Raw genomic sequence first — 57,671 nt, forward strand, 5'->3', positions numbered from 1 at the left:
TCTTCTGGTAAATCACTTTTGGTTCCATAAATCATCCCGCCACCGTGTAAATAGACGACATAGTTCGTTGATTCAGTCGTAGTGGGGTAGATAGTAACTGTTGCGCCATTAGCGAGTGTTTGATTGTTTTTCAAGTGCACGTCTCCTCATCTTTATAATGTATGTGGCAATTTCATAATTTAACAATTGCAAGGGATTGGCTAAGTCAATATCAAGAAGTTGTTCCACTTTGTTTAAACGATAACGAATCGTTTTTGAATGAAGGAACATCGCTTCAGAGGTCTGTTTATAGTTGCGATTATTTTGGAAAAAACTGTACAAGGTTTCAAACAAATCGTAGTTATTTTCGGCTAATTGATAAAGTGCGCGAGGAATTAATTCGTCTAAATTTTCCAATTGGTCTTCGCGGATAAAATTTTTAAATACCCCGATATCGGCTAAGGTGACAATTGGTCCGTTATAAAAAGTTTCATTAAAGCGCAGAATGTCCAGACATTCAATCAGTAGCTCTTTAATCCCTTCTCGTGATTTTAAACTGCTGACGGCAACGGTAAGCGTGTCGTTTTCTTCTAAAAGTTCAGCTAATAAACGACTTAATTGCAGCTTTGTAATTTTTCCATCACTTTCATTGAAGTTAAAAAGGACCGCCGAATAATTTAGCTGATCAAAGAAGATGGATTTCACACGCAGGGTACGAAGTAAGACAATAATTCGTTCTTTCATGAGTTGTGTATTGGTGTCTTTGGTAGAAAAAGCAATCGCTTGGTAAGAATCTAGTTCTTGCATTTGCACTTCACGAAGCAAACTGTTTAGCTCGTCAGGATTTTGCGGTGTATTTTGTAAAATAGCATCCGCTAAGTTGTTCAAACGAGTATACCGTTCTTTTTTTAACAAATTTTCGGTATTGAATTTTTCTTGCAAGACATCAATCGCATTTTCGATAATCACTAAATCCGTTTCTTTAACCTTTTCATCTTGTAAATAAACCAGAAGTAAACAATTAGTGGAATAACTATTGAAAATAGAAACTTCTAGTGCCAACTGTTTTTTGGGGTTGGCATGAGAATAAAGTGTTAAAAGAGAGTAATCATTTTTAGTGAACTCACTGTTTTTTAGTTTTTCTCTTGAGAGCACAATCGCATCATGGGGTAAGTCGCCATCGCTAATTTCCAGATGTTTATCCAACATTTTTAAAGCAAAGGGTAATTTAATGATGTCATAAAATTCTTGCATAATCGTCTCAACCGTTGGGTAGTGGCGCTCTAATTTGGTGAAACGTTGGCGTACATCGTAATACGTACGTAAGACATGCGACTGATAATTCAACAAAGGCTCGTAAATCGTAAACAGAATTTTTTCATAGCTAATGTCTTGTGTGATTTTAATTAAAGGAATTTCATAATTGAAACATAATTCGATAAACCACTCTGGAATCATTTTAATGAATCGATCTGTTTTCAAAATTAAGCCGCTGATGCCAATTCGGCGCATCTTTACGAAAAAATTTTCCAACTCTTTTTCTGGTAAATCATGCAATGCGTAGAAAGAAGTCAAAATTAACTGATTCTTTCTACTCCAGTTCTCAATGTCAATCGCTTCTAAGACCATTGCCGAGTCAACTTCATTGTCTAAACCAATCTCTTTCGTCAAAATTTTACCTTTTTTTAAGTCACCTATCGATAATAACTCTCTTAATTTCATCATTTTCTCCTTTTTTCCTCTTATGGATAAAAATTATACCATTTTTTTAGAATTATGTCCGATGAAAACACTTTCTCGTTTCGATACAATAGCATTGTAAGGAATAGATAGGAGGATGAACAATGTTACACACAGTAATTTTGAAAAACAATTACCAAGACTCCATCAACTTAATGTTATTGACCAATAAAATCAATGCATTAGATGGTGTAACCATGAGTCAAATCATGATGGGAACAGATGCCAACAAAGACATCCTTAACAACACGAACTTGTTAACGGATGAGGCCAATAGTGCATCTGCAAACGACATGATGATTGTGGTTGACAGTGAAAAAGAAAACATCATGGAAGAAGTTATGCCAGCGATTGATGAATTCTTAGATGATTTATCAGCAAAGGGAACTAGTGAAGAAGCACAAGCAGCGACTTCTTGGTCAGAAGCGTTTGATCTTTTACCAGAGGCGAATGTAGCGCTATTCAGTATTCCTGGTGAATATGGTGCGCCAGAAATGGAACGTGCCTTAAAAAATGATTTACACGTGTTCTCTTTCACGGATAATGTGTCAATTGAAGATGAAGTACGTTTGAAAAAATTAGCGCATGAAAAAGGCTTACTAATGATGGGGCCTGACTGTGGAACTGGTATTATCTCAAGTATTCCAATCGCCTTTACAAATGTTGTTTCTCCAGGAAACATTGGCGTTGTTGGTGCTTCAGGGACAGGGATTCAAGAAGTTACAACGATTATTGACCGCTTAGGTGGCGGAGTTGTTCACGCCATTGGAACTGGTGGTCGTGACTTAAGCGACAAAGTAGGCGCTATCACAGTGAAAGATGCTATTGTGGCCTTAGAAAATCACGAACCAACCGATGTGATTACAGTCATCTCTAAACCACCTGCAAAAGAAGTTCGTGATGAAGTGGTTGAATTATTACAAAGCATTTCAAAACCAGTCGTTGCGATTTTCTTAGGAGAAAAACCAACAAGTCACGAAGGCAAAGTTTATCTAGCTCATACATTAGAAGAAACAGCTAAAATTGCTGTTGATTTAGCAAATGATGTGGCCGTGAAGAAAAATTACTTTGAAGCATTAGCAAAACCAGCTGTACCAACATTACCAGAAGATAAAGTTGTAAAAGGCTTATATTCAGGTGGTACATTAGCTTCTGAAGCAGGTATGTTAATTTCTGAAGCTTTAGACCTTGGCGGTTTAGTGAAAGCAGAAGGTTATGTCTTGAAATCTCATGGTTATGAAGTCATTGACTTAGGCGATGATATGTATACACAAGGTCGTCCACACCCAATGATTGACCCAGATGTTCGTATCGAAAAAATTCGTGAATATGCACAAGATGAAAAAACGGGGATTATCTTATTCGATGTGGTGTTAGGCTACGGTGCTCATGAAGACATGGTTGGTGCGTTATTACCAGCAATTGAAGAAGCGCGTGCCACAGCCAAAGAAGCAGGACGCGATCTTTACTTTGTTGCAACTGTTTGTGGGACGACGAAAGATCCGCAAAATTACCAATCGTCGGTTGATCGTTTGAAAGAAGGCGGCGTTTTAGTTGCAGAAAGCAATGCTAAAGCTGTTCAATTAGCTTTATTACTAAAAGGAATCGAAATTTCAGAAGACGATAAAGAAGTGGTTGCTTACAACGGACCAACTGTCGATGTACCAAAACCAGGCGAAAAAGTAATGGAACTATTAACAACCAAACCAAGAATTATTAACGTTGGGTTGCAAAGCTTTACAGAATCAATCGTTGATTACGGTGGCGAAACTGTTCAATTCAACTGGCGTCCGCGTGCCAACGGCAATAAAAAAATGATTAAAATTTTGGATGCCTTGGAAGATTACAGTGAACAAATCGAAGCTGAAAATCACAAAGTAACAGACAAAATTAAAAATGCACAACCATTCTTAGTAGATGTGGTACCTGCGAAATCAGTGATTCCAGAATTAAATGATGACGCACAAAAAACATTACTTCATGCTGGACCGCCAATCCAATGGTCTGAAATGACTGGACCAATGAAAGGTGCTTGTATCGGTGCTGCATTATTCGAACGTTGGGCAGACAATGAAGAAGATGCTTTGAAGATTTTTGAAGCTGGCGAAGTACGTTTCATTCCTTGTCACCATGTAAAAGCAGTAGGACCAATGGGCGGTATTACTTCTGGTAATATGCCAGTCTTTGTTGTAGAAAATCGCTTAGAAGGTAACGAAGCATACTGTATCTTGAATGAAGGTATCGGTAAAGTATTGCGTTTTGGTGCTTATTCACAAGAAGTAGTTGATCGTTTAGATTGGATTAAAGATGTTTTAGGACCAACTATTGCGAAAGCCTTGAAACTTTCTGAAGAAGGCTTGAACTTAAACGTATTGATTGCGCGCTCTATTACAATGGGTGACGAGTTCCACCAAAGAAATATTGCCGCATCTTTGAACTTCTTAAAAGAATTGTCTCCATTAATTATCAAAACAGATATTCCAGAAGATCAAAAATACGAAGTAATCAAATTCTTAGCTGACACAGATCAATTCTTCTTAAATGTCATGATGGCAACTGGAAAAGCAATTGTTGATGGTGCCCGTAAAGATACCAACGGAACGATTGTCACAACGATGACTCGTAACGGCGTGAACTTTGGGGTCCGGATTGCAGAAACAGGCGATCAATGGCATACCGCACCAGTAAATACACCAAAAGGTCTTTACTTCACTGGTTTCAGCGAAGAAGACGGAAATCCTGATGTCGGGGATAGTGCAATTACTGAAACAGTAGGCGTTGGAGCAATGGCTATGGTAGCTGCACCTGGCGTAACACGGTTTGTTGGTGCAGGTGGCTTTGAAGATGCGTTAGCAACCTCAAATGAAATGGCAAAAATCTGTGAAGGACACAACCCAACATTCTCAATTCCAACTTGGGATTTCCAAGGAACTTGTTTAGGAATTGATATCCGTAAAGTGGTGGAATTAGGAATTACACCAATCATCAATACAGGGATTGCACATAAAAATGCCGGTGTTGGTCAAATTGGTGCAGGGACAGTTAGAGCACCTCTAGGCTGTTTTGAAAAAGCCCTAGAAGCGTATGCTGAGAAACTAGGCATTACGGTTGAATAACCAACTAGTCATTAGTGACTACATTTTTCCTATCCACCAATATGGCAAGATGGGAACCATTCACAGTGTTTTTGAACGTTCATTTAATCTGAAAGTCCAGGATCAATTAATCAATGTTGCAAACTTCCATAATTATTTATCAAGCTTTGGTATGTTTTTGCCAGATCAATTGTTTCAAGAAATCTTTCCGTATGTACAACAAGGTAATAAAGTCAAAATCACAGAAAATCAGTTGACCTTTTACAGTACAGTCGGCGTGAAAACGATCCAACTCACACCTGCCGAGGTCGTTTCTTTAAACATTACTCATTTCAAGTTAGAAAAAGACCAATTACGCTTGTTGCGAGACCGCTTATTAGCGAGAAACTTAGAACGTAGAATTGGCCTGCCTTTAGACGAACGAGCAAAGCATATTTTCAAAAAAATGAGCCAAAAACAAAAAGTTTGGACACTATCGGAATGGCAAGAAGTAACGAATTATCTGATTGGTCGGGGCAAAGGGTTAACCCCGAGTGGTGATGACATTTTAGTGGCGTATCAAACAATTCTGTTCATACTTGCTGATGAAAGAGCTGCGGCGTTAGCCGCTACTCTTTCGGCAGCAAATTTATCCACAACAGATGTTAGTAAAGGCTATATTGCAAGCTCGGCTAAAGGATATGTAAATTCATTGTTGTATCAGTTACTCTTGGATTTGGAGAACCATCGGGATAATAGAGTTGACGAAAATATTGACAGAATTATACAAATCGGACATTCCTCTGGTAAAGATATGTCATTTGGAATGTTACTAGCTTTACAATCTGTAGAGTTAGATGAGAAGTGAGGAGAAGACATGGAGAATAGTAAAAAAAATCAAGCAGTGCAAGTGAGCAATAGTTACTGGATTAAAGTCGTAGCCATTTTCTTCGTAGGCTGGATTTTAATGTACGCAACACGAACTATTTTTAATCCAGTGATGGGGGTCATTGGAGAACAATTTGGTCTAAGTAACACACAACTTGGTTTAGCCAATAGTATCTTCTTTCTAACCTATGCTGTTGCACAGATTCCTTTTGGGATGATTGGCGATAAAATTGGGCGGAAATTAGTCATTGCTGTTGGGTTTATCGTTCTTGCTATTTCTACTTATTTTAGTGGATTAGCGACAACCTTTGTTATGTTTTTAGTCATTCGTGCAATTGCTGGTATTGGACAAGGAGCTTACTATGGCCCGCAATATGCGCTATCGACAGAAGCGATTCCAGCAAGTAAACGGACCATCGGTAATGCCATCATCAATAGTGGGATGGCCTTCGGTACATCAGGTGGGTACCTACTTTCAAGTAAGTTGGTTTTAGAAAATGGTGAACATTGGAGCAAACCATTCTTTATCATGGCGATTCCAACGTTTATCGTAGGAATTCTTTTCTATACAATTTTGAAAGAAAAAGTGATTCGTCCTGGTGAAGAAGCTGCACGAGCAGCTGCTGAAGAAGGACCACAAGAAAAGATCTCATTAAAAGAAATTTTCTCAAATCGTAATTTATTAGCCGCATTTATTTTATGTTTCACAAGTATTTATGCAAACTTTGTCATTATTACTTGGTTGCCACAATTTTTAATTGCTGAACGTGGCTTTACAGGAGCGAGCGTTGGTTTCATTTCATCACTTGTACCATGGGCCTCTATTCCAGGCGCCTTAATCTTCGCTCGTTTGAATGATAAAACAGGTGCGACGAAAAAATTAGTCTTTACATTAGTACCTTTAGCAATCCTATCTGTCTTTGCGATTGCTTTTGTAACAAATCGGACATTGTTAATTTCTGTTTTAATTCTTTATGGGTTAACAGGGAAATTAGCGTTAGATCCAATTATGGTGACTTTTGTTACCAAACATGCACCAAAAGCGGCCTTAGGAACAACGTTAAGTGCCTATAATTTTATTGGGATGTCAGGGTCAATCCTAGCACCGTATGTCACAGGATATTTAGCAGATACAGCAGGCTCAATGCAAGTTGGCTTCTATCTTTCTTGTGTACTATTAGTTATTGGTTTACTAGCTTTTGCTTTCTTAGCTAAAGATGAAAGTAAACCGAAATTAGGTTAATTATCCCTTCGATAATGACTGAAACAATCAAAATGAGCAAGACAAAATCTTTCATTTCGTAAACAAATTATTTCTTATCCGTCGATACTGAAAAGATTTTGTCTTTGCTTTACTAAAAAGGAGCGAATCAATCAATGAGTTTAAACGTAATTGCCCTAGGTGGGAATGCTATTTTAGATACGGATCCAACAGATGAAGGCCAAAAAGCCGTCGTTAATCACGCGGCCAAATATATTGCAGAATTTGTTGCTAAAGGGGAACAAGTCATTGTCTGTCACGGAAACGGACCACAAGTAGGGAATTTGCTTTTACAACAAAAAGCAGGCGAAAGTGAAAAAAATCCAGCGTTGAAATTGGATACTTGTGTTGCGATGACACAAGGAAGTATCGGTTACTGGTTACAAAATGCTTTAACTAATGAGTTTGAAAAACGTAACATTGCTAAACCAGTTATCTCTGTAGTTACGCAAGTGCGTGTGGACAAAGAAGATCCTTCGTTTAAAAAACCATCCAAACCAATTGGTCCATTCTATACAAAAGAAGAAGCTGACGCGGAAGCAGCCAAAGATGGCTCTACGTATGTGGAAGATGCTGGCCGTGGCTACCGAAAAGTTGTTCCATCACCAATGCCTAAAGAAATTGTTGAAAAAGAGGCGGTTCGTGCTTTAGTAGAGGCGGACGTTTTAACTATCTGTTCTGGTGGCGGGGGCATTCCGGTCGTAGCAGAAGACGGACAATACGTAGGTGTGGAAGCGGTTAACGACAAAGATTTCTCTGCACGTGTTTTAGCTGAAAACGTTGATGCAGACCGTTTGATTATTTTGACAGGCGTTGATAACATCTACATTAATTACAATCAACCAGATCAAAAAGCATTAGAACAAATCAGTGTAGCCGAAGCAGAAGAATACATTAAAGAAGGTCACTTTGCTGCTGGTAGTATGCTACCAAAAATCGAAGCTGCCTTAGACTTCGTAAAAGGTGATGACAAACGGAAAGCAATCATTACTTCTATCGAAAACTTAGAAAACATCGATAAAGAAGCAGGAACTGTGATCAGTCAAAAGGGGTAGTTTACCATGAAAAAACCGTCCATGATCACCCAAATTGCAATTGCTGTTGTCGTAGGAATCCTCGTAGGACTCTTGATTCCTGCTAGCGGCAATTACTTGAAAATAGTTGGAGATGTCTTTTTGCGACTGATGCAAATGGCTATTCCTATCTTGATCTTAGGACAAATTGTCCAAGCAGTTGGCAGTATTAATCCAAAAGAATTAACGAGCCTTGGGGGTAGAACAATCGCTGTTTTCGGGATTTCCTCCTTAGCTGCCGCTTTATGGGGCGTCCTAATGGCAGTCATTTTTAATCCAGGATACGGTGTTAAAATGACTGGCTTCCAAGATGCTTCTATTAAAGCGCAAGAAATCTCAATCACTGATACGATTTTAAATTTCGTTCCGAAAAATATTTTTGATTCACTGACTCAAGGATCGATTATTCAAATTATTGTCTTTGCATTATTTTTTGGTTTAGCACTGAATAAATACTTACAAAGCCATCCAGAGACACAACTCTTCCAAATAATTGTGGACTTTAATGAAGTTATCATTACAGTCATTCGATACGTCATGTATCTAGCACCTCTGGGGATTTTTGCTTTAATTGCTTCAACAATTAGTCACTTAGGCCTTCAAATTATTTTACCGTTAGTGAAGTATCTATTGGTCTATGGATTAGGAACTATTTTATTTTTGGGCATCTGGATTTTGGTTATCACATTGTACTGTAAAGTAAGTCCACTACGTTTAATTACAAACATGAAAAATATGTCTGTGATGGCCTTGGCGACAACTTCTTCAGCAATTACTTTACCAGTAGCTTTGGAAGAAACAGAAACAAAATTAGGTTTAAGTAAGCGAATTACTAACTTAGTGTTGCCGTTAGGTATGTCGTTAAACAGTAACGGTTCAGCGATGCATATGGCTTTTACTGTAATGACTATCGCTCAGATGTATCAGCTAGAGTTTGATATTACGAAAATGATTTACTTAGCAATTACAGCAACGTTTGTCTCACTAGCAAACGCAGTTGTTCCCGGTGCGGGCTTAGTCTCACTGGCAGTGATTGTTCCGCAAATGGGTTTACCCATTGAGAGTATTGCAATTTTTGCAGGCGTCGAATGGTTTGTTGGCATGTTACGAACAATTTTAAATGTCAATTCAGATGTTTACTCTGCTATTCTAGTTGCAAAATCAGTGGATGAAATTGACTATACTGTCTTTAACAGTAGCAATAAGTAGTGAAAAAAGGGGAGGAAATGCAAGGACGAAGAAGAAAATCACTTGTTTTCTTTCCCTTTTTTAAGATTAATGATAAAGGAGCAAGCGCAATGGAAGAAATGGTTGTCGTTACACCGGAGAAATTAGAAAAGCTGATGAAACAAAAATTAGAAGCTGCTGGTTTACATTCTGAACATGCCGAAGAAGTTGCTCGACATTTAACTTTTGCAGATGCTAGCGGTATTCATTCACATGGTGCGGTTCGTATGGATTATTATGCGGAACGGATTGCAAAAGGCGGGATCACGATTGATCCCGAATTATCATTTGAAAAAACTGGACCGTCCACTGCCATTTTTCATGGCGATAATGGCGTGGGTCAATTTGTTTGTAACGAAGCATTAGCTGCTGCAGTTGACCTAGCCAAAGAATCAGGGTTAGCATATGTTGGCGTTTCTCAAACGAGTCATAGCGGGACGTTATCGTATTATGTTAAAAAAGCAGCGGAACAAGGCATGGTTGCTCTTTCGATGTGTCAATCTGATCCAATGGTGGTACCGTTTGGTGGTACAAGCAATTATTTTGGAACAAATCCAATCGCTTTTGCAGCACCTAGAGCAGGTCATGAACCAGTCGTGTTTGATATGGCTACGACAGTACAGGCTTGGGGGAAAATTTTAGATGCACGTTCAAGAGATGTTGAAATTCCCGACACATGGGCAGTAGACGAAAAAGGCCAGCCAACGACTGATCCTTATGAAGTACGAGGTTTATTGCCGATTTCAGGACCAAAAGGATATGGACTAATGATGATGGTCGATGTCTTAGCTGGTTCGTTGTTAGGCTTACCTTTTGGCAAACATGTCAGCTCCATGTATGCGGATTTAACGGAGAAACGGAATCTGGGTCAGATGTTTTTAGTCATTGATCCAAGCCGCTTTACAGATTCTGAACGATTTAAAGAAAATATTAATCAAATGGTGGAAGAACTTCATAGTGTGCCTACAGCAGAAGGGTTTCAACAAGTTTACTATCCAGGAGAAATTGGTCAGCTAAACTATCAAAAAGCCATGTCAGAAGGCATTGAAATTCCACAAAGTATTTATGATTATTTAGTTAGTGAGATTGTACATTACGATAAATATGGCGGGCAAGGTGCCTTTGCCAAATAATGAGGAGCGCAGAGAGTATTCGCTGCTGCGTTGCTCTCGCCTTCTTTCTATTGGAGGAAAGTAAAATGAAAAAATCGTCAAAAGTAGCACTTATTTTTGCATTTTTAGTTAGTATTTTTGTGCCAGTTGCGGCCTTTGCTGATGAGATTGGGGATGTAGTTGCCCCGACAGGAATCATGGCATTAGTTGTGATTATTCCATTGATTGTTGTTTTGGTTCTATTGTTTATGAAAGTCGATATGATTATCGCTGGTTTAATCGGTGGCGTCTTAGCGATGCTGATTGGTGGCATTGGACTAGAAGAAGCGAATAAACAGATGTTGGAAGCTATCCCAATGATGTTAGGAATTACCGTTCCCATCATTAATTCAGCTGTTGCGATGGCGGTCTTTAAAGCAGGTAGTTATTCAGCTGCATTAACTTTAGCCAAACGAGGCACAAAAGGAAAAGTCGAGTATGTTTCAGCTTTTATTGTTATCTTATTAGCCGCAGCCACATATATGTCAGGAATTGGTGGCGGAAGTGCGATGGTTATTGCGCCATTGGCCTTTGCTGCAGTTGGCGTTGTTCCTGAATTAATTGCAGCAATGTCTTTAGCTGCTGCGGTATCATTTACAACATCACCCGCTTCATTAGAATCAAGTATTGTTTCAAAATTAGGCGATATCAGTGTCGGTTCATATGTTTCAACCATGCGACCTTACTGGTTATTCTTCGTAGCATTAGCGATTGTGTTAGCCTTTTGGGGAACGAAACATAGAAATGTTGGCTTTAAAGAGTCGGCAGATGATGAATTTGATAAAAAGAGCAATGGTGAATTATTTAAAATTACCTTGCCAGCCATTTTCTTATTGTTTGCTGTAATTTTCGGACCAATTGTGAATGATTTAATTGGTTTTGCCTTCTTTACGCCACTTGTATACATGATTTTAACATTAGTTTTAATTTTCTTATGTACAGATTTCTCAATGAACAAATCTGTCGAAGCGATGGTAGATGGGTCTACATATATTTTGACTCGTTTATTCCAAGTAGGGATTTTCTTAGCCTTTATTAATGTTATTGCACAAACAGGAACGTTTGCTGTCATCGCAGGTGTTGCTGAAAATGCACCAGCCTTTATTGTCGTGCCAGTTGCCATTTTAACAGGGATTTTAATTGGGATTCCAGCTGGGGCCTACGTGGGTTCTGTTTTAACTTTAGTGCTACCAGTTGCTGTATCGTTGAACTTCCCGCCGTTAGCATTAGGTTTTGTAGCAATGGGTGTTGGTTTAGGTAGTCAAATGAGTTTCGTTAATATTACTATGCAAGCTTTATCTTCAGGCTTCCAAATTCCAATTTTGGATGTTGTTAAAGGAAACGTGAAATGGTTAAGTATTGCCTCTGTACTATTATTAGTTATCGGTTTAATCTTTGGATAAAAAACAATTTAGGGAGTGGAAAACATGGATTTATTAATTAAACAAGTTCGTCTTCAAGACGGTGAAGCATTACAAGATGTAGCTATTAAAGAAGGAAAAATCATTGAAATCGCCCCAGTTATTACTGGCGATGCCAAAGAAGTCATCGAAGCAGATGGTCGTGTTTTAATCCCAGGTTTTGTAGAAAGCCATTTACATTTGGACAAGGCATTAATCGCTGATCGTAAACCAAATAAATCAGGTACGTTGAAAGAAGCAATTGAAGTAACCGCAGAATTAAAACCAACATTTACCGAAGAAGACATTTACGACCGTGCCAAACGTGCCTTAGAAATGTTAATCGTTCATGGAACCACGGCGTTAAGAACGCATGCAGAATTTGACCCAGCGCAAGGTTTTACTGGCTTCAAAACAATTATGCGTTTGAAAGAAGAATACAAAGAGTTAATTGACATGCAAGTAGTTGCGTTTCCGCAAGAAGGAATTTTTAAAGCCCCTGGAACAGAACAAATGATGTATGAAGCAATGGATATGGGCGCAGACGTTGTCGGCGGTATTCCTTATAATGATGCACCAGCGAAAGAACATATTGATTTAGTGTTTGAAATTGCTAAAAAATATGATAAAGATGTAGATTTACACCAAGATTTTGCCGATGAAGCTGATGATATGAGTATTGAATATTTATGTGAAAAAACCATCGCTGAAGGCTACCAAGGCCGTGTTTCAGTGGGCCACTTAACGGCATTGCATGCCTTACCTGAAGCAGAATTGGCGCCTATTATTGCAAAAATGGCGGAAGCGAATATTAGCGTGATGGCTTTACCAGCAACGGATTTACATTTAGGGGCTCGTGATGATCAGTACAATGTTCGACGTGCGGTTACGCCAATCCGTAAATTACGCGATGGTGGCGTGAATGTCTGTATTGCTACAAATAATATTCGCAATGCTTTTACACCATATGGCACAGGGGATATTGTTCAAACAGCGATGTTAGCCATTCCTGTTGGACACCTAGGTGGAGCGGATGACTTAAAAACAGTGCTACCAATGGTAACAACAAGTCCTGCTCGTGCGATGGGACTAGAAGGATACGGTGTCGCAGTTGGGAATAAAGCAGATTTAGTCTTATTAGACACAAAAGTGGTTGAACATGCGATTATTGATATTCCAGAACGGTTATATGTTATTAAAAACGGCCGTGTTACAGTCAAGACAGACAAAAAAGTCGAAATCATTCGTTAAGAAAAAAAACAAAAAGCTCAAAATGTTAGTTGTCAAAACTAACATTTTGAGCTTTTTTTGATAAAGGTAAAGCTAGGAAGGTGAAAATATGATTAATTTATCCTGTTTTAGCTATGATTCTCTATTGAAAAATTTATTTTTAGTTTATTTTTGGTCGATTTTCCTTGATATATATAGAATCTTCAGGAAATGCTCCTGTCTGTTTAAAATTCGGAATTTCAGAAATTATTCTTTTTTGCTAAACTAGTTATAACTGGTTAGTAAAAAGAAGTATTGGACGAATAGCGCTGAAACAAGTGAATGATCCAAAGTATAAAGAAAAATGAAACCGATACCACAAGACAAGACTGTTGCTGAAAATGGTAAGTGATCATTCTGCTAAGTTTAGTGTCTTAATGTTTAGTTAACTAAGAATTGTTGGATTGTTCTTTAGAAAGAAGGGACAATATGAAGCGAAGTAAATGGAAAGAATTGATAGTAACGGGCATCTGCCATATATTAGTATTCCCCATACTAATACAGACAACTGTTTTTGCAGAAACATTCCCAAGTACAAAACAAGTAAGAGAAGGAACCAATCATTCATTAACAGCAGAAAAAGCCGAAAGTGAACAACCACAGACAAAGGATAAACTACATGATGAAGAACCACTAGCATTGCCAAAAAGTGAGTTAATCGATAATGAGGCTAATGTTACAAGTCAAACGATTAGAGAAAGAATTGAGACGCCTAACCTAACTTATCGTTATGGATTTATTAATGAAGAGGGGCAGCCAGTAAACGCCAATGAGATCCTTCTACAGTATCATAGTTGGCAAGGCAATTCCCCAAATGGCATAAATGTGTGGGAAGGTGAAAGTCAACCAGCGACAGCATCTACAGTGGCTAATTTAAAAGAAGTGGTAATTCCAAGTGAGAAAGTAGCCGTCTATTCCGACATGTCAACGGTGCTTGCAGCGAGTAATCAAACATTTTTTTTACCAAGATATTATGCCTCTTTAAGCTTGCGCAACAAGGACGGGGAAATTGATCCAAATTATCCGCTACCGACGATTTTCGACGCAGCAGGAAAACAGTATCCAACAGCAATTTCACAATTTGAATTGGAAAAATTGTCTGCACAACAATATAGTCAGAAAACAGGAGTAACGTTTAACATTAGCGAGAGCCAAAAACTAATCGTTCCTTTGTACAACCAAGTGAAGGTTGATTCATCGAATCAATCTGGGCTATTGAATTACTTTAAATTTTCAGGGCCGGTTTATTATCATGTTACCAATCGCAAAGTGACAGAACATTTTGTGGATACTCAAGGGAAACCAATCCCTCCGCCACCGGGGTTTAGACAAGGAAAGCAAACGCTTATTGAACGTGACCCTTACACCTTTAAACAGAACGGCCTTTTGCCAAGTAGCTATGAAATCGACTCAAAAACATATCAATTTCAAGGATGGTATAAAGGGAAAACGAAACCTGAAAATTTAGAAAAAAGCGTAACGCCCAGTTATGATATTACCTATGACGACAATGATGATTTAACTGTTGTCTATAAGGAGATACCTCAAAAAAATTATACATTTGAGGATGTCAATGGTGTTGAAATTGCACCACCATCTGATTTTATTCAGGATCACCAACAACCAATGACTACGGATGGCTTTCGCTATTTAGCTGGAAAAAAACTGCCACAACAATACAGCGTTAACGGTAAAACTTATTTATATCAAGGTTGGTATCAAAATAAAACAAAACAAGAGAACTTAGAAAAAACAAAACGACCAATAAACTCCCCTGTTTTTAATGAAATGAACGATATTACAGCAGTATATAAGGAAATAACTGCAAAAGCTGAAATGCAAATAGAAGGACTAGTCAAAGTCATGCCAAGTGGTTATATACAAATTTGGCAGATTATGCTTACAAATGTGGGAGAAGTACCGTTAAAAAAAATAAACTTAAAGCCAGCAAGTGGTTGGTCACCAGGTCTAGCTCGGCCAATCCAAGTCACGATTCGTGTTGGATCTGAACCAAACAAAATTGTTCCTATTACTGATGAAAATTGGCGAGTTGGCATTGCTTTAAATACGGAAGTGCCTATTGGTCAGACAGCAACTATTATGATGACAACAATTGCTACAGGTGAACCAGATCAAGTGTTACAAGCGGCTGTTGAAATGAATGGGAATTTTTCTGCTGTTCACGCAGCTGATACTGTCAGAATCCAACCTAAAAATCAAGAAATTGTGGCACCAGATGAGGAAGGTTTTATCAGCACACCAACTTTTGATTTTGGTAAAGTCGCCATTTCTAGCAACACGCAGCAACATGGTTTAAAGCAGGCAGCAGATTATTATGAAAATGGTCAGGAAAATCCATATTTACGTTTGAAAAAATCACAACCCAATTGGGCACTAACTGCAGAACTATCCCCCTTTGAAGGAAGAGTGGATCAACTATCATCAATGACAAAGTTATTGTTAGGAACAACCAATGTTTCAGGTTTTATTCAGTACAATCAACCAACGGAAACTAAAGTTGCTCTTGGCAAAACAACCGCTATTCAATTAGTTGCCAACGGTGTAGCTAGCCATATTGTTGCCAATGGTCAGTTTGACGAAAGTGATGTTTATCAATTTGATTTTTCTTTTGATCAAATCAAATTAGAAATTCCAGCAAATCAAGGTAGAAAAGATCAAACTTATCAAGCAATGGTGACTTGGAATTTAGTGACAGGCCCATAAGTCCATAAAAAATAAGTTGAATAGTTTGATCAAAAACATTGCATAGAAATAATAAAAGGCGGCTCAACGAAGCGGCCTTTTTCTTGGTTCATTACCAAAATATAACGAATTTTGTAACAAAAACGTTTGCTAAAAAGAAGGAAAAATGATTAATTTTACGAAAAAAAGCATATATCGACAAAAAAGAAGCAAAATTTGAATAAAAAAAGAAAAAATATGAAAAAAAATCGAAGAATTGTTTAACAATTGAAAACACGTGAAAACCAGTCATGACAAGGCATAAAAGCCTTACAAAAGGTAAGTTTACCTATTATGGAGAAAGAACGAGTGATCTGAAATGTTTTTGTAACATTTCTATTGCTTAATTGAAATATGGGTGTGGTAGAATGTTTTTGTCGTAAGAAAAGATTAAGATATTTTAAATAAACTTTAGAAATTAATTCGGAGGAATGACAAGTGAAGAAACGTCTATTTGCATCAGTATTACTATGTTCATTAACGCTATCAGCAATTGCTACCCCAAGCATCGCTTTGGCGGACAATGTTGATAAAAAAATTGAAGAAAAAAATCAAGAAATTTCATCATTAAAAGCAAAACAAGGGGATTTAGCTTCACAAGTATCTTCTTTAGAAGCAGAAGTATCTTCAGTATTTGATGAAAGCATGGCTTTACGTGAACAAAAGCAAACACTAAAAGCAAAATCAGAACAATTACAACAAGAAATTACAAACTTGAATCAACGTATTGAAAAACGTAACGAAGCAATCAAAAATCAAGCACGTGATGTTCAAGTTAATGGACAAAGCACAACAATGCTAGATGCAGTTTTAGATGCGGACTCAGTTGCAGATGCAATCAGCCGTGTTCAAGCTGTTTCAACAATCGTAAGTGCCAACAACGACTTAATGCAACAACAAAAAGAAGACAAACAAGCCGTTGTTGATAAAAAAGCTGAAAACGAGAAAAAAGTGAAACAACTTGAAGCAACAGAAGCTGAATTAGAAACAAAACGTCAAGATTTACTTTCTAAACAATCTGAATTAAACGTAATGAAAGCTTCATTAGCATTAGAACAATCATCTGCTGAAAGTTCTAAAGCTGGCTTAGAAAAACAAAAAGCAGCTGCTGAAGCAGAGCAAGCACGTTTAGCTGCTGAACAAAAAGCTGCAGCTGAAAAAGCCAAACAAGCTGCTGCAAAACCAGCTAAAGCTGAAGTGAAAGCAGAAGCACCAGTTGCCTCTTCATCAACAACAGAAGCACAAGCACTAGCAAGCTCAAGCTCAGCAACTGAATCAAGCACGCAACAAACAACTGAAACAACTACACCAAGTACAGATAATAGTGCAACAGAAAATACTGGCTCTTCTTCATCAGAACAACCAGTACAACCTACAACACCAAGTGATAATGGAAATAATGGTGGCCAAACTGGTGGTGGAACAGTTACACCAACACCTACACCAGAACCAGAGAAACCAACACCACCAACACCAACACCTTCTGCTGATCCAACAATCAATGCATTGAACGTTCTACGTCAATCATTAGGTTTACGTCCAGTAGTGTGGGATGCAGGCTTAGCAGCTTCTGCAACTGCTCGTGCAGCACAAGTTGAAGCAGGTGGTATTCCAAATGATCACTGGTCTCGTGGAGATGAAGTTATCGCAATTATGTGGGCGCCAGGTAACTCAGTAATCATGGCGTGGTACAATGAAACAAACATGGTAACAGCTTCAGGTAGCGGTCACCGTGATTGGGAAATTAACCCAGGTATTACACGTGTCGGTTTTGGTTACTCAGGTAGCACAATCGTAGGACACTCAGCCTAATTAGCAATGATAAAAATAGACGTAAGCAGCTTCTGAAAAGAAGCTGCTTTTTTCATTACTATTTCATCCATCTCCGTTGACAAATTTGCTAAACGTGGTATTCTAATTGTAATCTAATAATTTCCGTTGAATAAGAAAGTAAATACAAGACAGCTGGTAGAGAGACTTTGGTTGGTGAAAAAAGTTAGATGTCTGTATCGAAAAATGGCCTAGGAGGAATTTTTGTCGAAACGTAGGCAAAAACGTAATGTCTTTCGTTAACAAGACCGCTGATTATGATTGTCAGTTGAAGGGAAAGAGTCATCTTTCCGAAAAAAGGTGGTACCGCGATAATAATCGCCCTTTTACTAGTTACGGCTAGTAAAAGGGCGTTTTTTTATAAATAAAAATAGGAAAGAGTGAGGCAAATGAGTAGTCAGATTCCTTTTACAGTTGATCATGTGGGAAGTTTTTTACGTCCGGAAACAATTAAGAAAGCACGGAAAAAGGTCCAAGCAGGTGCGTTATCTCAAGCAGAGCTACGTCTTATTGAAGATGAAGAAATCAAAGCATTAGTAGCAAAACAAAAAGCTGGCGGCTTACGGGGAATCACAGATGGTGAATTTCGTCGCGGTTTTTGGCATATTGATTTCTTAGAAGGATTAAATGGTGTGACAGGCTATATCCCAGAAACGGGGTATAACCAAACCTTTCATGGAAAAGCAGCTCCGGCCTATAATATCCGCGTAGTGGATAAAATATCTTTTCCTACGCAACATCCATTTTTAGAGGACTTTTCATTTTTAAAAGAGGTGGTGGAAGTTGGTGATGGCACGGTAGCCAAAGCAACGATCCCTAGTCCGACCATGATTTTACGTCAAGAAATTTTATCCAACGACGGCACCTCGCGCATTCAAACAATTTATCCAGAGATTGGTGATTTTTATAAGGATTTAGCACAAACATATAAAGATGCAATTGCGGCCTTTTACGAGAGAGGTTGCCGTTATTTGCAATTTGATGATACAAATTGGGCGTTTCTAGCGGATCAGACAAAACAAGAAGAATTACGAGCAAAAGGAATACAGCCAGAAGAAATTGCACAAGTGTGTACCACGATTATTAATGAAGCCTTGGATGGTAAGCCAGAAGATTTAACTGTAACCACACACATTTGCCGTGGGAACCATGCTTCATCTTGGTTATTTTCAGGTGGTTATGAACCGATAGCAAAAGAATTATTTGCTACGAATTATGATGGTTTCTTCTTGGAATATGACTCAGATCGTGCAGGGGACTTTTCACCATTAAGACATTGGCAAAATAATGGCAGCAAAGTCGTTTTAGGTTTAGTTACTTCTAAGTTTCCTGAATTAGAAGAGACTGAACAAGTGAAAGCACGAATTGAAGAAGCCCAACAGTTTGTTCCTTTAGAAAACTTAAGTATTAGTCCGCAATGCGGTTTTGCTTCGACGGAAGAAGGAAATCGTTTGACGGAGAAAGAACAATGGCGCAAAGTTCAATTACTTCAAGAAATTGCTAGAGAAGTATGGTAAAAAAACTGGGACATAAGTCTAAACGGCTTATGTCCCAGTTTTTTCATTGTATTATTTTAAATATTGATCTTTAGTAAAATTCGTGTGTTCATACTCGCCGTTGTCACCATAAAAGCGGTTATAGCGTTGTTTGAATTTGCGGAATAAATAAATGACTGTCACTTTAACTAGGCAATACATTGGAATCCCAAAAATAACGCCCATTAAACCAAACAGTTCGCCCATAACTAACAAGACAAGTAAAATAGTAATCGGATGGACTTTTAATTTATCGCCCATCACACGAGGAATAACAAAATCTCCATGAATCAATTGGATGGCAAACCAGACGATAACAAATTTTACTACCATAAATGTGGAATCCTGAAAGGCAATAATCAATCCAGGAATAAAGGCAATAAATGGTCCAATATAAGGAATAATACATAAAATACCAGCAGCTAAAGCTAAAATGCTACCAAATTGTAAACCAATTAATAGAAAAGCTGGCCAATACATAATCCCTAAAACCAAGGAAGCAATGACTTGACCTTTTAGATAATCGCCAATTTGAATGTTGGCAATTTGGCTATATTCATCAAAATCAGGACGAAAAGCTGGGGGAATGATGCCTTTTACAAAGCGATAAAACTTTTCTTTGTCTTTTAAAAGGAAAAAGGCGATGATAGGTCCTGTAAACAAGGTTAGGAAAGTAGAAGAGACTGCAGAAAAGACGCTTCCCAGACCTTGTGCGCCTGTTTGTAGGTAATCCCCTGCAAAGTCTTTAAAGGAGTTTGCAAGTTTGCCCCAGAGCTGATTAATCGACTCATTAGCGGATTCTAAATCTTTTGCAAAAGGTGTTTTAGCCATAAATTCTTGTACTGCTTGGAGCGTGCTTTTCCAAAAACTTGGGAATTGTTTGATTAATTCTTCCGTTTGGTCTTGGATAATTGGGAAAAGTTGCAGTCCAGCTAACACTAGTAATGCAATAATTAAGACATAGAGAATCGCAATCGCCCAAACACGGGGAATTTTTTTCTCAAGGCGTTTCACCATTGGATTAAGCAAATAAAATAGAATAATACCAAAAAGTACCGGGCCTAAGACGGCACTAAAAATAACAAAAATTGGTTTAAAGATAAATGAAACAGTGTTGAATAAAAAGATAGTTACAGCAATTAGACAAAGGATAGTTAATGTGTAAAGTAAATTTTTCCCACCTAAAAAGCGGATCCACTTGGTACTTTCTTTATCCATAAGTTGCTCCTTTCGTTAAGCTTTATTTCTAAAATGACCAATAATTTCAATGACACCCATGAAAATCAGGATAAATCCAAAGACTTGCATCAAAACTAAGAGACTTTTGAAGGGGTTGAAAACTAAAACAGCTCCAGCGATTAAAACCAGAATACTGTAGATAAGCGCGCCTGTTTGACGAGTATTTAAAGCAAAAGTCAATTGAACGAGGCCGTTTATAACAATGCTAATCCCTAATAAAAATGGCAGAATCGAAACGATCACTGGTGCAAAAAATAAAAAGGCTACTGCTAAGACGACAAAGATTAAACCTGTTACGAAACCAAGTCCCCAGCTACCCGTTTGTTTTTTTATTTTGTAGTCATCATAAATATTAATTAACCCTAAAAGCATCAAATAACCAGCAATTAAATAACCGACAAACTGGAAGAAAGCACCGGGATTAAAGACAATGGCACTTCCGATAACGATAAAGACGGCGTCGCGCAATAGGGTATGGCGCCGAAAATTTTCTCTAAAAGTTTGGAACATAAAAATCCTCCTCAATGTTATTGTTTCTTTTATTCTAGCGGAAAAAAGAAAAAAGTGCGAGTGGTAGCTCTAAAAAGTGTTGGAAACTGTGTCTTTAGAAAAAATAACATTAAAAATTAAAAAAGTCTTACAAATGAGCGAAAATTGGCATATAATGGAAAGTGAAATTTTATTTTAAGAAGGAGAGATTTGATGGATTTATTACCTTTATTAGGCGTATTGATCGTCATTGTCGGCTTCGCATTGAAATTTGATGCTATCTTGATTGTGATGGTTGCTTTAATAGTGACGGCTTTTACTGGCGGGCTTGGTTTGACATCGATGCTAGAAACACTAGGAACAACCTTTGTGAATAATCGAGGAATGGCTATCTTTATTATTATTATGTTAGCAACAGGAACTTTAGAAAGAAATGGCTTGAAAGAGTCAGCAGCTACGTTGATTAAACGATTCAAAAAGGTATCTGCTGGTGTGATTATTGACATTTATGGTGTCTTTCGGATTATCTTCGCCGCTTTTAACGTAAGTTTCGGTGGGGTAGCAGGTTTTGTGCGTCCGATTATTTTGCCAATGGCGTTAGGAACAATTGAATCAAAAAATTTACCAATGGTGCCAGAGTATGAAGAAGAACTAAAAGGGATGGCTTCAGCCATGGAAAATATCTGTTGGTTCTTTGGTCAAGTTCTGTTTGTTGGTGGGGCTGGGGCATTGCTTGTTCAATCAACATTGAAAGATTTAGGCTATGAAGTGACATTAGGAAAATTGGCTTTAGTGGAAGTACCAGTCGCCTTAGTTGCCTTAATTTCGGCAAGTATTTACTTTACTTTAAAAGAAAAAAGATTACGTAAAAAATATTATGGACAGGAGGGACTGAAATGAGTTTTTTCACAGATCCAAGTATTGATTTGAGTGCAAAGTTATTGGAAGTCCTTTATATTTTTATGGGTATTATCTTGTTATATACAAGTTTTCGTAGTTTTCGTGATAAAACCAATCAACATGCGTATGGGACTAGTTTATTCTGGGGGATTTTAGGGATCTTAATCGGTTTTGGTCGGTTTATTCCACCAGTTGCCTGTGGCGTACTTATTTTTGTGATGACAATTCCGGCAATTCTTCAAAAAGTGACAAAAGGAGAAAGTCGCTTACCTTCGAAAGAATACATGGAAAAAATGTCTCAAAAATTAGGAATGAAGATTTTTATTCCCGCACTAAGTATCGGGGTTTTTGCAATTCTTTTTGCCACATTGACTACTTTAGGAGCTTTAGTCGGTGTCGGTGTTGGTGTCTTTGTAGCGATTTTCATCATGATGTTCTTTTCTAAAAATAATACGCCGAAAGTATTTTTTGATGATGCGGCGGAAATGTTAGAAACAGTCGGTCCTCTTAGTACGTTGCCAATGCTATTAGCTTGTTTAGGTGCTGTTTTTACTAGCGCTGGTGTTGGTGAGATTATTTCAAAAGGGGTTAGTGCCGTAGTACCAGCAGGAAATGTCAATGTAGGGATTATTATTTATGCTGTGGGAATGGTTATTTTTACGGCTATCATGGGCAATGCCTTTGCAGCAATAACCGTGATGACAGTCGGAATTGGTGTGCCGTTTGTCTTTTCTTTAGGTGCAGATCCCGCATTAGTTGGGATGGTTGCCTTAACATGTGGTTTTTGTGGTACACTGTTAACACCGATGGCTGCGAACTTTAATATCGTACCTGTAGCCATGTTGGAAATGAAAGATAAGTACGGCGTCATTAAAAATCAATTGCCGATTGCACTTTTCATGTTAATTTTCCAAATTGTTTATATGATTCTATTCAAATAAGAAAGGATGATCGAAATGAAAGTTGTCGTTACTGGCTTTGATCCATTTGGAGGAGAAGCAATCAATCCTGCCTTTGAAGCAGTCAAAAAATTACCTGCTGAAATTGCAGGAGCTGAAATTATTAAAGTTGAGGTGCCAACTGTTTTTGGCACTAGTGGTGAAAAAGTTGCTGAAGCAATTGAAACCCATCAACCAGATATGGTGATTTGTGTTGGACAAGCAGGCGGCCGCCAAACAGTCACTGTTGAAAAAGTGGCGATTAATTTAGCGGAAGCGCGTATCCCGGATAATGCAGGACAACAACCAAGCGATGTGCCGTTGGTTGAAGATGGAGCAACAGCCTATTTTACAAATTTACCGATTAAAGCGATGGTAAAAAATTGTCATGACCATCAATTACCTGCAGCGATTTCTTATACAGCAGGAACCTTTGTATGTAATGATATTATGTATCACTTACTACACTTAATTAACACTAAATATCCAACTATTCGTGGCGGATTTATTCATGTTCCGTTCCTACCAGAACAAACAATTGATAAACCAACGTTTGCTTCTATGTCATTAGAAGCAATCACAGATTCTTTGTTCTATATGATTGAAGCAGCGGTAAAAACGCAAGAAGATATTCAACTACAAGGTGGCACAACCCACTAATTAACTGGCGCTTTCGTAAGAACGGAGGCGCTTTTCTATTTTTACAAAAAGAAAAAGTAATTTTTGTTGGCGTGTGAAAAAATTTTTATGCTATTTTCGTTGACAAGTCGGTTTCTTCTTGGTATATTGAGATTCATAAATTATTAGCCCAGTAGGAAATAGATGTTTTGTTCAGAAAGTCGATGGTTGCTGCGAATCGATCAAGTCTATTTGTGAATTACACTAATAAGTAGTAACAATTACATAATACATAAGCGAGAAGCAAGTAAGCTTCTAATTAAGGTGGTACCGCGGAGAGATTCGTCCTTATTCTTTAAGGATGAATCTCTCTTTTTATGTAGCTTTAGGAGGCGTTTTCAATGAGTTGTGGAGGGGTTATTCGTTATCATAAGATCCTTTAATGTCAGAGTATTCAGAAAAAAGATTAGAGGAGAGTAACGAAATGAAAGAAAAACAGAAAAAGAAGACCGTGAGTGTTCGAGAAGCAAGTATCGTGTTATTAATTATTGTGGCAGCTATTGCAACAGGAGTAATTGGCTTAAAGATATCGCCAAATATTACTATTTTGTTTGTGATTGCATTGATTTTAGGCTACGCAATGTTTCGTAAAGTACCATTTGATCAAATGCATAAAGGGATTGTTGATGGCTTGAAGCCAGGGATTATTCCAATTTTTATTTTCATTTTAGTGGGTGCATTGATTGCCGTTTGGATTCAAGCTGGAATTATTCCAACGATTATGGTTTTTGGTTTTAAAATGATTAGTGTTAAATGGTTTGTGCCGTCAGTTTTTATTGTCTGTGCGATTGTCGGCAGTGCAGTAGGTAGTGCTTTTACAGTGATGTCAACAATTGGAATTGCCTTTTTCGGTATTGGCAGTACCTTAGGGTTAAATCCTGCTTTAGTTGTGGGGGCGATTGTTTCTGGTTCAGTTTTTGGTGATAAAATGTCACCTTTATCAGAATCAACAAACTTAGCCGCAGCGATTGTTGAAGCGGATTTGTTTAAACATATAAAAAACTTGATGTGGTCGACTGTACCAGCATTTATCGTCTCTTTAATCTTGTTTATGATTTTAGGACAAACGTACGCGAATACTAGTCTGACAGAAGTAGTTCAAGTTATTCAAGTATTGGAAGACCACTTTACCATTTCCATTTGGTCATTGTTACCATTAGCCTTAATGTTAATCTGTGCCTGGCGCAAAATTCCAGCGATTATCACGATTTTGTTGAACATTATTGTGGCAGTAATTATGATTATTATTCAAAATCCGAAAGTATCGTTGCAGGCATTAGGAAACACGTTGGAAAATGGGTTTGTTTCTCAAACGGGGAACGCACAAATTGATCAATTATTAAGTCGTGGCGGGATTATGAGTATGATGCCGACTGTGGCACTTATTATTCTAACGTTGTCTCTAGGTGGCTTATTAATGGAATTAGGATTGATTTCTGCGGTCATGGAAGTTGTTTCGCAGAAAATGAGCAGTACACCGAAATTGATTTTATCAACGTTATTAACAGGAATTGGCGTAAATATTTTTATTGGTGAACAATTCCTATCGGTTATTTTACCAGGGAATGCCTTTAAAGAAGTTTACAAAAAAGAAGGCTTGGATCCGACTGTTTTAGGCAGAACCTTGGAGGATGGTGGGACGGTTATTAACTACCTCATTCCTTGGGGGATTGCAGGTAGCTTCGTAGCGGGGACCTTTGGCGTACCAACGTTGACTTACTTACCATTTGTTTTCTTTAGCTTATTATCGCCTGTCTTCTCAATGGTCAGTGCATTTACTGGTTTAGGGATTAAGCGGTTATCAGCAGAACCTGTTACCGAAAAATAGATTGATTAAAATAGAACAGTTGATGGGGAATACTGTAGTTTCTCTCTGTCAATTGTTCTATTTTTCTTGTAAAAAAGGTTGCATTTTTAGAAAGAAACAGTTATAGTTGACTAGTCAATTGTTGACGAGTCATCTTTTTAAGGAGGAAACTATGTCGTTATCATTACGGGAAGTCAGCCAATTATTATGTCAGTTAAAGGTATTAGATCAAAAAATTACCAAAGTTTTTGAAGAGCAAGTTGGCTTGAGTTTGACTCGTTATGAGTTGCTGATGATTTTAAAAGAACGTCAGCCGTGTCTTCAAACGGAGATTCAAGAACACTTAAAAATCGATAGTGGTGCGGTCACTCGCCATTTGAAAATTTTAGAAGAGAAACAGTATGTGACACGACAGCGAAATCCAGAAAATAATCGGGAAGTGCTAGTGCATTTAACAGAAAAAGCACAACAAGAACTACAGCAATGTACAGCCAAGCAACAAATGGTAACAGAAATTATTCCCAGTACATTTACAAAGGACGACTGTCGCCAGTTAAAAGAACTTTTGACAAAACTAGATCAAAGCATTACAACGAAAGAGGTATGATAGAATGACAACATATACAACGAATGATTTTTCAGAGATTGTTTTTGGCCGCAAATCGGTTCGGGTGTACGATGAAACCCATAAAATTTCTCATGAAGAAATGTTAACAATGATTCAAGAAGCGACCACTGCCCCTTCTTCTGTTAACATGCAGCCCTGGCGTTTTGTCGTAGTGGAAAGTGAAGCAGGCAAAGAAAAATTAAAACCCTTAATTCGCTTTAATACGCGTCAAAATGAAACATCTTCTGCAATGCTCTTAATTTTTGGTGATCTAAACTGCCATGAGCGAGGAGAGGAAATTTACAATCAAGCCTATGCTAGTGGTAAAATGCCTAAGGAAGTGCGGGACCAACAATTAGCAGCCATTATTCCCCATTATGAAAGTTTAAGCAGAGAACAAATGAATGACATCGTAAAAATTGATGCGAGTTTAGCAGCTATGCAATTTATGTTAGTGGCCCGAGCTCACGGATATGAAACAAATCCAATCGGTGGTTTTGAAGCGGAAAAATTAGCCGAAACATTTGGTTTAGATCAAGAGCGCTATGTCCCAGTAATGATTTTATCTGTGGGTAAGGGCATGGAAACTGGTTATGAATCTGTTCGTTTAGCACCAGAAAAAATCACGACATTTGAATAGGCAATAAAAAATGACGGCGTACGCTTGCATCAACCAACGATCTTAAAGAAAGTTGGCTAATGCAACAGCGATGCCGTCATTGTCGTTGGATAAAGTGACTTCCGTTGCGATGCTTTTAAGCTCGTCAACGGCGTTTTCCATAGCAATCCCCGTGCCGGCCCATTCCAACATTGTATAATCGTTGTGACCATCACCAAAAGCAATTACTTCTTCAGCAGTTATGCCTAACTGTAGGGTTAGTTTTTCTAAAGAACGCGCTTTATCAATATTTTTTGCGGTAAATTCAAAATAGAAAGGAGCGGAAAAAGCAGCGGTGACGGTTTCTTTGAAAGGCGCGTAGATGGCCTCATGATATTTTTGTAAATAGGCGGGTTCACCAGCAATTAAAATTTTGTTCAAGGGAAAGTTTAGTCTGGCGGCTAAATCACGCCACTCACATAATTGAAAGTTGCCACCCCGTGATTCATATTCAATAATATTAAAATCACCAGTCTCTAAATGTAAGGTGTTATGAAAAACATCATTGACATACATAAATGTTTCATCATTAATCATTGGAATTACGTCAAATTGTTTCAAATGCTCTAAAATTTGTTGACTCAATGACTTTGAAATTGTCTGATTAAATAGTTGTTGCTGACTGCCGTGATGGGTGACACAAGCGCCGTTATAGGAAAGTAAGTGTCCATTATAATGAGCCATCTCCAATTCATCTGCTAAGGGCCGCATACCGTTAGTCGGGCGGCCAGAAGCCAAAATCAGTGAGAGGCCTTGTTTTTGTGCAGCTACTAATGCTTGTCGCGTTTTTGGTGAAATCTTTTTTTCTGAAGTTAACAAGGTACCATCAATATCCATTACAATTGCTTTGATTGCCATAATTGGCCTCCAATCCGAAGAGTTTCTTTCTTTTAGTATAAAAGTTTTTTCTATTAATGTAAACGGATTCTCTTGTGAGGTGTATAAAAGAATTATTTTACAAAAATCTATACTATTTTTTTGTGAAATTTCATATAATAGAAGTATTCTAATTATCTACATAGAGAGCGAGGGACAAGGAATATGAAGGAAAAAGAAATGCATTCGCTCTTTTTTAAACATAAGTTTGTGAAAGTAACTCCCTATTTACGTCGTTTTGGTCATCGTTTGAGTGGGATGATTATGCCAAATTTGAGTATTTTTATTGCGTGGAGCTTATTGTCTTTGGTGGCTGGCTATACGACTGGAAATCTACGGCTAGCTCTTTCTGAAGTCGAAACGATAATGATTCGAGTTGTTTTACCGATTCTAATTGGTTTTACAGGCGGAAAAATGTTCGAGGAACAACGTGGCGGCGTCGTTGCTGCTATTGCGACAGTGGGCGTGATTGTTTCCACAGCTGTTCCACAGTTGTTTGGTGCTATGTTTATTGGCCCTTTAGCAGGATATACTTTCGCCAAAATTGAACAAATTCTCTTACCGAAAGTTAAAGAAGGCTATGAGATGCTGACTAAAAACTTTTTAGCAGGAATTGTGGGAGGACTGCTGTGCTGTTTTGGTATTCTGGTTGTAGCTCCGGCTGTTGAAAGCGCTAGTTTTTGGCTGTATCAATTTTCTTCTTGGTTAATTGAAGCCAATCTTTTGCCATTGGTTCACGTTTTCTTAGAACCCTTAAAAGTGTTATTTTTTAATAATGCGATTAACCATGGCTTATTAACGCCTCTAGGTTTAGAAGGTGCTAGTCAAACAGGTCAGTCCATTTTATTTCTATTGGAAACAAATCCTGGACCAGGCGTGGGCGTTTTGGTTGCTTTTCTGCTGTTTGGTCCTGTAGGACAACGAAAAACAGCAGGAGGCGCCACCATGATTCAATTGATTGGGGGTATTCATGAAATTTATTTTCCGTTTGTTTTGATGGATCCGCGCTTATTTTTAGCAGTAATTGCTGGAGGAATGAGTGGTACGCTTGTTTTTCAAATATTTAATGTGGGGTTAAGCGCTCCTGCTTCGCCAGGTTCATTGGTTGCGATTTTAGCCAATGCACCGACTGAGGCAAGGCTGGCGGTTTTTAGTGGAATTTTTGTTAGCTTTCTGTGCTCTTTTGCAATAGCAAGCTTGTTATTAAAACGTCAACGAGGAACTGAACCAGTTTCAATGATAAAGATGAAGGAGAAGGAGGAAGACCAAGTGGAAACAGTCACACCTAACTATCAGCAAATTTTATTTGTTTGTGATGCAGGAATGGGCTCAAGTGCCATGGGGGCTAGTTTGCTGAGCCGACAATTAAAAGCTGTGGACTTGGAGATACCTGTGACTTACCAGTCCGTTCATCAGATGAAGTGGCAGCCTAAGACATTAGTGGTCATTCAAGCAGAATTGAAACAGTTAGCACAAAAGTACGTCCCAGAAAAGGATATGGTGAGTGTTCAAAATTTTTTAGAAATTAAATCCTATTACCCGCAAGTTTTAGCCAAACTGACTGCTTCTTCTCAAGAGCAATCTTCACTTGGTTCAGAGTCTACTGAAACGAACCCGACCAAACAAATACAGAAGCTTGTTTTTTTATATACCGAGAATGTTCGAGGATCGCAAACAATGGGAATGGAATTATTGCGGCAACAAGCAGCGAAACAAGGAGTCGCGATTGAAGTATCTAAAGAACCACTGGAAACAGTCTTTTTTACCAAGGAGACAACCTACGTAGTGACTCGTGAACTGGCGCAAGCCTATCATTTAGATCTAACGCAACAAAATTTATACGTAGTTACTAGTTTTTTGAATAAGAAAGAGTATCAAGAATGGCTGGAAGGAGGAGCTGATAGATGTTTTTAACGACAAGAGAAACTGTTCTATTAACGGAATTAGTGAATAGTCCCACCCCCGTTTCAGTAAACCGCATGATGAATTTGTTAAAGGTTAGCCGCCGGACGGTATATCGTGAATTAGAAAATTTAGAAACCTCGCTAGCATCGATGGGCGCGACGTTGGAAAAAGTAGCTCGTGGGCGCTTTTCGATTCAAGCAGATGAAGCAGCGATGACGGAAATTCAGGCTGCTATTTTAGGAGAAGAGACACAGGAACTTTCTACTTTGGCGCGGCAACATGCGATTTTATTGACATTACTGCAAACAAAAGAGCCAGTCTCTATGCATTATTTTCTGGAAACGTATTGTATTAGTAATACGACTTTTTATGCCGATATTAAACAATTAGAAACACGGATTGCTCGGATTCCGTTGACGATTTCTCGGAATCAAGGCTATGAAGTGACTGGTTCTGAAAAATATCGCCGTCTTCTAATGGCGAATATTCTAAGTATGGAAATTAATGAGTACCAATTTTTTCATTTTACCGAATTAACGACAAACGACCATTTTTTCTTTCAATTTATTCATGCGGAACATTTAGCATTTGCACAAAAAATTGTTCAGCCAGAAGTAGAAACTTTATTTCCAGCATTAAGTGATCGTAAATTACAACATTTGATTTTAATGTTAACAATTGCGATGGATCGGGTCACTGCAGGTTTTTATTTAGCTGATGAGACCTATACTGGGCAGATGAATAAGGCCTTTCTAAATTGTTCTAAACGACTTTTTTCAAAAGTCGCTGCTGAAACGAAACAACTATATGCTGTCAGTGAGATTGTTTTTTTTGCTAGCTTATTAAGTGATTTTTCTAATTCTTTTGATGAAGATTTTTTTGATGAACATTTTGACACTCAGCTGGCTTATGCAGTGAAACAACTGATTGAAGCAGTAAGTCAAGAAACGGAAGTTAATTTTTTCGAAGATACCAATTTGTATAAAATGTTGTTGACGCATTTATCAGGTGTTTTTTCTCGGGCGGTTTTACAAGAAGAAGATTTAACGAATCCCATTTTAGAACGGATTATGAATCAATATCAAGAAATAGCTGCGGCTTTACGCCAAGCGTTGCCGCAAATTTTTCCGCAAAAGAATTTATCGGAAGAGGAAATTGCCTACATGGTACTTCATTTTGCCAATTCTTTAGAGCGGAGTCCCAAAATTATGGAAGTTGATATTGCTGGTTTTTCTCCTAGCGGTTTGGCTTCGACAAGTATGCTGGAAATGCGATTACGGCGCTACTTTCCTTTTATCAACCAGATTCATTTTTTTCGGATTGCGGATTTAGGTAAGGTGAATGTTGAGGAAAACTATGACTTAGTGATTTCCACTTCATTATTACCAGGATACAATGGTAAATATAAATTGATCTCACCGTTACTTTTAGACGATGAAATCCGCCAATTGAAAGAAGAGTTTAAGCGGATTAGTCACGAAAAACGCTCGCTTAGGAAAGCGCCTGTGAAAAAAATAGGTGGCGAAGAAAGCTACGAAACAGTGGTCGCTTTCATGGAAGAAATTAGTAAACTATTAGAAACATTTTTCATAGCAGATTTAAATAATCAAGCGGATTTAGCAGAAACCGTTCAACAAGCTCTCGCGCAACTTTCCGCAGATTTAATCACCGATAGTGCAATCGTCTGTCAGCAATTGATGAAACGTTACGAGCAAGCGCCTATTGGGATTCCTCAGACGGAAATGGCCTTATTCCATACCTCAAGTACAGCAGTGACACAGCCTGTTTTTTGTATTTTTAATCTGGCCCAGCCACTTATGATTGAAGGGATGGATAAAAAGCCGATGCAGTTACAACGTATGTTACTCATGCTAGCGCCGATGCCGATTGATGAAACAATCGGGAAAATTTTAGGGAAAATCAGTGGTGCGATTATTATGAATGATTTAAATACAGAAATTTTTCATTCAGGAAATGAAGCCATTGTTTATCAGTTGCTTTCGTCATTATTAATTGAAGAAATGAAAGGCTAGGTGTTGAGAGATGTTTGAAATTACAGCGGAGCAAATAATGTTGAATCAATCGTATGCTAGTTGGGAGGAAGCACTTGCAGCTTCTGGTGAATTACTGCTAAAAAATCAGTTTGTCACGCCTGACTATGTCAAAGCAATGTATCAACGTCAACAAAAAGTCAGTGTGTATATCGGTAACTTCGTGGCATTACCTCATGCGGAAGGACAAGATGAACAAGTTTTAAAAGAAGGGATTTGCTTTATTCAAGTGCCTGATGGGGTCAACTTTGGTACGGAAGCAGATCGAAAAATAGCTACTTTGTTATTTGTCGTTGCTCTAAAAAGTCAACGGCAATTAAGCATGCTTCAAGAATTAGCTTTTTTCTGTTCAGATCTCGAAAACATTCAGCGGCTCAGTGATTGTCAAACAATAGATGAAGCACAAAAAATTCTGGCTCAAGCCTAAAGTTACGTCTGAAAAAAATCAATTCATTCTGAAATGTTCAATAATTATTGAAATAATTTTATATTAAAAAAATAAAATATTTTAATTTAAGAGGTTAAACAAAAAAGATAAGAAGATTCCTTGACAAAAAATAGGCCCTATGATAAATTTAAGGTAACTTGTGACAAAGTCGTGCATGGATGCACTAAAAAGACACCCTATCAGTAGTAGGGTGTCTTTTTTTGCTGTTTAGACAGCAGCGGCTGGAAGCAACTTGTTTATTCCTCGTTCTGTTTTTCCAACCAAATGGTTACAAGTTTCAGGACAATCCCGACAAAAATCGGCACAAGAATTTTTGTGACAATCTCGTACATGTGATGCACCTCCTTTCGAGGCAAGTCGCCAATTTGAGTATAGCATAAAAAGTTGTTCATTTATTATTGAAATTATTAGAAATGGAATAAGCACGTGTTTTCTGGTTTTCGTAACTAGAGAACACGTGCTTTTTTCTTTCAACTTTTGGCACAATGGTTTGTGCCAAAGTACGACTTTTTCCAGATTCGGAAAGCGGATACAATTTAGTCAACAAGAAAAGTTACTTGAGAGAAGGAGAATAAAAATGGAACAAGTACCAGAAAAAAATAAAGTATCAATTAAAGCGAAAGTCCAAAGACTTGGCAGTACCTTATCTAGCATGGTGATGCCCAATATCGGGGCGTTGATTGCGTGGGGCGTTTTGACAGCGCTATTTATCCCAGATGGATATCTGCCAAATAAAGCCTTTGCCACGATGGTTGGCCCAATGTTGACCTATTTAATTCCATTATTAATTGGCTACACTGGTGGGAAAGTAATTGCAGGTGATCGCGGTGCCGTAGTTGGCGCAATTGCGACAATGGGCGTGATTGTGGGAACCGATATTCCGATGATGTTAGGTGCCATGATTATGGGTCCACTTGGTGGCTTTACAATTAAGAAATTTGATCAGTATTTCCAACATCGGATTAAAGCTGGTTTTGAAATGTTAGTAAACAATTTTTCAGCTGGATTGATTGGTTTTGCATTAGCTTTACTTGGTTTTTCAGCGATTGGCCCAATTGTCGATGCGCTGACTGCTGCAATGGCACGTGGTGTGGAAATCATTTTAAATGCTCATTTGATTCCATTAACGAGTATTTTTATTGAACCGGCAAAAGTGCTCTTTTTAAACAATGCGATTAATCATGGCATTTTAACACCCTTAGGGACAGAACAAGTCTTATCGGCTGGCAAATCAATTCTTTTCCTATTAGAAGCAAACCCTGGTCCTGGGTTAGGTGTCTTATTAGCATTTATGTTTTTTGGAAAAGGTGCGGCAAAATCTTCTGCGCCGGGAGCAATAATTATTCATTTCCTTGGTGGTATCCACGAAATTTACTTCCCATATGTAATGATGAAACCGTTATTATTCTTATCGGTTATTGCAGGTGGTGCGACAGGTAGTTTGGTTTTCCAAACGTTAGATGCTGGTTTACGTGCGCCCGCTTCACCAGGCTCCATTATAGCTATTTTAGCGATGACACCAATGGGTTCTTACTTACCAGTTATTTTAGGTGTTTTGGCAGCAACTGCTGTTTCCTTTGCAGTATCCGCAGTCATTTTAAAAGCAGATGCGAAAGAAGAAAGTGATGAATTTGCCCAAAAAGTGAAAGAAACCCAAGCTGCTAAAGCAGCATCAAAAGGATTAACTGTCACAAATGGTAGTGCTTCATTGTCAGGAATTCAACAAATTATTTTTGCTTGTGATGCTGGGATGGGCTCTAGTGCAATGGGTGCGTCTATCTTACGGAAAAAGGTCCAAGAGGCTGGTTTAGTACAAACTGTGACGAATCGGGCCATTAATAATTTGACCGATGAGGGAAATACATTGATTGTCACACAAGCGGAATTGCAAGAACGGGCCAAACAGAAAGCACCTAATGCAACCTTTGTAGCAGTTGAAAACTTCTTGAACTCACCACGTTATGATGAAATTGTGGCTGAACTATCAGGTACCAAAGAAAAAAACGACGCACAACCAACAGCCTCCAAAGCAACACCTGCTTCTGAAATTGAGGGAGATTTAGCAAATGTCAATGAGATTCTTTTGGTTCACGATGACCGTGTCGGGTCAGCAACGATGGGAATGAAAGTCTTAGAAGAAATTTTAGATAAAGAGAAAATTTCAATGCCGATTCGAAAAATTAATATTAATGAATTAACTCAACAAACACAGGCTTTAATTGTCACTAAAGCTGAACTAACGGAACAAGCCCGTAAAAAAGCACCGAAAGCGACACACTTATCAGTAAAAAGTATGGTTAATCCCCAAAAATATGAAACAGTGGTTTCGCTCTTAAAAGAAAGTGCCTAGAGAGGAAGAAAACAATGGAAAATCTTACGAATATTTCAATTGAATTAAATCAACAGTTTAATACAAAAGAAGAAGCTATTCGCTTTTGCGGCGAAAAACTAGTCGAGGCAGGCTGTGTTGAGCCCGCTTATATCGAAGCAATGATTGAAAGAGACCAATTGCTATCTGTTTATATGGGGAATTTTATTGCCATTCCTCATGGAACAGAAGAAGCCAAAAAATTAGTGAAAAAATCAGGAATCTGTGTAGTGCAAGTCCCAGAGGGTGTTAATTTTGGCACCGAAGAAGATGAAAAAATTGCTACCGTATTATTTGGGATTGCCGGAGTCGGTGAAGAACATTTGCAATTAGTCCAACAAATTGCACTTTATTGTAGTGATATGGATAACGTGGTGCAACTTGCCGACGCATTAAGTAAAGAAGAAATAACAGAAAATTTAGCCATTGCTTAAAGGAGAGAATAAGAATGAACGCAGTACATTTTGGAGCAGGAAATATTGGACGCGGCTTTATCGGCGAAATTTTAGCTAAAAACGGGTTTCATATTACGTTTGTGGATGTTAATGAAACCATCATTCAAGCGTTAAAAGAACGTAAAAGTTATACAATTGAATTGGCCGATGCCTCACATCAACAAATTAACGTTGAAAATGTGACCGGGTTAAATAACATGACAGAACCAGAAAAAGTAGTAGAAGCAATTGCGGAAGCCGATTTAGTCACGACGGCGATTGGTCCCAATATTTTACCAAGAATTGCTGAATTAATTGCCCAAGGAATTGATGCACGTGCCGAAGCAAATTGCCAAAAGCCGCTGGATATTATCGCTTGTGAAAATATGATTGGTGGTTCAACCTTTTTAGCAGAAGAAGTGGCCAAATATTTGAAAAACCCAGCTTATGCTGAACAATGGATTGGTTTTCCTGATGCGGCGGTTGATCGGATTGTTCCATTACAAAAACATGAAGATCCACTTTTTGTTCAAGTTGAGCCTTTTTGTGAATGGGTCATTGATGATACCAACCGAAAAGCCAAAGAGATTCAGTTAGAAGGCGTTCATTACGTTGCTGATTTAGAGCCGTATATTGAACGAAAATTATTTAGTGTAAACACTGGCCATGCTACAGTTGCCTATACAGGGGCGTTGTTAGGCTATCAAACCATTGACGAAGCGATGCAGGACGCCTTAGTGGTAGCACAACTCAAATCAGTTTTGCAGGAAACCGGTAAACTTTTAGTGGCTAAATGGAATTTTGATGAACAAGAACATGCAGCCTATATTGAAAAAATTATTCAACGTTTCCAAAATAAATATATTTCAGATGCTATTACACGTGTAGCACGGACACCAATCAGAAAATTAGGTGCGCAAGAACGGTTTATTCGACCAATCCGTGAATTACAGGAACGCAATCTAGTGTCGCCGCATTTATTAGCAATGATTGGTATTGTCTTTAATTATCATGATCCAGAAGATGAACAAAGCCGTCAATTACAGGAAATGCTTGACCAAGAAAGCGTTGATACAGTGATCGCTGAAGTAACGGGCATTGAAGATCCAGAAACGGTTAAAAATATTAAACAAAACGTAGAACGCTATGCGCGACCACAAGTAGCATAATAACAAAATCCTTCTACCAAGATACTTCACATTTCTTAATTAAAGAAAAAAACAACCGCTCACTGATTAAAGTGAGGGGTTGTTTTTTACATATTGACTAAGTGGTTTTTGATAAAGCTCTCCTTTGAAGGCACCTGTATTGAAGTATTCAGCTAATTGGTAACCAATGAATGGGCCAGTAGTGAGTCCTGATGAACCAAGTCCGCTAGCAACCACAAGGTGGGGCAGCTCTGGCAAAGGACCAAAAAACGGAGCGAAATCAGATGTATAAGCACGTGTACCAACGCGGTAATGCATGGGTTGCTTAAAAAGCTGATCTGCTTCTTTTAGAAATGGCGCAGTCCCAGAAGTTAGTTGTTGAAAAGCGCTAACAGTCTCTTCTAAATCCCAGGCTTGTTCATTTTCGTGGGTGGCACCTAATAAAATTTTTCCTTGATTAAAAGGAATTAAATCGGCTTCGCCATCTAACATAGCGACAGGCCATTGCTGACTATTTGTAAAAGGGGTCTCGAAAACTAACAATTGTCCTTTTTGGGGATGAATGTCCACAGATAAATTTAAAGTAGCGAGTAATTCCTTTAAATGAGGACCAGGTGTTAAAGCGAGAAAATCAACGCTCTTTTTTTCTGAATTTGTGACAATTTCCCACCCTTGATTCAGTTGTCGAAAGTGCGCCCGTTGTGAACAAAAAGTGACCCCTTTGGCTTCGGCGCGTTTCTGAAGATGGTTTAGATAAGCTGGTCCATCTAGGCGACCGCCGCCAGAAATAAAAAGTGAGGGAGTTTCCTTAAGTAGCGGTAAGAACTTCGCTGTTTGAACCGCTGACAACATCGTGATTTCTCCAATTTCAGGTGCAGTTTGCTTACGCTCTTCTGCCAAATGGGCTAAGTCTGCCAAAGCAGCTGCCGGACGCAAAATGACTGTCCCTGATTGACGATAAATATCCTCCGTCAGCTGAAAATCTTTGACTAGCTTTGGAAATAGGGCAGCGCCCTCTCGCGCTAATTGGTACCATTTCTTATTTCGACGTTTGGATAGCCAAGGGGAAATAATCCCAGCGCTCGCTTTAGTCGCTTGGCCGATCCCTTCATCATAAACGGTAATGTCAAATTTTTGTGGATCTAAATAATTAGCTAACGTCATTCCGATAATGCCGCCGCCAATAATGGCAATTTTTTTCATGCTTCTTCTCTCCTTCGAACAGTTGTATTGTAACACAAAAAAACCGCCTCTAGACAGAGACGATTGAGAGATAAATTGTTAGCGGGTCCTTCTGTGTGTGTAAATAGAATTGCCGCCTTCTAAAACGTGAACAATTTCTTGTGCCATTTCTGCCACAGGCACGGGATCATAGCCAATAAATAAGTTCTTTAAAAAGGGGATTTTCTTAAAAAAATAAATACATTTACTAAAAAGTATGGTGCCGGTACGTTCTTGACCTACAAGTAAACTAGGATAAAAAATTACTGCTTCGGCGACTTCTTGGTGGATTAGTTCCTCCGCTGCCAATTTGGCATCCATATATTTTCTCAAAGGGAAAGGAACAGTATTGGCTGAAATAAATAAAAACTTAGCTGGCTTTTTTTGTTGTGCTAAAAAAGAGCTGATTTTTTTCACGGGCGTCAGAATTAGCCGTTGATAGGTTTTCTTTTTTCGTGGATTTTCAAATAAAATACCTACCGTATCAATGACCCAGTCAGCACGCTGGACTTGTTCTTGCCAATTCGTGTCACGAGTAACATCGGAGCATACCCACTGCACTTGGTGGCTCCAAGATGCGGAGAGCGTGGCAGGCTTTCCATGACGTGAAACACTGATGACTTGATGTTGGCGTTGGACTAAAATTTTTGCGATTTGTTGACCTAAAAAACCGCTACCGCCAAAAATAATAATTTTCATGGCAAGCCCTCACTTTCAATTGTTTCTTCTAGTGTACCTTAAATAAAAAAAGAAGCAAAAAATCTCGATTGCGCATAGTTTAGTTATAAATAACATAAAAATAACCTTTTTAGATTGTTGAAACACAAAGACCCAACAATGGTTATTTATTGTCGTGAAATAAATAAAAAAATGAACAAAAATGAAATAAATCAGACTAAAGGCCTAGAGAAATGCCCTTGTTTCTTGAATTCAAGCATGGTTAAATAGGTATAAGTGAACGACCGAGCAATTTAGTTTGTTGGGGAAAATAGACAGAATGAGGAGATGAAACGAAGAAAATGAAGAAGAAAACGATAATTATATTGGGGGCAGTTGCGGTAATTGCGGTTGGGGGCATCGTAACTGTGAATGCGTTAAATAAAAATGCACAACAAGTAGCTGTCAAGCAAGCGCCTAAAGATGACTGGGGAATTGACTATTTTGACGTTCCCGACTTGCAACAAATTTATATTAACGGTGTCATCCAACCGGAACAAATGGAAGCCTTTGCGCGTGATCAAAAAATAACAAAGGATCCAGAGATTAAGGTGAAAAACGGCGATGTCGTAGATGCAGGCACAGAATTATTTACTTATGAAGATGAGGCGGTCACAAAAGAAATTGAGGCACAACAAAATAGCTTAGCCAAATTAGAAACGAAGCGGGCGAATATCTATAATAAGTGGAATCGGGCCATTGATAAATTTAATAAAACTAAAGAAGAAGACCGCACAATGTCTGGTGATGATTTAAATGAACAATATCAAACAGAAGTCGATGCGGTAGATGAAGAGATTACCTTCACCAATGAAACCTTAGCGGATTTAGGAGCGAAGCAATATATTTCCACAAAGGCTAATTTCAAAGGTCGCGTATCAATTCCAGAAGTAAAAGATGCCAATTCACCGATTTTACGGTTAACTTCAGAAGATCTTTATTTAGCTGGAAAAGTGAATGAAAAGGACTTGACTAAAATTAGTGTTGGGCAAAAAGCTAAACTAACTTCTGTTTCCAACAATGTGGTTGTGGATGGCTCAATTTCTTACATCGATGATAATCCTCCTGAAGGCAACAGCGATGCCGCGAGTGGCAATCCAGAGGGTGGCACGACGATGTCTAGTTATAGCGTCAAAATTGCGTTGGCCAATTTAGACAAAGTTAAAAATGGCTACCATATGCAAGCAACCATTGATTTAGGCGATTTAGGGGCGATTGAGTTACCGAAAAAAGCGATTCAAAAAGAGGGTGAACAGGCCTACGTTTTAGTGAATGATTTTGGAACCATCATTCGTCGTGATGTCCAAGTCGGGCAAGAAAATGGCGACAAAATGGCGATTGAATCTGGCTTAGAATCAGCCGACCGAGTAGTTATTTCTTCAAAAAAACCAGTAAAAGTCGGTGATATTGTTGAATCAGATGCAGCGATTGCTTCTGATGAATCAGCAACCAACGAATCAATGACAGATGCGTCGAAATAGGAGGGCTTGATGGTGGAAGCAAATAATACAAATCAACCCCTCATTGAATTGCGGGACATTAACAAGTTCTATCCGGTAGGTAAGGAAAAACTACATGTTTTAAAAGAATTGAACTTGACCATCCATCAAGGAGAGTTCATTTTAATCATGGGGAAGTCCGGCAGCGGTAAGACAACACTGATGAACATTATCGGTTTCTTGGATCGCTTAACAGACGGAAGCTATCATTTCTCAGGAACAGATGTTTCAAAATTGTCTGAAAATAAAAAATCAGCCTTTCGCAATGAATATCTAGGGTTTATTTTTCAACAATTTTTCTTGATTAATTCTTTAAATGTTAGTCAAAATGTTCAATTGCCCTGTGTTTATGAAGGGAAAAAAAGCCGCGCTGAGAAAAAAGCGATTGCTGAAAAATACCTAAAAATTGTCGGTTTGGAAACAAAAGCCAAATCAAAAGTTACTGAACTTTCTGGAGGACAGCAACAAAGAGTAGCCATTGCTCGTTCCTTGGTGAATGATCCATTATTGATTATGGCTGATGAACCGACTGGGGCATTGGATAGTGAAACGGGTACAGAAATCATGGAATTATTGAAAGAATTGAATGAACAGGGCAAAACAATTGTCATGGTGACACATGATGAAGATATGAAAAAATATGCCTCACGAGTGATTCATATGAAAGATGGTCGCTTTTTGGAAGAAGAGGTGATTAGATGATTGCTAATTTATTTGTTAGTACTTTTTTAAGCTTAAAGGCGCATAAGTTGCGGGTATTTTTAACGATGGTCGGGATTATTATTGGGATTACATCAGTCGTAACGATTTCTGCGCTAGGTGAAGGGATGAAGCGTCAAGTTGTGAAGGCATCCAGTGCAGTGAACGCGGATGTTTTGAAGATTCATTATACAATGTCGGATGGTAGCAGTGACAATTTTATGTCCTATGAAGAGCCAGATTATACGTTTAGCCGAGTGGACTTGAAGAAATTACAAGACATTCAAGGAATTGAAAGTATTTATCCTCAATATGGTGAATCAATGATGGGGGGCGGAGACAATTTGTTTGTACCAATGGATTATTTTGGGGCGCAGGCGAATTTATCCATTACGTCGACTAAAGGGCAGAATGATATTTTATATGGTCGTGATTTTCAACCGAGCGATGCAAATACAGATGCGATTGTCTTAAATCATGATATCTTTGAAGCGCAAATTCGGCTTGATGATCCTAGCCAACTCATTGGAAAAGCTGTTTCAATTGGTGGTTATATGTACAAGGTGATTGGTATTTTAGCACCAAAAGATTTAGATAGTTTGGGCATGAACGATGATTGGGCAACTGCTATGAGTAGTTTTGTTTCTCGAGAATCATATAATAAATTAGCGAAAACAAAAGCAATTAGCGGCATCAATATTAAAGTTCGTGAGGGAGCGGACCGTGAAGCAATTTTAGGACAGGCAATCACTATTTTAAGTGAAAATCATCCTGAAGTGAAAGGAACGTTTAAAGAAAACGACCAAGACCAACAACTCCAACAACAAATGGAAGAAATGGTCACGGGTATGACAATGTTTCTGATGGCAATTACTGCAATCTCCCTATTAGTCGGGGGAATTGGCGTCATGAACATCATGTATGTGTCTGTCACGGAACGGAAACGAGAAATCGGGATTCGTCGGGCCATTGGTGCTAAACCACGAGTCATTTTATTCCAATTTTTAATGGAAGCAGCGTTTATCACATTGATTGGTGGTTTGATTGGTGTCGGCTGCGGCTACTTATTGGCAACTGTGGTCGGTGGGTATATTTCGATTACGCCAATTATTACGCCGTCCATCTTTGCTATTTCAACATTGGTTTCGGTCTTCACAGGTATCTTTTTCGGGATTATTCCAGCAATTGGTGCCTCGAGGATGGATCCGATTAAAGCGATTTATAATTAAAAAGAAGAGCTTGGTAGTCACATCTTTTTTGATGATCTTATCAAGCTCGCTTTTTTATTTCATGTCACTAAGAATTTTCTGAATCAATTCTTGTTGAAACTCTTTGGTATATTGTTCGGTGAGTTTCGCTTGTTCTTCTTGGGACATTGATGGATTCGCCATCATAGCAGCCATCATTTTTTTGCCAACTGTTTCAGTCCCTTCTTTTTTGATATCAGCGGCATGTTGTTCCATATATTCGCCTAATTTTTTTGCTTGATCAGCACTTAAAACTAGCCAGTCACTAGCAACGTTGAAGGTGTTTTCTTGTTTTGCAAATTGGTTATCGTTGTCAGCAAGGCCAAATAGTGTTTTGGCCCAAGACTCTTGATAGGACCATTTCGTCGTTTTTTGGACTAATGTGGCTTTTTGAGCATCTTTTTGAACTGTGTTTGTGACGTTTTCCGTTCCTGTTTTTTGTAGTTTCTTTTTATCTGGTGTGTTATATAAATAAACTTTTTCGGAACCATCGCCCAACGGCTGGTACAATAACATGTTGGGGCCATCTTTACTTGAACTACTGCTTTTTAGTTCAAACGTTTTGTCCTGAGTAACTTCGGTCATACCAAAATGATCTTTATCGTTTAAAACGATAAGACTTAACGAAGCTAAGAAGCCTAAACCAAAAATAACCATACAGCATTTATGCCAAACTTTTCGGCCAAATACATTTGTGTAGGCAAAGCCTAACACGCAAAGGATTAAAAGGAAAATAATCATTATTTCATTGCACCTACTTCCTTAACAGGCATCGCTTCTTTTTTATTTAAGAAGAAAGTAATCGCAAAGCCGAGAACGCCAAAGATTGTTGCCACGAAGAAGGCTGCGTGATAACCGTTTAATGTTGCGTTTGTTGCTTGGTCGCGATAAGCGAGTGGGGCTGTTTTTAATAAGTCTGATGCAGGTAAGCCGTCTTTGGTAACATTTGTTAAAACACTAATCAAAACAGCTGTTCCAATTGAGCTGGCTACTTGTCGGAAGGTGTTGTTTACAGCAGTTCCGTGACTTAATAAATTCATTGGTAAAGCATTCATGCCAGAAGTTGTCACAGGCATCATGACCATCGAAATACCAAACATCCGAATCGCATATAGGACAATGATATAAATAATAGGTGTTGCTTTTGTTAAGAAAGCAAACGGTAACGTTGCAGCTGTTAAAATAAACATCCCGGTAATCGCAAGACGACGGGCACCAATTTTATCAAAAATGCGACCCGTTACTGGCATCATAAGTCCCATGACTAACGCTCCTGGTAAAAGCATTAACCCTGAATGGAAGGCAGATTCACCACGAATATTTTGGATATACAAAGGTAAAACCATTTCGGCACCAATCATTGCCATGTTGGTTACGCCAGATAAAATGGCTGCGACAGTAAAGACTTTTGATTTAAAAACGCGTAATTCTAAGAAAGGTTGTTCTAAATGCAATTGTCGATATGTAAAAAGACATAAAACAATCGCACCAACAATTAAGAATCCATAGACTTGCGGGCTACCCCAACCTTTATCACCAACGCTTGAGAAGCCGTAAAGTAAGCTACCGAATCCGAGAGTAGAAAGAATGACCGATAAGACATCGATACTTGGATTAGATAATTGGATGACATTTTTCATTAAAAATGAAGCCAAAATTAGGACTAAAACAACAATTGGAATGACCATCCCAAAAAGGTCACGCCATGTATAAGAATCAATAATCCAACCAGATAATGTTGGACCTAAAGCGGGTGCTAATCCGATAACAATTCCCGTTGTGCCCATGGCAGCGCCACGTTTTTCAGGCGGGAAAATTGAAAGCATAATTGTTTGTAAAAGAGGCATAGATACGCCGACCCCTGCGGCTTGAACAAGACGTCCAGTCAATAACATGCCGAAGTCTTGCGCTACAAAACAGATGATGGTTCCGATTAAGAACGTTGACATCGCTGTTATGTATAATTTTTTTGAACTGAATTTGTTAATCAACCAAGCACTGATGGGAATCATAATGCCGTTCACAAGTAGGAATCCAGTGGTTAGCCACTGTACACTTGAAGCTGAGATATCAAATTCTTTCATTAATGTAGGTAAGGCCGTCGTTAAAAGTGTTTGGTTTAAAATCGTACAAAATGTTCCGATTAGTAAAACGCCGACTAGTAACGACCGGTTATAAGGTTTTCCGTGAATATCCACAGGTTGTTGTGAAGTCACATATATCGCTCCTTTTTCTGTAAGTTTCAAATTAAATTGCATTAACTACTTTACAACTAATTAGAATCTTTGTCAACTTACTTGACAAAGGTGTAAAAAAAACTACAATTAAGGAAAGGATAAGGGAAAGGAAGTTAAACTAATGTGGTCAAAAATGATTCAGCGTTTGTTAAATGAAGAGAATTTGTTGATAGGAATTAGTGAACTAAGTGAAATTGCTGAAGTTTCGCCACGTCAACTTCGTTATTGGGAAGAAAAAGGGTATATTTCTTCCATTGCGAAAGATGCAAACGGTCCACGGAAATATCGGTTACATACAGTCGTCAAAGTGCATTGGATCAAGCGTTTTTTAGATGAAGGATATACGTTACAAAGTGCGGTGGAAAAAGCAGAAGAGCAGCATCGTAATGTGGGGATGACGAAAAAAATCTTTAGTCAAATGTTTCATGGTATCTCAGAAGTTTGTCCTAATTACGTAGCGATTGATTTAGGCGATTTCGATGAAGAACAAAAATTATATGTCGTATTTAATGAAACCACAGAAGTCAGTGAGTATCTTTTAATTCCTAAGGATGCAGATGTTTCTGATGAGTTAAAGAAAAGAAAATAAGAATGAAATAGGACTGGGAGAAAGACCTGAAGTGAAAGTAAAACGTTACTGAATGAATCTTCGAGTTCTTTTTTTCTTGCAATTTCTTTATTTTTCTATATAATTTCTTATATGGAAAAGGAGGGTTTCGATGAAAGAAACAAAACCTTACGGAACAGTCTTGTTAAAAGCGGCTAAAATCATGGACTGTCTAAGTTTACAACCCGATCAAACCTTACAGGAAATTGCAAAGAATACCGAAATGACGGCATCAACGGCAATCAAAATTTTAGAAACCTTAACATTAATTGGCTATGTTCAAAAAGACACGAACAAGACGTACCGCTTAGGAACAAAATTGATTCGCTATGCGAATCAAAGTGTGGAGCAAATCGATTTAGCTGAAATTGCGGTACCTTATTTAGAAAACCTTCAAAATACGGTCGATGAAACCATTCATTTAGGGATTTTAAATAATAATGAAATTCTGTATATCAATAAATTAGAACCGAAAAATCAAACCATTCGCATGTCCTCGAAAGTGGGAATTACTCGACCTTTGTATAATTCGGCCATGGGTAAAGCCGTTTTAGCAGAATTTTCGGAAGAACAAGTGCAACAATATTTAGACACGCAGACATTAATTCCCTATACCGAAAATACGATTACCAATCCCTTGCGTTTGAAAAAAGAATTAAAACAAGTGCAACAAACGGGGGTTGCTTACGATGATGAAGAAATTGAACAAGATATTTTCTGTAGCGGAGTATCTTTAATGAAAGATGGCGAAATTGCGGGTGCTTTTAGTGTAAGCATGCCGAAATATCGTTTGACAGAGGAAAATAAAACGACGATTAATCAAGCCCTTTTGGCAACAAAAGCAGCGATTGAAGCGAAATTATAGTAGAAAAAGAAAGACAAACAAAAGTCGATTGGGATTTTTGTTTGTCTTTCTTTTTTTATTTTTGTAAAAACGTTTGCATTTTCTTTTTTTATCTGTATAATGAAGTTGTAAATTTCTTTATAATAAATATATATTTCTAAATAAGAAATGAGGGAGTCTGTTGAAGCGAGTATCAATTTTACAAAAATTAGAAAATGCTGGCGTGATTGCTGTGGTTCGCGGAAAGACAAAAGAGGAAGCGCTAAAAGCTAGTCAAGCTATTGTAGCAGGCGGTATGCGGGGGATTGAGTTAACCTTTACTGTTCCTCAAGCAACAGAAGTGATTCAGGAATTAGTTGCGTTATACAAAGAAAATCCTGACGTAGTCATTGGTGCGGGGACAGTTTTGGATGCTACGACTGCTCGTTTAGCTATTGTAGCAGGGGCTGAATATATTGTGAGTCCAAGCTTCGATGAAGAAACCGCTAAAATTTGCAATTTATATCAAGTTCCCTACTTGCCAGGCTGTATGACCATCACAGAAATGAAAGAAGCACTGAAAAGCGGAGCAGATATTATTAAACTATTTCCGGGAAGTGTTTATGGACCGAGTGTTATTTCGGCATTTAAAGCGCCATTGCCTCAGTTAAATATTATGCCAACGGGTGGTGTCAGTTTGGAAAATATGGCCGAGTGGTTTGCTGCAGGTGTGACGGCTGTCGGTGTTGGTGGCAATCTGTTAGCGCCAGCAGCAACTGGGGATTTTGAAAAAGTTCGTGAGGTTGCCCAAGCCTATATGGAAAAATTCCAAGCAATCAAAGGGGTGTAGGCACATGGGGAAAGTCGTAACATTGGGAGAAATCATGTTGCGTTTGTCCACGCCTGTCGGAATACGCGTAGCACAAACAGAAAATTTCGCTGTACATTACGGCGGTGGTGAAGCGAATGTAGCGATTTCGTTAGCGAACTATGGCCACCAAGTGACTTTTGCTAGTAAAGTGCCCGATAATTCGTTAGGAGAAGCCGCCAAAAAGCATTTAAGTCGTTATGGGGTTTCAACGGAATTTGTACGAACTGGCGGAACACGCCTAGGAACGTATTACTTGGAAACTGGTACAGGAGAACGAGCAGCCAGTGTTGTCTATGATCGCGCCTATTCAAGCTTTGCTCAAATCGAAGAAATGGAATGGGACTTACATGAGCTGTTTTCAGGAGTAGAGATCTTTCATATTTCAGGGATTACAGCGGCGTTATCAAAAAATTGGCAAAGTATGACGGTTGCGCTAGTTAAAGCAGCGAAGCAAGCAGGGTGCCAAGTAAGTTTTGACATTAATTATCGAGGGAAACTTTGGTCCCAGAAAGAAGCGAGCGTGGCATTGAAGGCCATTCTTCCATTTGTTGATATTTGTTCAGCTGGGGTATTAGATGCTCGTTATTTACTGGAGATTCCAGAACCAGAGGAAGAACTTGAAGACGCATTAACGTGGTACTACCGAAAAATGCAAGAACGTTATCCCAACATTCAAGTATTTTATTCAACCAAACGTCAAGTTCATTCAGCGACAGATAATGAATTAATCGGAACGCTATGGTACAAAGGTGCGTATTATACGTCCAAATGTCATCGATTACAACCGATTGTTGACCGTGTCGGTGCCGGTGATGCGTTTGCTGGTGGGGTTTTACATGGCATATTAGCTGCCTATGATCCACAAACCTGCATTGATTTTGCGACAGCGGCTAGTGCGTTAAAACATACTGTCCATGGTGATTGTAATCAATTTAGTCAAAAAGAAGTCCTTGCTTTTTTGGCAACGGGCTCAGGAAAAATAAATAGATAGGAGATTTTAGTTATGCAAAATATGGAAACACGTTATACACATAGTCCGGCGGATATCCGTCACTATTCAACAGAACAATTGAGAGATGAATTTTTAGTAGAGAAAGTTTTTATTCCAGGTGCAATCAGCTTAACCTACACACATAATGATCGGATGATTTTTGGTGGTGTGACACCGACCACAGAAGAATTAGAAATTATTTTGGACAAAGAATTAGGAGTTGATTATTTCTTAGAACGTCGTGAACTAGGAGTTATTAATATTGGGGGACCAGGCTTTATTGAAATTGATGGCGCCAAAGAAACAATGAAAAAACAAGATGGCTATTATATTGGGAAAGAAACAAAACATGTTCGTTTTTCTTCAGAAAACCCTGATAATCCAGCGAAATTTTACATTAGTTGTGTGCCAGCACATCACAAATATCCCAACGTAAAAATTAGTATTGATGAAATTACCCCAATGGAAACGGGTGATCCATTAACATTGAACCAACGTAAAATTTACCAATACATTCATCCGAACGTTTGTGAAAGTTGCCAGTTACAAATGGGCTACACCATTTTAGAACCAGGTAGCGCTTGGAATACAATGCCTTGTCATACACATGAACGTCGTATGGAAGCGTATGTTTATTTTGATATGGAAGAAGATACGCGGATTTTCCACATGATGGGTAAACCAGACGAAACGAAACATTTAGTAATGAGTAATGAACAAGCAGCCATTTCACCAAGCTGGTCAATTCATTCTGGGGTTGGTACAAGTAATTATTCCTTTATTTGGGCCATGTGCGGAGAAAATATTACGTACACAGACATGGATATGGTTGCAATGGATCAATTAAAATAAACCAAAGAAAGAGGAGAAAACATGGAATTTAAAATGAATGATTTTCAATTAGATGGAAAAGTAGCGTTAATTACAGGTGCTGTTTATGGGATTGGCTTTGAGATTGCGAAATCCTTAGCTGAAGCAGGAGCAACAATTGTTTTTAATAACTTATCTCCTGAATCAGTTGAACAAGGCTTGGAAAATTATCGGGCTGCAGGGATTGAAGCACGTGGTTATGTGTGTGATGTCACTGATGAAGAGCAAGTTCAAGCGATGGTTGCTCAGATTAAAGAAGAAGTCGGCTCTATTGATATTTTAGTCAATAATGCGGGAATTATTAAACGAATTCCAATGGTGGATATGTCAGCAGAAGAGTTCCGTCAAGTGATTGATGTTGACTTGAATGCGCCATTTATTATGGCAAAAGCGGTTATTCCAGATATGATTGAAAAGGGTCATGGCAAAATTATCAATATCTGTTCAATGATGAGTGAACTAGGTCGTGAAACAGTTAGTGCGTACGCGGCAGCAAAAGGCGGACTAAAAATGTTAACGAAAAATATTGCTTCTGAATATGGACAATATAATATTCAATGTAATGGGATTGGACCTGGCTACATTGAAACGCCACAGACGGCGCCATTAAGAGAACCAGGGCATCCATTTAACGAATTCATCTTGGGACGAACACCTGCTAATCGTTGGGGCACACCAGCAGACTTAGCTGGCCCAGCAGTTTTCTTAGCATCTAACGCTTCTGACTTTGTTAACGGACATATCTTATATGTTGATGGTGGAATTTTAGCTTATATTGGAAAACAACCATAAATAAGTAACAAAAAGCGGACATACCTAAAAAGGATGTCCGTTTTTTGTTATTTACTCATTGATTGAATTGGTAAAAACCGTATCTAATTTTTAAAAAAAGTCAATTTTTGACAGTAATTCGTCAAGATTAACTATATAATTTGCTAACATTCCTTGCTAAACTAAAATTACAAAAAAATGAAAGCGTTTCATTTGCGCTAGTGGGATGGAAAAGGAGTTTTGATTGCCGATGATTATTAAACAGGAACAATTCATACCAAAAGATACAGTAGAAACAACGATTGACTTATTAATTAGAAATTTAACAACGATTAAAGATAACACAGGTGAATTTCTGTTAGATTTTGATGGTTTAAAAGTTGATGACAAAAGTTGGACGATTTGGAACTGGCCGCAAGGCGTTGGGTTGTATGGTATATATAAGAATTATCGAAATACTAAAAGTGAAAAAGCTTTACAAGTAGTTAACGACTGGTTTGAAGGTCGGATGCAAGAAGGCGCGCCGCCTAAGAATGTGAATACGATGGCTCCGCTTTTAACAATGGCTTATCTATATGAAGACACTAAAGACTCTAAATATATACCTTACTTAGAGCAATGGGCGGAATGGGTGATGGAAGAAATGCCCCGAACGAATGAAGGTGGCTTGCAACATGCGACATATGGACCAGAAAATAAAAATCAATTATGGGATGATACGTTAATGATGACTGTCTTACCTTTGGCAAAAATTGGTAAGTTGTTGAATCGGCTCGATTATTTGGAAGAAGCAAAGCATCAATTTTTAATCCATATTAAATATTTACAAGATAAAAAAAGTGGTCTATGGTATCACGGTTGGACTTTTGAGGGAAATCATAACTATGCGGAAGCACTGTGGGCAAGAGGGAACTGCTGGATTACGATTGCAATTCCAGAAATTATTGAAATCTTAGAGTTGCCAAAAGGAGATAGTTTACGGGAATTTTTATTAAGTACCCTCAATGCGCAAGTGGCAGCTTTAGCAAAATACCAAGATGAATCTGGTTTATGGCATACATTAATTAATGATTCAAATTCGTATTTAGAATCTTCTGCTACAGCGGGATTCGCTTATGGGATTTTAAAAGCGGTTCATAAAAAATATATTTCTTCTGAATATGAAGAAGTGGCAAACAAAGCAATTGCTGGCTTACTAAATGAGATTGATGAAACGGGAGAAGTACAACATGTGTCAGTTGGTACAGGAATGGGTGATAATTTAGATTTTTATCGCACAATTGGAATGACAGCGATGCCTTATGGTCAATCATTAACAATCCTATGTTTGACTGAATTGCTTGTTTCTTATTGCTAGAAAAGTAAGGAGAAAAGTTCATGAAAAAAAGAAAGGTTTTATTTACAGCAGTTATGGTATTGGCAGGATTACAGTTGCTAAGTGGTTGTGGCAAAACAGAAGCTTCGGCAAATGATACGGTAGTCTTGCGCTATGCGTATGCTAGTAATAGCCAACCGGTTATCGATTCTATGAAGAAATTCGGTGAATTGGTAGAGGAAAAAACAGATGGTAAAGTTCAAATTGAATACTTTCCAGATGGTCAATTAGGTGGAGAAACAGAACTAATTGAATTAACACAAACTGGTGCAATTGATTTTGCAAAGGTCAGTGGATCAGCATTAGAAAGTTTTTCTAAAGATTATTCTGTATTTGCCATTCCGTATATTTTTGATAATGAAAAACATTTTTTTAAAGTAATGGATAATCAAGCGCTAATGCAACCAGTGTATGATTCTACAAAAAAATTAGGATTTGTTGGTTTAACTTATTATGACTCTGGTCAACGAAGTTTTTATATGAGCAAAGGGCCTGTTACATCTCCAGATGATTTGAAAGGTAAAAAAATTCGGGTCATGCAAAGTGAAACCGCCATCAAAATGGTAGAACTTTTAGGAGGTTCGCCAGTACCTATGGGTAGTTCGGAAGTATATACTTCTCTACAATCTAATCTAATCAACGGTGCAGAGAATAATGAGTTCGTTTTATATACAGCTGGTCATGGCGGTGTGGCTAAGTATTATTCTTATGATGAGCATACTCGAGTGCCAGATATTGTGATTATGAACGAGGGAACAAAAGAACGTTTGACAGCGAAACAAGAACAAGCGATTGAAGAAGCAGCAAAAGAATCGACCGCTTTTGAAAAAACGGTCTTTAAAGAAGCGGTTGAAGAAGAAAAGAAAAAAGCACAAGCAGAATATGGCGTTGTGTTCAATCAAGTAGACAGTGAACCATTCCAAAAACTCGTTCAACCGTTGCATGAATCATTCAAAAATAGCTCAGAACATGGCGAACTGTATCAGGCTATTCGCCAGTTGGCGGACTAATTAAGGAGGTAATTATGAAAGGTTTTAGAAAATTTTTAAATCGACTTTTAGAAATACTTGGATCAATCATTCTTGCTGCAATGGTTTTGGTCGTTTTGTACCAAGTGTTTGCCCGGACAGTGTTAAAAAATCCTAGTACCTTAACAGAAGAATTTGTTCGCTTTGCATTGGTCTGGCTGGCGATGTTAGCTTCTGCTTATGTGGTTGGAAAAAAGGGACATTTAGCAGTAACTTTGTTAAGTGAAAAATTACAAGGGAAACAAAAACGCTTTTTAGAATTTATTGTTCAATTGTTGTTCCTACTTTTTGCAGGAGTGATTATGATATTTGGCGGTTGGAATGGTGTAGTAATTACGTTAGGACAAATTTCACCATCTTTGGCAATTCCTATGGGTTATGTCTATTTAGCCGTTCCAGTGGCAGGTGTTTTGATGTTTATTTATAGTTTGATGAATTTGCTAGAGTTATTCACGCAATCAAAAGATTCTTAATGCGTTTATAGAAGAAAAAGAATAGGAGTAAAAATATGGCTTTAGAAGCAGGCATTATCTTATTTGTAGTTTTTGCAGTCTTATTGGTAGTTGGTATGCCAATTGGTATGAGCATTGCGGCATCTTCCATTGCAACATTGTTATTAGTAATTCCTTTTGAAGCAGCTGCATTTACCTCAGCTCAAAAAATGGTCTCTAGTTTAAATAGTTTCTCTCTCGTAGCAATTCCGTTTTTTATTTTTTCTGGTGTGATTATGAATAATGGGGGAATTGCCCAAAAGTTGGTAAATTTTTCTATGTTATTTGTTGGTCGTGTTCCCGGCGCGCTAGCACATACTAATGTGTTAGGGAACGCATTATTTGGTTCGATTTCTAGCTCTGCAATTGCAGCATCGACTGCTATTGGTGGCGTACTAATTCCGCAACAAGTAAATGAGGGCTATGATCGGAAATTTGCAACGGCTGTAAATATTGCCTCTGCTCCTACAGGAATGGTTATTCCACCAAGTACAGCGTTTATTATGTATTCATTGGTGGCTGGTGGGGCCTCTATTTCTTCTTTATTTTTAGGCGGTTATTTGGTAGGTTCTTTGTGGGCGTTAGGAATTATGGTGGTAGCCTATGTTATTGCAAAACGTCATAATTATCCTACTGTGGCAAAAGCAAAAAAAGGAGAAGTCAGCAAGGTTCTGCGAGAAGCAGTTCCCAGTGTATTGTTAATTGTCATTATTATTGGCGGTATTTTGACGGGGTTATTTACAGCGATTGAAGCATCAGCAATCGCTGTCGCATACTCATTATTGATTTCAATGTTTTACTACAAAACAGTGAAAATAAACGATTTACCTAAAATGTTAAAAGAGGCTGTCTTGATGAGCGGAACCATTATGTTCTTGTTGGCAACTTCTTCAATGATGTCTTTTGCGATGGCTTTTACAGGGATACCAGAAGCAATCAGTACAGCTATTTTAGGAATCACAGACAATAAATACTTAATTCTATTATTAGTAAACGTTGTCCTATTGTTTGTGGGAATGTTTATGGATGTTGGTCCAGCTATTTTGATTTTTACACCCATCTTTTTACCAATTGTTATGAATGTTGGGGTAGATCCAGTTCATTTTGGTTTATTTGCGATTATGAACTTGTGTGTTGGCTCAATTACACCACCTGTTGGAACAGGATTATATGTTGGTGCTAGTGTTGGGGGTGTTAAAGCTGAGCAAATGCTAAAACCGCTAGTTCCATTTTATCTGATAATTCTAGCAATTTTACTTTTAATCACATATGTACCTGAACTTGTCATGTGGTTACCAAATCTAATTTCTTAATTCAATACAAATTGTCTAACAACCCCAATTGAGCGAAACATAAGTTGTTCAATCAACTAGATTTGGTAATTTACTATAAAATATTGAGTTTAGGAGGCATAGAAATAAAAAATCTCTCTATGACGTTATGTGTCATAGAGAGATTTTTTAGAAGCCACTTTTACGGTATTGACTAGGAGTTAATCCAGTTCGCTTTTTAAATAATCGACTAAAGTAAGCATAGTTTTCTAAACCAACATCTACAGCAATTTCTTTCACTGTTTGATTAGAATAGCGTAGTAAATCTTTTGAATAAGAAATTTTTTTACTAATTTGATATTTAATTGGCGGTAATCCAATGTATTTGGAGAACTCTTTGTTCAATTGATATTTATTTAAATGAAAGAGTTGAGCCAAGTCTTCTAAAGAAATTGTTTCTTTGAAATGTTGATCAATGTAAGCTTTCATTTCCAAAACCAATGATGGAATCGTTTCGTAGGTAAAGTCTTGACGATACTTTTGCAACAATAATTCGTTCAGTAATTGATGAATTAAAACGGAAGATTGGTAATCAGTTTGCGCATGTTGTAAATCTTGTAATTGTAATAGCTGCTGAATGATTAAATGAATAGGATTATCTTCTGGAAGCTGATTAGTGGAGAAAACTGGTGAACCATTTTTCATAAATTCTTGGAAAAAAGCACCAGAATTTCCTCCTTCAAAATGAATCCAGTCCATTTCCCAAGGCTCTTCGCTGGTTGCTTGATAGTATTGATAATCCCGACAGTCAATAAAGAATAAATCACCTCTCTGTAAGCTGTATGTATGATAACGATAGCGTAATTCCCCAGTACCATTTAGCGTGAATTTAATTAAGTATGATGGTAAATGTGCCCGCTCCGTATAATAAGGGCGCGAGGCTTTAAACTGTCCAATTTCCTGTATGTAATAAAAAAGTGTGCGACTTTTGCTGCTAGGTGTCAAAATATGTCGCTTAGAATCGTCTGACCAAGAGTAGTCGGCTTTTTCCCAATAATCCATAAGAACCTCCTAATTACCAAGATAGTACAATTATATCTCAAAATTGTGAGAGGTGAAAGCGCTATTTTTTGTTTATGATGAATACATAAAGTTAGTCTAACGTACAAAAAATAAAAATAGTGAAAGGATTGACAACTATCAACAAAGTGAAAAAAGAACAAGTTGAAAAACGAACCTATTTAGCGGTTGATATTGGCGCTTCTAGCGGTCGCATAATGAAAAGTCAACGCTTAGCGAATGGTCAGATAACAATAGAAGAAATTCATCGTTTTAAAAATGGTTTTCATCAAAAAGATGGGTATCAGCGTTGGGATATGGCTAGTTTAGTCCATGAGTTACTGCTTGGTCTGCAAAAAGTTAAACAATTAGGTATCAAGGAATGTTTTATTGGAATTGATACTTGGGGTGTTGACTATTGTCTGCTGGATCAATCTGGACAACTTTTGGACGAACCGATTGCTTATCGAGATGGACGGACAGAAGCAGCTGTAACAAATTTTTCAAAAGGCTATTCATTAGAAAAATTGTACCAACAAACGGGGATTCAAGTTCAACCTTTTAATACCATTTTTCAGTTATTTGTAGAGGAAAAGGAACGTTTGGCTGCAGCCAGTCAATTGTTGTTAATCCCTGATTACTTAGGTTATGTCTTTACTGGAAAAGCAGTCATCGAAGCAACCAACGCTTCCACCACGCAACTGTTGAATGCTGGAACGAAACAATGGGAAAGTGAATTACTGGATTTCCTAGGAATTGATGAAACACTATTTCCAACATTAGTAGAGCCGGGCACGATTTTAGGCGACCTGCAAACAGCGGCTTTTCCAGACTATGATTTACCAAATGCAACGTTGATTACGATAGCTAGTCATGATACAGCTTCAGCAATTTTAGGTACGCCAGGCATTGGCGATGACTGGGCGTACATTAGCAGTGGTACTTGGTCTTTATTAGGCATTGAAACGACTGTTACAACAATTTCTGCTGAAGCTTTCCAAGAAAATTACACGAATGAATGGGGCGCCCAGAACACAATTCGTTTCTTAAAAAATATTATGGGTATGTGGCTAATTCAAGAAGTGGCACGGCAACAAAACTACCAATATAGCTATGCTGAATTGGCCGCCTTAGCTGAAAAAGAACCAGCATTTCAACAATTTATTGATGTAAATGATCCTCGTTTTTTAAATCCGGGAAATATGATTACTGAATTACAAGCCTATTGCCGTGAAACACAACAAACAGTTCCTGAAAGCCCTAGTGAACTTGCTCGTTGTATTTATGATAATTTAGCATTGTGTTACAGCGTAGAACTAGAAAAATTAGCTCAATTAACAGGAATCGAACGGAAAATTACAACTTTACATGTTGTCGGTGGTGGTTCCAATAATCGTTTATTGAACCAGCTAACTGCGGATGTTGCTAATGTTACAGTGAAAGCGGGACCTGGGGAAGCAACTGCTTTAGGTAATATTTTGATGCAGATGATTGCAACAGGTGAACTTAAAGATATTCCAGCAGCTCGTACTTGTATACAAACATCTTTTCCCACGGAAATCTATCAAGCAAATCCAATTGATTCAACAATAAAAAATCGCTATCAAGCATTTATGAAAAGGAGCTCATTATGACAACCATTACACAAAAATATGAAGAAGCGAAAGAAAAATATGCCAGTATTGACGTAGATACCGAAGCTGTATTGGAAAAAATGGCTGATGTCAAAATTTCAATGCATGTGTGGCAAGGAGATGATGTGAGAGGCTTCTTAAGTGAGGATGAACTTTCTGGCGGTATTTCAGTTACAGGGAATTATCCAGGCGTTGCTCGAAGTCCCCAGCAACTACGTCAAGATTTAGAAAAAGCGTTTTCTTTAATTCCAGGAAAACACAAATTGAATTTGCATGCTATTTATTTAGACACAGAGGAAAGGGTGGATTTAAACGAACTGGAACCAAAGCATTTTGAACCATGGGTGACTTGGGCAAAAGAAAATGGCTTAGGATTGGACTTTAATCCAACCTTTTTCTCGCATCCAATGTACCGCGATGGCTTTACTTTAGCTCATCCGAATCCGCAAGTTCGAGACTTTTGGATTGAGCATGGGAAACGTTCACGAAGAATTGCTGAATATTTTGGAAGAGAATTAGGACAAGTAGCTGTCAATAACTTTTGGGTGCCAGATGGCTTTAAAGATAACCCAGTTGATCGTTTAACGCCGAGAAAGCGGCTAATGGCTTCGCTAGATGAAATTTTTTCAGAGGAAATTGATCCAGCTTATACAGTCGATGCGGTGGAAAGCAAGCTCTTTGGGATTGGTTCAGAAGCCTATACAGTTGGGTCTCATGAATTTTATATGGGCTACGGTTTAACGCGGAATAAATTAATTTGTTTAGATGCTGGTCATTTTCATCCAACAGAAGTGATTTCTAATAAGTTATCTTCATTATCCTTATTTGGCGAAGGAATGCTATTACATGTCAGTCGTCCAGTTCGCTGGGATAGTGACCACGTTGTCATTATGGATGATGAATTACAAGAAATTGCCAAGGAGTTAGTTCGCAATGATTTATTAGGAAAAACACACGTGGGCTTAGATTTCTTTGATGCCACAATCAATCGTGTTGCCGCGTGGGTGATTGGCACCCGCAATACACAAAAAGCGTTAATGAAAGCGATGCTTGAGCCAACAAACGTCTTAAAAGAAGCTGAATTGATAGGAGATTTTACCACACGTTTAGCCTTAACGGAAGAGTTAAAAGACTTTCCATTTGCCGATATCTGGAACTACTACTGTCAAGAAAATCACGTACCTATCGGCTTAGATTGGTTAACGGATGTTCAAGAATACGAAAAAGTGATTTTACCAACTCGTCAATTGCCAACAGGTAAAGATAGTTGTCGTTTTTCATAAAATTAACAAACGAGAGGAACTTCTAAAATGAAAAAAATGAACGTGTTACAAGCACCATTTGTGGAAGAAATGGTCAAAACGACCAAAAATTTATATCGTTTAGGTTGGGATGAACGAAATGGCGGAAATATTTCGTATTTATTAAAAGAGGAGGAGATTTTACCTTTTCTAAATCCAACACAAGTGCTCCGAAAGATTCCAATGAAATTTGATGCAACGAAATTAGCAGGAAAATATTTTATCGTGACAGGCTCAGGGAAATATTTTAAAAATGTCTGTGATGCACCAAGCGAAAACTTAGGGATTTTACGAGTTAGTGAAAATGGCCAGGAATTAGAACTATTGTGGGGCTTAGAAGATGAAGCTGTGCCAACGAGTGAATTACCTAGCCATTTTATGAGCCATATTGCTCGTTTAGCTGTTGATCCAGAAAATCGCATTGTCATGCATAATCATGCGAGTCATTTATTAGCAATGAGTTTTACCCACGAATTAGATGAAAAAGTCTTTACTAGAACATTATGGCAAATGTGTACCGAATGTTTAGTAGTATTTCCAGACGGTGTTGGTATTATTCCGTGGTTGGTTCCTGGAACGAATGAAATTGGTGTAGCAACGGCTGAAAAAATGAAAGAATCTCGTTTAGTTTTATGGCCGCAACATGGTATTTATGGTGCTGGCCGTGATATGGATGAAGTATTTGGTTTAATTGAAACTGCCGAAAAAGCCGCTGAAGTGTACACTTATGTTTGTGCGCAAGGAGGCGTTCGCCAAACAATTTCAGATGCAGATTTATGGCGCTTAGCAGAAGCGTTTGGTGTGACACCGAAAGTTGGCTATTTGGAAGAGAAAGTATCAAAACGGAGAAAGCTATGATAAAAAAAGCCTTTTGTATGCAAGTATATCCTGATCAACATGCCGAATATCAACGACGTCATGAGGAGTTATGGCCAGAAATGCGTCAAATGCTGAAAGAACATGGGGCAATTAAGTATCAAATTTTTTTAAATCCTGAAACCAGTACACTTTTTGGTTATTTAGAAATAGAAGATGAAGCTCGCTGGGAGCAAATAGCACTGACACCAATCAATCAAAAATGGTGGAACTATATGGAAGATATTATGGAAACAAATCCTGATTGCTCGCCGATGACGACTGAATTAAGAAAAGTTTTTGAACTATAATTTAAAATAGAACAGTTTGTTATAGTGAATCGTATGATTGTACACAAAACAACTTACTTGAGTGGAGTTGATTTTAAG

General features: G+C 38.1%; 52 protein-coding genes and 2 other annotated features (1 of these 54 only partly in view). Of the genes, 40 read left to right on the forward strand and 12 right to left on the reverse strand.

What is annotated here, in order from left to right:
* Nucleotides 1–134, reverse strand: the 5' portion of a protein-coding gene (locus IGL93_RS01470) for an alpha/beta hydrolase (protein WP_010775527.1). It extends 679 nt beyond the left edge of the window; 134 of the gene's 813 nt are visible here — the first part of the coding sequence; it begins with the start codon at nucleotides 132–134; its stop codon lies off the left edge, out of view.
* Nucleotides 109–1,701 carry a PucR family transcriptional regulator gene (locus IGL93_RS01475; protein WP_010713590.1) on the reverse strand — a complete coding sequence of 531 codons (1,593 nt, stop codon included), beginning with the start codon at nucleotides 1,699–1,701 and terminating at the stop codon, nucleotides 109–111. The genes IGL93_RS01470 and IGL93_RS01475 overlap by 26 nt, the downstream gene beginning before the upstream one ends.
* Before the next feature lie 122 nt (nucleotides 1,702–1,823).
* On the opposite strand from IGL93_RS01475, the gene fdrA reads away from it, so the two are divergent.
* The 9 genes from fdrA to IGL93_RS01520 all read left to right on the forward strand — a co-directional run bounded on the left by fdrA (nucleotide 1,824) and on the right by IGL93_RS01520 (nucleotide 15,786).
* Nucleotides 1,824–4,835: a DUF1116 domain-containing protein gene (gene fdrA, locus IGL93_RS01480; protein WP_002355249.1), complete on the forward strand. Its 3,012-nt coding sequence runs from the start codon at nucleotides 1,824–1,826 to the stop codon at nucleotides 4,833–4,835.
* Complete coding sequence (locus tag IGL93_RS01485) at nucleotides 4,828–5,661, forward strand: DUF2877 domain-containing protein (RefSeq protein ID WP_002355250.1); 834 nt, start codon at nucleotides 4,828–4,830, stop codon at nucleotides 5,659–5,661. Before fdrA ends, IGL93_RS01485 begins: the two co-directional genes overlap by 8 nt.
* Before the next feature lie 9 nt (nucleotides 5,662–5,670).
* The gene (locus IGL93_RS01490) at nucleotides 5,671–6,924 is read left to right on the forward strand and encodes an MFS transporter (protein WP_002355251.1); all 1,254 of its coding nucleotides are present in this window, start codon (nucleotides 5,671–5,673) and stop codon (nucleotides 6,922–6,924) included.
* A gap of 134 nt (nucleotides 6,925–7,058) precedes the next feature.
* Nucleotides 7,059–7,997: a carbamate kinase gene (gene arcC / locus IGL93_RS01495; RefSeq protein WP_002355252.1), complete on the forward strand. Its 939-nt coding sequence runs from the start codon at nucleotides 7,059–7,061 to the stop codon at nucleotides 7,995–7,997.
* Nucleotides 7,998–8,003: 6 nt separating this feature from the next.
* Nucleotides 8,004–9,224, forward strand: a complete 1,221-nt coding sequence (locus tag IGL93_RS01500) for a dicarboxylate/amino acid:cation symporter (RefSeq protein ID WP_002361159.1) — start codon at nucleotides 8,004–8,006, stop codon at nucleotides 9,222–9,224.
* Between the two features lie 89 nt (nucleotides 9,225–9,313).
* Nucleotides 9,314–10,375, forward strand: coding sequence for an ureidoglycolate dehydrogenase (allD, locus tag IGL93_RS01505; RefSeq protein ID WP_002413499.1), 1,062 nt, complete (start codon nucleotides 9,314–9,316; stop codon nucleotides 10,373–10,375).
* Nucleotides 10,375–11,796: a hypothetical protein gene (locus tag IGL93_RS01510; RefSeq protein WP_002383665.1), complete on the forward strand. Its 1,422-nt coding sequence runs from the start codon at nucleotides 10,375–10,377 to the stop codon at nucleotides 11,794–11,796. The genes allD and IGL93_RS01510 overlap by 1 nt, the downstream gene beginning before the upstream one ends.
* 24 nt (nucleotides 11,797–11,820) lie before the next feature.
* Nucleotides 11,821–13,044: an amidohydrolase family protein gene (locus IGL93_RS01515; protein ID WP_284954685.1), complete on the forward strand. Its 1,224-nt coding sequence runs from the start codon at nucleotides 11,821–11,823 to the stop codon at nucleotides 13,042–13,044.
* Nucleotides 13,045–13,491: 447 nt separating this feature from the next.
* A complete protein-coding gene (locus IGL93_RS01520) occupies nucleotides 13,492–15,786 on the forward strand; it encodes a WxL domain-containing protein (RefSeq protein WP_010775529.1) in 2,295 nt (764 codons plus the stop codon).
* Between the two features lie 91 nt (nucleotides 15,787–15,877).
* Here the strand turns inward: IGL93_RS01520 and IGL93_RS01525 are convergent, their stop codons facing one another.
* Entirely contained in the window at nucleotides 15,878–16,057 is a 180-nt protein-coding gene (locus IGL93_RS01525; protein ID WP_002367870.1) for a hypothetical protein, read from the reverse strand.
* A gap of 185 nt (nucleotides 16,058–16,242) precedes the next feature.
* Here IGL93_RS01525 and IGL93_RS01530 point away from each other — a divergent pair, with 185 nt between their 5' ends.
* Both IGL93_RS01530 and IGL93_RS01535 read left to right on the forward strand, forming a co-directional pair.
* The gene (locus IGL93_RS01530) at nucleotides 16,243–17,616 is read left to right on the forward strand and encodes a PcsB-like coiled-coil domain-containing protein (RefSeq protein ID WP_010775530.1); all 1,374 of its coding nucleotides are present in this window, start codon (nucleotides 16,243–16,245) and stop codon (nucleotides 17,614–17,616) included.
* A gap of 117 nt (nucleotides 17,617–17,733) precedes the next feature.
* Nucleotides 17,734–17,963: a binding site (T-box leader), on the forward strand.
* 60 nt (nucleotides 17,964–18,023) lie between these two features.
* The gene (locus IGL93_RS01535) at nucleotides 18,024–19,151 is read left to right on the forward strand and encodes a 5-methyltetrahydropteroyltriglutamate--homocysteine S-methyltransferase (protein WP_010775531.1); all 1,128 of its coding nucleotides are present in this window, start codon (nucleotides 18,024–18,026) and stop codon (nucleotides 19,149–19,151) included.
* A gap of 51 nt (nucleotides 19,152–19,202) precedes the next feature.
* Here IGL93_RS01535 and IGL93_RS01540 read toward each other — a convergent pair whose 3' ends face one another.
* A complete protein-coding gene (locus IGL93_RS01540) occupies nucleotides 19,203–20,387 on the reverse strand; it encodes an AI-2E family transporter (protein WP_002383671.1) in 1,185 nt (394 codons plus the stop codon).
* A gap of 15 nt (nucleotides 20,388–20,402) precedes the next feature.
* Entirely contained in the window at nucleotides 20,403–20,918 is a 516-nt protein-coding gene (locus IGL93_RS01545; protein ID WP_002381189.1) for an HdeD family acid-resistance protein, read from the reverse strand.
* Between the two features lie 192 nt (nucleotides 20,919–21,110).
* Here IGL93_RS01545 and IGL93_RS01550 point away from each other — a divergent pair, with 192 nt between their 5' ends.
* The 6 genes from IGL93_RS01550 to IGL93_RS01575 all read left to right on the forward strand — a co-directional run bounded on the left by IGL93_RS01550 (nucleotide 21,111) and on the right by IGL93_RS01575 (nucleotide 26,467).
* The gene (locus IGL93_RS01550) at nucleotides 21,111–21,797 is read left to right on the forward strand and encodes a DUF969 domain-containing protein (RefSeq protein WP_002355265.1); all 687 of its coding nucleotides are present in this window, start codon (nucleotides 21,111–21,113) and stop codon (nucleotides 21,795–21,797) included.
* Complete coding sequence (locus tag IGL93_RS01555; protein WP_002355267.1) at nucleotides 21,794–22,738, forward strand: DUF979 domain-containing protein; 945 nt, start codon at nucleotides 21,794–21,796, stop codon at nucleotides 22,736–22,738. The genes IGL93_RS01550 and IGL93_RS01555 overlap by 4 nt, the downstream gene beginning before the upstream one ends.
* 15 nt (nucleotides 22,739–22,753) lie before the next feature.
* Nucleotides 22,754–23,395 carry a pyroglutamyl-peptidase I gene (pcp, locus tag IGL93_RS01560; RefSeq protein WP_002355269.1) on the forward strand — a complete coding sequence of 214 codons (642 nt, stop codon included), beginning with the start codon at nucleotides 22,754–22,756 and terminating at the stop codon, nucleotides 23,393–23,395.
* Between the two features lie 135 nt (nucleotides 23,396–23,530).
* Nucleotides 23,531–23,706, forward strand: a binding site (T-box leader).
* A gap of 89 nt (nucleotides 23,707–23,795) precedes the next feature.
* Nucleotides 23,796–25,241, forward strand: a complete 1,446-nt coding sequence (gene nhaC / locus IGL93_RS01565; protein WP_002383673.1) for a Na+/H+ antiporter NhaC — start codon at nucleotides 23,796–23,798, stop codon at nucleotides 25,239–25,241.
* Nucleotides 25,242–25,392: 151 nt separating this feature from the next.
* Entirely contained in the window at nucleotides 25,393–25,827 is a 435-nt protein-coding gene (locus IGL93_RS01570; protein WP_002370202.1) for a MarR family winged helix-turn-helix transcriptional regulator, read from the forward strand.
* Between the two features lie 4 nt (nucleotides 25,828–25,831).
* Nucleotides 25,832–26,467: a nitroreductase family protein gene (locus IGL93_RS01575; RefSeq protein ID WP_002358386.1), complete on the forward strand. Its 636-nt coding sequence runs from the start codon at nucleotides 25,832–25,834 to the stop codon at nucleotides 26,465–26,467.
* A 42-nt stretch (nucleotides 26,468–26,509) separates the two neighbouring features.
* On the opposite strand, the gene IGL93_RS01580 is transcribed toward IGL93_RS01575, so the two are convergent.
* A complete protein-coding gene (locus IGL93_RS01580) occupies nucleotides 26,510–27,343 on the reverse strand; it encodes a Cof-type HAD-IIB family hydrolase (RefSeq protein WP_002358387.1) in 834 nt (277 codons plus the stop codon).
* A gap of 183 nt (nucleotides 27,344–27,526) precedes the next feature.
* Here IGL93_RS01580 and IGL93_RS01585 point away from each other — a divergent pair, with 183 nt between their 5' ends.
* Genes IGL93_RS01585 through IGL93_RS01595 form a run of 3 tightly spaced genes read left to right on the forward strand, consistent with a single transcriptional unit; the run spans nucleotide 27,527 to nucleotide 31,744 of the window.
* Complete coding sequence (locus IGL93_RS01585; protein ID WP_033789162.1) at nucleotides 27,527–29,275, forward strand: PTS transporter subunit EIIC; 1,749 nt, start codon at nucleotides 27,527–27,529, stop codon at nucleotides 29,273–29,275.
* Entirely contained in the window at nucleotides 29,266–31,299 is a 2,034-nt protein-coding gene (locus IGL93_RS01590; protein WP_002355275.1) for a BglG family transcription antiterminator, read from the forward strand. Before IGL93_RS01585 ends, IGL93_RS01590 begins: the two co-directional genes overlap by 10 nt.
* Nucleotides 31,300–31,309: 10 nt before the next feature.
* Nucleotides 31,310–31,744, forward strand: a complete 435-nt coding sequence (locus IGL93_RS01595; RefSeq protein WP_010775533.1) for a PTS sugar transporter subunit IIA — start codon at nucleotides 31,310–31,312, stop codon at nucleotides 31,742–31,744.
* Between the two features lie 257 nt (nucleotides 31,745–32,001).
* Here IGL93_RS01595 and IGL93_RS01600 read toward each other — a convergent pair whose 3' ends face one another.
* On the reverse strand, nucleotides 32,002–32,097 hold the full coding sequence (locus tag IGL93_RS01600) for a type I toxin-antitoxin system Fst family toxin (protein ID WP_015543884.1): 96 nt from the start codon (nucleotides 32,095–32,097) through the stop codon (nucleotides 32,002–32,004).
* 245 nt (nucleotides 32,098–32,342) lie between these two features.
* Between IGL93_RS01600 and IGL93_RS01605 the strand changes: the two genes are divergently transcribed.
* The 3 genes from IGL93_RS01605 to IGL93_RS01615 are packed head-to-tail and all read left to right on the forward strand — an operon-like array spanning nucleotide 32,343 to nucleotide 35,736.
* The gene (locus tag IGL93_RS01605; protein WP_002405272.1) at nucleotides 32,343–34,115 is read left to right on the forward strand and encodes a PTS mannitol-specific transporter subunit IIBC; all 1,773 of its coding nucleotides are present in this window, start codon (nucleotides 32,343–32,345) and stop codon (nucleotides 34,113–34,115) included.
* A 14-nt stretch (nucleotides 34,116–34,129) separates the two neighbouring features.
* Nucleotides 34,130–34,567, forward strand: a complete 438-nt coding sequence (locus IGL93_RS01610) for a PTS sugar transporter subunit IIA (RefSeq protein ID WP_002355279.1) — start codon at nucleotides 34,130–34,132, stop codon at nucleotides 34,565–34,567.
* A 14-nt stretch (nucleotides 34,568–34,581) separates the two neighbouring features.
* Nucleotides 34,582–35,736, forward strand: coding sequence for a mannitol-1-phosphate 5-dehydrogenase (locus tag IGL93_RS01615; RefSeq protein WP_002355280.1), 1,155 nt, complete (start codon nucleotides 34,582–34,584; stop codon nucleotides 35,734–35,736).
* Nucleotides 35,737–35,802: 66 nt separating this feature from the next.
* On the opposite strand, the gene IGL93_RS01620 is transcribed toward IGL93_RS01615, so the two are convergent.
* Both IGL93_RS01620 and IGL93_RS01625 read right to left on the reverse strand, forming a co-directional pair.
* Entirely contained in the window at nucleotides 35,803–36,918 is a 1,116-nt protein-coding gene (locus IGL93_RS01620) for an NAD(P)/FAD-dependent oxidoreductase (protein ID WP_010713581.1), read from the reverse strand.
* Between the two features lie 78 nt (nucleotides 36,919–36,996).
* On the reverse strand, nucleotides 36,997–37,635 hold the full coding sequence (locus tag IGL93_RS01625; RefSeq protein WP_002373205.1) for an NAD(P)H-binding protein: 639 nt from the start codon (nucleotides 37,633–37,635) through the stop codon (nucleotides 36,997–36,999).
* 320 nt (nucleotides 37,636–37,955) lie between these two features.
* Here IGL93_RS01625 and IGL93_RS01630 point away from each other — a divergent pair, with 320 nt between their 5' ends.
* The 3 genes from IGL93_RS01630 to IGL93_RS01640 are packed head-to-tail and all read left to right on the forward strand — an operon-like array spanning nucleotide 37,956 to nucleotide 41,080.
* On the forward strand, nucleotides 37,956–39,134 hold the full coding sequence (locus IGL93_RS01630) for an efflux RND transporter periplasmic adaptor subunit (protein WP_002355284.1): 1,179 nt from the start codon (nucleotides 37,956–37,958) through the stop codon (nucleotides 39,132–39,134).
* A 9-nt stretch (nucleotides 39,135–39,143) separates the two neighbouring features.
* Nucleotides 39,144–39,854: an ABC transporter ATP-binding protein gene (locus IGL93_RS01635; protein ID WP_002383683.1), complete on the forward strand. Its 711-nt coding sequence runs from the start codon at nucleotides 39,144–39,146 to the stop codon at nucleotides 39,852–39,854.
* Complete coding sequence (locus IGL93_RS01640; protein WP_002355288.1) at nucleotides 39,851–41,080, forward strand: ABC transporter permease; 1,230 nt, start codon at nucleotides 39,851–39,853, stop codon at nucleotides 41,078–41,080. The genes IGL93_RS01635 and IGL93_RS01640 overlap by 4 nt, the downstream gene beginning before the upstream one ends.
* Nucleotides 41,081–41,134: 54 nt before the next feature.
* Here IGL93_RS01640 and IGL93_RS01645 read toward each other — a convergent pair whose 3' ends face one another.
* Together IGL93_RS01645 and IGL93_RS01650 are read right to left on the reverse strand one after the other, a co-directional pair.
* Nucleotides 41,135–41,839, reverse strand: coding sequence for a DUF4811 domain-containing protein (locus tag IGL93_RS01645; protein WP_002364955.1), 705 nt, complete (start codon nucleotides 41,837–41,839; stop codon nucleotides 41,135–41,137).
* Nucleotides 41,839–43,356, reverse strand: a complete 1,518-nt coding sequence (locus IGL93_RS01650; protein WP_025192642.1) for an MDR family MFS transporter — start codon at nucleotides 43,354–43,356, stop codon at nucleotides 41,839–41,841. The genes IGL93_RS01645 and IGL93_RS01650 overlap by 1 nt, the downstream gene beginning before the upstream one ends.
* Nucleotides 43,357–43,456: 100 nt before the next feature.
* Here IGL93_RS01650 and IGL93_RS01655 point away from each other — a divergent pair, with 100 nt between their 5' ends.
* The 10 genes from IGL93_RS01655 (at nucleotide 43,457) to IGL93_RS01700 (ending at nucleotide 52,475) form a co-directional block, all read left to right on the forward strand.
* The gene (locus IGL93_RS01655; RefSeq protein ID WP_002383688.1) at nucleotides 43,457–43,924 is read left to right on the forward strand and encodes a MerR family transcriptional regulator; all 468 of its coding nucleotides are present in this window, start codon (nucleotides 43,457–43,459) and stop codon (nucleotides 43,922–43,924) included.
* Between the two features lie 130 nt (nucleotides 43,925–44,054).
* Entirely contained in the window at nucleotides 44,055–44,807 is a 753-nt protein-coding gene (locus IGL93_RS01660; RefSeq protein ID WP_002355294.1) for an IclR family transcriptional regulator, read from the forward strand.
* A 160-nt stretch (nucleotides 44,808–44,967) separates the two neighbouring features.
* Nucleotides 44,968–45,615 carry a bifunctional 4-hydroxy-2-oxoglutarate aldolase/2-dehydro-3-deoxy-phosphogluconate aldolase gene (locus tag IGL93_RS01665; RefSeq protein ID WP_002397542.1) on the forward strand — a complete coding sequence of 216 codons (648 nt, stop codon included), beginning with the start codon at nucleotides 44,968–44,970 and terminating at the stop codon, nucleotides 45,613–45,615.
* Between the two features lie 4 nt (nucleotides 45,616–45,619).
* The gene (locus tag IGL93_RS01670) at nucleotides 45,620–46,627 is read left to right on the forward strand and encodes a sugar kinase (protein ID WP_002385349.1); all 1,008 of its coding nucleotides are present in this window, start codon (nucleotides 45,620–45,622) and stop codon (nucleotides 46,625–46,627) included.
* Between the two features lie 12 nt (nucleotides 46,628–46,639).
* Nucleotides 46,640–47,479: a 5-dehydro-4-deoxy-D-glucuronate isomerase gene (gene kduI, locus IGL93_RS01675; protein ID WP_002355301.1), complete on the forward strand. Its 840-nt coding sequence runs from the start codon at nucleotides 46,640–46,642 to the stop codon at nucleotides 47,477–47,479.
* Between the two features lie 21 nt (nucleotides 47,480–47,500).
* A complete protein-coding gene (locus IGL93_RS01680) occupies nucleotides 47,501–48,289 on the forward strand; it encodes a gluconate 5-dehydrogenase (protein WP_002362994.1) in 789 nt (262 codons plus the stop codon).
* Nucleotides 48,290–48,518: 229 nt separating this feature from the next.
* Nucleotides 48,519–49,625, forward strand: coding sequence for a glycoside hydrolase family 88/105 protein (locus IGL93_RS01685; RefSeq protein WP_002385348.1), 1,107 nt, complete (start codon nucleotides 48,519–48,521; stop codon nucleotides 49,623–49,625).
* 20 nt (nucleotides 49,626–49,645) lie between these two features.
* Nucleotides 49,646–50,653, forward strand: coding sequence for a TRAP transporter substrate-binding protein (locus tag IGL93_RS01690; RefSeq protein ID WP_002358408.1), 1,008 nt, complete (start codon nucleotides 49,646–49,648; stop codon nucleotides 50,651–50,653).
* Nucleotides 50,654–50,667: 14 nt separating this feature from the next.
* Nucleotides 50,668–51,144 carry a TRAP transporter small permease gene (locus IGL93_RS01695; RefSeq protein WP_002355305.1) on the forward strand — a complete coding sequence of 159 codons (477 nt, stop codon included), beginning with the start codon at nucleotides 50,668–50,670 and terminating at the stop codon, nucleotides 51,142–51,144.
* A 35-nt stretch (nucleotides 51,145–51,179) separates the two neighbouring features.
* Nucleotides 51,180–52,475: a TRAP transporter large permease gene (locus IGL93_RS01700; protein ID WP_002375834.1), complete on the forward strand. Its 1,296-nt coding sequence runs from the start codon at nucleotides 51,180–51,182 to the stop codon at nucleotides 52,473–52,475.
* 147 nt (nucleotides 52,476–52,622) lie between these two features.
* Here IGL93_RS01700 and IGL93_RS01705 read toward each other — a convergent pair whose 3' ends face one another.
* Complete coding sequence (locus IGL93_RS01705) at nucleotides 52,623–53,495, reverse strand: helix-turn-helix domain-containing protein (protein ID WP_002386087.1); 873 nt, start codon at nucleotides 53,493–53,495, stop codon at nucleotides 52,623–52,625.
* A gap of 119 nt (nucleotides 53,496–53,614) precedes the next feature.
* On the opposite strand from IGL93_RS01705, the gene rhaB reads away from it, so the two are divergent.
* Genes rhaB through rhaM form a run of 4 tightly spaced genes read left to right on the forward strand, consistent with a single transcriptional unit; the run spans nucleotide 53,615 to nucleotide 57,593 of the window.
* Nucleotides 53,615–55,126, forward strand: coding sequence for a rhamnulokinase (gene rhaB / locus IGL93_RS01710; RefSeq protein WP_025192075.1), 1,512 nt, complete (start codon nucleotides 53,615–53,617; stop codon nucleotides 55,124–55,126).
* On the forward strand, nucleotides 55,123–56,409 hold the full coding sequence (gene rhaA / locus IGL93_RS01715) for an L-rhamnose isomerase (RefSeq protein ID WP_002355309.1): 1,287 nt from the start codon (nucleotides 55,123–55,125) through the stop codon (nucleotides 56,407–56,409). Before rhaB ends, rhaA begins: the two co-directional genes overlap by 4 nt.
* Before the next feature lie 27 nt (nucleotides 56,410–56,436).
* Nucleotides 56,437–57,285: a rhamnulose-1-phosphate aldolase gene (gene rhaD, locus IGL93_RS01720; RefSeq protein WP_002385339.1), complete on the forward strand. Its 849-nt coding sequence runs from the start codon at nucleotides 56,437–56,439 to the stop codon at nucleotides 57,283–57,285.
* Nucleotides 57,282–57,593 carry an L-rhamnose mutarotase gene (gene rhaM / locus IGL93_RS01725; protein WP_002386088.1) on the forward strand — a complete coding sequence of 104 codons (312 nt, stop codon included), beginning with the start codon at nucleotides 57,282–57,284 and terminating at the stop codon, nucleotides 57,591–57,593. The genes rhaD and rhaM overlap by 4 nt, the downstream gene beginning before the upstream one ends.
* The last annotated feature ends 78 nt before the right edge of the window (nucleotides 57,594–57,671 follow it).

The sequence above is a fragment of the Enterococcus sp. DIV1328a genome, from assembly GCF_050536905.1.
GTDB classification, from domain to species: domain Bacteria; phylum Bacillota; class Bacilli; order Lactobacillales; family Enterococcaceae; genus Enterococcus; species Enterococcus faecalis.

Coding starts and splice junctions, on each gene's coding strand:
- IGL93_RS01475 (WP_010713590.1), bottom strand. CDS start 1,701: ATGAAATTAAGAGAGTTATTATCGATAGGTGACTTAAAAAAAGGTAAA.
- fdrA (WP_002355249.1), top strand. CDS start 1,824: ATGTTACACACAGTAATTTTGAAAAACAATTACCAAGACTCCATCAAC.
- IGL93_RS01490 (WP_002355251.1), top strand. CDS start 5,671: ATGGAGAATAGTAAAAAAAATCAAGCAGTGCAAGTGAGCAATAGTTAC.
- arcC (WP_002355252.1), top strand. CDS start 7,059: ATGAGTTTAAACGTAATTGCCCTAGGTGGGAATGCTATTTTAGATACG.
- IGL93_RS01500 (WP_002361159.1), top strand. CDS start 8,004: ATGAAAAAACCGTCCATGATCACCCAAATTGCAATTGCTGTTGTCGTA.
- allD (WP_002413499.1), top strand. CDS start 9,314: ATGGAAGAAATGGTTGTCGTTACACCGGAGAAATTAGAAAAGCTGATG.
- IGL93_RS01510 (WP_002383665.1), top strand. CDS start 10,375: ATGAGGAGCGCAGAGAGTATTCGCTGCTGCGTTGCTCTCGCCTTCTTT.
- IGL93_RS01515 (WP_284954685.1), top strand. CDS start 11,821: ATGGATTTATTAATTAAACAAGTTCGTCTTCAAGACGGTGAAGCATTA.
- IGL93_RS01520 (WP_010775529.1), top strand. CDS start 13,492: ATGAAGCGAAGTAAATGGAAAGAATTGATAGTAACGGGCATCTGCCAT.
- IGL93_RS01525 (WP_002367870.1), bottom strand. CDS start 16,057: ATGACTGGTTTTCACGTGTTTTCAATTGTTAAACAATTCTTCGATTTT.
- IGL93_RS01535 (WP_010775531.1), top strand. CDS start 18,024: ATGAGTAGTCAGATTCCTTTTACAGTTGATCATGTGGGAAGTTTTTTA.
- IGL93_RS01540 (WP_002383671.1), bottom strand. CDS start 20,387: ATGGATAAAGAAAGTACCAAGTGGATCCGCTTTTTAGGTGGGAAAAAT.
- IGL93_RS01545 (WP_002381189.1), bottom strand. CDS start 20,918: ATGTTCCAAACTTTTAGAGAAAATTTTCGGCGCCATACCCTATTGCGC.
- IGL93_RS01550 (WP_002355265.1), top strand. CDS start 21,111: ATGGATTTATTACCTTTATTAGGCGTATTGATCGTCATTGTCGGCTTC.
- IGL93_RS01555 (WP_002355267.1), top strand. CDS start 21,794: ATGAGTTTTTTCACAGATCCAAGTATTGATTTGAGTGCAAAGTTATTG.
- pcp (WP_002355269.1), top strand. CDS start 22,754: ATGAAAGTTGTCGTTACTGGCTTTGATCCATTTGGAGGAGAAGCAATC.
- nhaC (WP_002383673.1), top strand. CDS start 23,796: ATGTCAGAGTATTCAGAAAAAAGATTAGAGGAGAGTAACGAAATGAAA.
- IGL93_RS01570 (WP_002370202.1), top strand. CDS start 25,393: ATGTCGTTATCATTACGGGAAGTCAGCCAATTATTATGTCAGTTAAAG.
- IGL93_RS01575 (WP_002358386.1), top strand. CDS start 25,832: ATGACAACATATACAACGAATGATTTTTCAGAGATTGTTTTTGGCCGC.
- IGL93_RS01580 (WP_002358387.1), bottom strand. CDS start 27,343: ATGGCAATCAAAGCAATTGTAATGGATATTGATGGTACCTTGTTAACT.
- IGL93_RS01585 (WP_033789162.1), top strand. CDS start 27,527: ATGAAGGAAAAAGAAATGCATTCGCTCTTTTTTAAACATAAGTTTGTG.
- IGL93_RS01590 (WP_002355275.1), top strand. CDS start 29,266: ATGTTTTTAACGACAAGAGAAACTGTTCTATTAACGGAATTAGTGAAT.
- IGL93_RS01595 (WP_010775533.1), top strand. CDS start 31,310: ATGTTTGAAATTACAGCGGAGCAAATAATGTTGAATCAATCGTATGCT.
- IGL93_RS01600 (WP_015543884.1), bottom strand. CDS start 32,097: ATGTACGAGATTGTCACAAAAATTCTTGTGCCGATTTTTGTCGGGATT.
- IGL93_RS01605 (WP_002405272.1), top strand. CDS start 32,343: ATGGAACAAGTACCAGAAAAAAATAAAGTATCAATTAAAGCGAAAGTC.
- IGL93_RS01610 (WP_002355279.1), top strand. CDS start 34,130: ATGGAAAATCTTACGAATATTTCAATTGAATTAAATCAACAGTTTAAT.
- IGL93_RS01615 (WP_002355280.1), top strand. CDS start 34,582: ATGAACGCAGTACATTTTGGAGCAGGAAATATTGGACGCGGCTTTATC.
- IGL93_RS01620 (WP_010713581.1), bottom strand. CDS start 36,918: ATGAAAAAAATTGCCATTATTGGCGGCGGCATTATCGGAATGACGTTA.
- IGL93_RS01625 (WP_002373205.1), bottom strand. CDS start 37,635: ATGAAAATTATTATTTTTGGCGGTAGCGGTTTTTTAGGTCAACAAATC.
- IGL93_RS01630 (WP_002355284.1), top strand. CDS start 37,956: ATGAAGAAGAAAACGATAATTATATTGGGGGCAGTTGCGGTAATTGCG.
- IGL93_RS01635 (WP_002383683.1), top strand. CDS start 39,144: ATGGTGGAAGCAAATAATACAAATCAACCCCTCATTGAATTGCGGGAC.
- IGL93_RS01640 (WP_002355288.1), top strand. CDS start 39,851: ATGATTGCTAATTTATTTGTTAGTACTTTTTTAAGCTTAAAGGCGCAT.
- IGL93_RS01645 (WP_002364955.1), bottom strand. CDS start 41,839: ATGATTATTTTCCTTTTAATCCTTTGCGTGTTAGGCTTTGCCTACACA.
- IGL93_RS01650 (WP_025192642.1), bottom strand. CDS start 43,356: ATGCAATTTAATTTGAAACTTACAGAAAAAGGAGCGATATATGTGACT.
- IGL93_RS01655 (WP_002383688.1), top strand. CDS start 43,457: ATGTGGTCAAAAATGATTCAGCGTTTGTTAAATGAAGAGAATTTGTTG.
- IGL93_RS01660 (WP_002355294.1), top strand. CDS start 44,055: ATGAAAGAAACAAAACCTTACGGAACAGTCTTGTTAAAAGCGGCTAAA.
- IGL93_RS01670 (WP_002385349.1), top strand. CDS start 45,620: ATGGGGAAAGTCGTAACATTGGGAGAAATCATGTTGCGTTTGTCCACG.
- kduI (WP_002355301.1), top strand. CDS start 46,640: ATGCAAAATATGGAAACACGTTATACACATAGTCCGGCGGATATCCGT.
- IGL93_RS01680 (WP_002362994.1), top strand. CDS start 47,501: ATGGAATTTAAAATGAATGATTTTCAATTAGATGGAAAAGTAGCGTTA.
- IGL93_RS01685 (WP_002385348.1), top strand. CDS start 48,519: ATGATTATTAAACAGGAACAATTCATACCAAAAGATACAGTAGAAACA.
- IGL93_RS01690 (WP_002358408.1), top strand. CDS start 49,646: ATGAAAAAAAGAAAGGTTTTATTTACAGCAGTTATGGTATTGGCAGGA.
- IGL93_RS01695 (WP_002355305.1), top strand. CDS start 50,668: ATGAAAGGTTTTAGAAAATTTTTAAATCGACTTTTAGAAATACTTGGA.
- IGL93_RS01700 (WP_002375834.1), top strand. CDS start 51,180: ATGGCTTTAGAAGCAGGCATTATCTTATTTGTAGTTTTTGCAGTCTTA.
- IGL93_RS01705 (WP_002386087.1), bottom strand. CDS start 53,495: ATGGATTATTGGGAAAAAGCCGACTACTCTTGGTCAGACGATTCTAAG.
- rhaA (WP_002355309.1), top strand. CDS start 55,123: ATGACAACCATTACACAAAAATATGAAGAAGCGAAAGAAAAATATGCC.
- rhaD (WP_002385339.1), top strand. CDS start 56,437: ATGAAAAAAATGAACGTGTTACAAGCACCATTTGTGGAAGAAATGGTC.
- rhaM (WP_002386088.1), top strand. CDS start 57,282: ATGATAAAAAAAGCCTTTTGTATGCAAGTATATCCTGATCAACATGCC.